The following is a 42,004-nucleotide window of genomic DNA, read 5'->3' on the forward strand; positions in this document are numbered from 1 at the left end:
ACCGAACAGGACACAGCCAACACAACAGCAACCCCAGCCCAACCCAGAGCCGCTTAAGTTCCTGGCATTGACCCTGAAGGTAGGGAAGGAGGCCTTCACGGACTTACGGATCGCCACATGTGCCCCACACGCACCAGCAGCCACACAAGTCACCGAGGTTGCGCGTGAAGGCCCCCTTTCCTCGGCTCAGCCGAGGAAACTCGACCTTCACCACCTTCCCCAGTATGTGAAGGACCCGGAACCAAGGAGGTCCAGGGCTCGTGAGTGGTACCCACGGTCAGAACCGTCCGTACCACTCACGAGGCCCGATCAGAGGCCGAGCCCGCCGGCCAGCACCGGCCACGAGTTACGCAGCGCCCGCTGCCAGTAAGGCCAGCTGTGCGTCCCGTCCCCGTAGTAGTCGACGGTCACCGGAATCCCTTTGGACTTCAACCGATCCGTGAAGCTCACCGAAGCTCCCAGCGCCTGCGGTTCGAGGATGTCGGACTGGCCCGGCGGGTCGAGCGGGCCGGTCTTGCCGTTCCCGCACGAGAGATAGAGCGCCGTGCCGCGCAGGTCGTCGACGTGGTCGTACGGGTTGTTCGCCGACCACAGCGGCCGCATCCCCCAGCTGTCACCCCAGAGTTCGAGGTAGTTGAAGATCCCCGCGCGGGCCAGGATCCCTTGGATGAACAGGGGAATCCCCTGGTACAGCGTGTGCGGAACACCGCTGTAGGACGCCGCCGCGGCGAACATGCCCTTGTGCTTGTACGAATACGCGAGCGCCCCGTACCCGCCGATCGACAGTCCGGCGATCGCCCGGCGCGTGCCGGCCCGGTAGCCGCGTTCGACGATCTGCCGTACTTCCAGGGTGTGGAAGGTGTCCCAGTCCGGAGTGCTCTTGAGGCCGAAGTTCCACCACTTCGTGTACATCCCGGCGGGACCGCCGGTCGGCATGACGACGAGCGCGTCCTTGTCCGCGGTGAACGCCTTGACGTCGGTGAACTGGTCCCACGAGCGGTAGTCGACCGGTTCGCAGCAGCCGTGCAGCAAGTACAGGGCCGGCCAGGTTCGCGCGGGTTGCGCGGCCCAGCCTGTCGGGACCAGCAGGCGGACCATGCCGGTGGTGCCGAGCGCGGGCGAGCTGATCTTGAGGTCGACTGTCCTCGCGTCCAGCCAGGTCTCCTCGACGACCTTCGCGCCGTTGTCGGCGGTGACCTGCGCGGGAGCGGCGACCGCGGGGATCGAGCTGCCGAGCAGGGCGACCATGGACAATGCCAGCAGGCCCCATCGCCGCGTTCGGTTCATCGCTTCTCCTTGCTCACAAAGGGATGTTGCCGTGCTTCTTGGCCGGGAGGGTCTGCCGTTTGGTCCGCAGCGCGCGCAGAGCCCGCGCCACCTGCAGGCGGGTTTGCGACGGCGCGATGACCTGGTCGACGTAGCCGCGTTCCGCGGCGAGGTACGGGTTCGAATGCCGTTTGCGGTACGCCTCGGTGAGCCGTCTTCGTTCGGCGGACCGCTGCTCGGGCGGCATCGCGGCCAGTTCGCGCCGGTGCAGCACCCGGACGGCGCCCTCGGCGCCCATGACCGCGATCTCCGCGGTGGGCCAGGCCATGTTGACGTCCGCGCCGAGATGCTTCGACCCCATCACCGCATAGCCGCCGCCATAGGCCTTGCGGATCACCACGGTCACCTTCGGCACGGTGGCTTCGGCGTAGGCGTAGATCAGTTTGGCGCCGCGGCGGATGATCCCGTGCCGTTCCTGCGCGGCGCCGGGCAGATAGCCGGGGACGTCGGCGAGGGTGAGGATCGGGATGTTGAAGGCGTCGCAGAACCGCACGAACCGGGCGGCCTTCTCCGAGGCGTCGATGTCGATCACGCCCGCCTGATGCCGCGGCTGATTGGCCACGACGCCGACGGTGCGGCCCTGCACCCGGCCGAACGCGCAGATCATGTTGCGCGCGAAGGCGCTGTGCACCTCGGTGAACTCGCCGTCGTCGACGATCCGCGAGATCACCTCGGTCATGTCGTAGGCCTGGTTCAGCGAATCGGGTACCAGGCGGTCGAGTTCGAGATCGGCGGCGGTGAGTTCGGGAGCGGTCTCGTCGGCGTATTCCGGGACGGCGTCGAGGTTGTTGGACGGCAGGTAGCCGAGCAGGGTCTGCACCCAGTCGATCGCGTCCTGTTCGCCGGCGGCCCGGTGGTGGGCGTTCCCGGAGATCTCGCTGTTCACCGCGGCCCCGCCGAGCTGCTGGGCGGTGACCCGCTCGCCGCTGACGGCGTGCACGACGTCCGGCCCGGTGACGAACATGTGCGCGGTCTCGTCGACCATCACCGTGAAGTCCGTGATCGCCGGGGAGTAGACCGCGCCGCCCGCGCAGGGGCCCATGATCAGCGAGATCTGCGGGATTACGCCGGAGGCCAGCGCGTTGCGCCGCCCGAGCTCGGCGTAGTAGGCCAGCGAGACGACGCCTTCCTGGATCCGGGCGCCGCCGGAATCGTTGATCCCGACCACCGGGCAGCCCAGCGTCATCGCCAGATCCATCACCTTGAGGACCTTCTCGCCGAAGACCTCGCCCATGCTGCCGCCGAACACGGTGAAGTCCTGGGAGAACACGCAGATCTGCCTGCCGTCGACGGTGCCGTGCCCGGTCACCACGCCGTCGCCGTAGGGCCGGTTGGCGTCCATCCCGAACTCGGCGCACCGGTGCCGGGCGAACTGGTCGAGTTCGACGAAGGAGCCCGGGTCCAGCAGCAGTTCGACCCGTTCGCGCGCGGTCAGCTTGCCCTTGGCGTGCTGCCGGTCGACGGCCCGTTTCTCGGCGATGCGGACGGCTTCGTCCTGGCGGGCGGCGAGATCGGCGATGCGGAACGCCGTCGTCGGAGCGAACGGGACATCGGTCATGGACGCGCCGCCCTCGGTGCCGCGAGCCGCGCCGCGAGTGCCTCGGCGACCACCTCGACGTGCGGCGGGTCGATCATCGACAGGTGATCGCCCGGGACACGCACGATCTCCAGATCCGCGCAGAACGCGTCCCAGCCGAGGGCGTCGTCGGTGCGCAGGTAACGCGGATCGAGGCTGGTGGTCAGCGGATGCGGCTCCTGCGCGCGCACCAGCAGCACCGGCCCGGCGTACGGTTCCGGGGTGTAGCGTTCGGCCACCCGTGCGTCCACATAGGACTCGTACTGGTGCCGCAGCACTCCTTGGCCCATCCCGGGCACCCGCGCGGCCAGCCTGCTGATCACCAGCCGGATCTGTTCGTCGTCGCCGAGCCGGACGAGGTCCTCGCGCGGGATGTCCAGCGCGACACCGTAGGTCTGCTCGACGTGTTCGGCGAACCGGTCGAACCGGTCCAGCAGGATCTCGTGCGGCGGTATCCCGGGCGCGGGCAGCGGCAGGATGCTGTCGATCATGGCCACGAGGTCGACCCGCTCCCCCGCCGCGGTCAGCCGCCGGGCCGTCTCGTAGGCGAGGCAACCGCCGAACGACCAGCCGCCCAGCCGGTACGGGCCTTGCGGCTGGATTTCGCGGATAAGCTCGAGGTAGCACTCGGCCTTGCCTTCGACGGTGTCCTCGTCGTCGATCCGTTCGAGCCCGTAGACGGACCTGCCCTCCGGCAGCAGGCGGACGAGCCCGTCGTAAACGCTCGTCGGCCCGCCCGCCGGATGGAACAGGAACACCGGATCCGTGCCGCCTTGGCGCAGCGGCCGGACCGGGCAGCCGCCGCGCCCCTCGATCCGGTCACGCAGCAGGTCCGCCATCGCGGCGATCGTCGGTGTGGCGAAGAGCCGATCGCTGTCAGGGACGTCGCTGAGCCGCCCCGCGAACGCCGACCGCAGCCGTTCCGCGCCTTCGGAATCTCCCCCGGCGGCGAAGAAGTCGTCGTGGACGCCGGGCTCGTCGCCGCCCAATTCCGCCTGCCAGAACCGCGCGACCCAGCGTTCGGCCGGATCACGGGGTCCGACCACCACGCTGGGACCGGGCTGCCGCGAGCTTCCCCCGCCGAACCCGGCCTGGTCGGCCAGATGGTCGGCGAGTTCGGCGAGACCGGCACCGCGCAACAGCAGCGGGATCGGCAGGAGCAGGCCGAAATCGCGTTCCACGACGCCTTTGGCGCGCATGGCGGTGAGCGAGTCCAAGCCGAGCTGGGTGAGCGGCAGATGTCGGTCGATCTCGTCCGCCGCGAGGCCGAGCATCCCGGCGACGAGCCCGGCCAGATAGTCGGCCAGCATCTCGCGGGCGGCTTCGGGCAGCACGGCCCTCAAGGCGTCCAATCCGTCCCAAGTGGACTGTCCGGTGTCCGGTTCTTCTTTCGGCACCAGGGTCCCGAAGAACGGCCTTGCGGCCAGACTCGGGAACAGGGCCAGTACGGTCCCGGCATCGACCCGGGCGATCCCGGTCGCCGCCCGGTCACCCGCCAGCACGGCGTCCATCGCCGCCAGTGCCTCCTCCGTGCCGAGCGGTTCGAGTACCGGGTTGCGGCTGCCGACGGCCGCTCCCGCCTCACCCCAGGCTCCCCAGCCGATGGTCGCCGCCGGCAATCCGGCGGCCCGGCGCCACGCGACGAGCGCGTCCACCCACGCGTTCGCGGTGGCATAGGCGGCCTGCCCCGGCGACCCGAACAGCGCGGCCGCCGACGAGTACGTCAGCCACCAGTCGAGTTCGTGCCCGGCCGTGGCCTCGTGCACCCTCCACGCTCCCAGCGCCTTCGCCCGCCAGACGGCCTCGACAGCGCAGGTGTCGACGGTGATCGCGGCGCCGTCGGACAGCACACCGGCCGCGTGCAGAACACCCCGCATCGGCAGGCCGTCCTCCGTGGCCGCCGCGACGAGCGCCTCGGCCGTCCCCGGCGCGGCGATGTCACCCGCCACCACGCGGACGTCAGCGCCCAGTTCACGCAGGTCCGCCAGCATCGGTTCGACCCCGGAGGTCGCGCCCCGGCGACCGGAGAGGACGAGCCTGGTCGCGCCATGCCTGACCAGCCAGTCCGCCGCGACCAGGCCGAGGCCGCCCAGCCCACCGGTGATCACGTACGCGCCTTCGCGCACAACGGTTTCGCGGCGAGGTTCGCCGAGTTCGGGACGGGCCAGCACCCGCGTGTACCGGACGCCCTCGCGCCAGGCGATCTCGTCGTCCGGCGCGTCCGCGCGGATCTCCGCCACCAGCCTGCCGACCCACAGCCGGGCGGGATCGGGCTCGGCCTCGAAGTCGACCTGGCTCGCCCTCAGTTCGGGATGCTCGAAGGCGAGGACCCGGACCAGCCCGCGCAGCCACGCCTGGCCGGGGTCACCACGCTCACCGGATTCGATGGCCGACGCACCCGCGCTGACCAGCCACAACCGTGGAGCGGACGCCGCTTCGGCCAGTTCGGCCAGGACGCTGGAAAGCGTGGCGACCGCCCGCGCGGCCCGCATCGGGTCGGGCGCGCCCGAGGTGGCGGCGCACACGAGCACTCCCGTCACCTCGCGGGATCGCAGGAGGTCCGCCACCGCGGCGCGGTCTCCGAGCGGAGCCGTCGCCAGCTCGTCCCTGGATTCGGTGAGCCGGTCACGCAAAGCCGTCAGCCAGGGCGTGCCTTCGTGGCCGTCGTGCAGGACGACCCAGCTGCGTGGGCCCGGCTCCGGCGAAGGCAGCGCGGCCTGCCGCCAGACCGTTTCGAACAGCAGGTCCGTCATCGGCACCGGCAGCGCCGAACGCTGGAACCGGCGGCAGTAGACCTCGCGGAACTCGACCAGGACGACGTCGTCGGCGTCGACCAGCTGGACACCGCCGACCAGGCCGTCACCGGCCGGGTCGAGCGAATCGAGCACCGCGTCGACCCGCACACCACGGCGCGGATCACCGGTGAGGACGACCTCGCCCAAGGTCAGCGGCAGGAAGACGCCGTCGGCTTCGCGCAGCGCGTCCCCGGCGGCCGCGGCCAGCGCGTGCAGGCAGGCGTCGGCGATCACCGGGTGCAGCACGTACGCCGGATGATCGGCGGGCGGGGTGATCGACGCCGAGGCCTTGCCCGGCACCGCCAGGACTCCGCTCAGCCCACGGAACGCGGGGCCGTAGCTCTGCCCCATCCCCGCCAGCACCTGGTAGAGGTCGACCGATCGGGCGTCCCCGGCGACGGCGCCGAACGGCACCACCGCGGTGTGCCCGTCACGGACACGGGCGGTGGCGTGCCGGATCCAGCCACCATCGGCGGACCTCGCGTAGACGTCCACTTCGGACGGTCCGGAGCCGGTGCTCAGGCTGGTCGTGACCTCGGTGTGCGCGGCGAGCGGGAGCACCCGGTGCAGTTCGAGGCCACCGATGCGCAGTTGCCCGCCTGGCCGCAGGACCGCCTTGGCCGCCGCGAGCGTCACTTCGAGGAAGCCGGCGGCGGGGAACAGCGGGACCCCCATCGCCGCGTGGTCGGCGAGCCAAGGCAGCACCGCCGTCCCGACGTCCGCGCTCCACAGGTGCCCGCCACCGGTCGGCTGTTCGATGTGGACACCCAGCAACGGATGCGCGCCACCGGATCCGGGCCGGGAGACCGGGCGCGGCGGCCAGAACCGTTCGTGCCGCCAGCGCGGTCCGGGCAGCTCGACAGGCACCGGGCGCGGGCCCCGGGCATCGAGCACGCCCGGCAGGCCGAGGGTGTGGAGCCGGGCGAGCGAGCCAAGGAACGCGGCACGCTCGTCGATCTTGCGGCTCGCCGACGGCAGCGCGAGGGCGCCGGTGCTCTGCTCGATCGCGGCCAGCGCCACCGGATGCGGGGAGATCTCGACGAACACGCCGTGCCCGTCGGCGGTCGCCGCCGCCAATGCCTGGCTGAACCGCACCGGGCGGCGCAGGTTCGCCGCCCAGTACTCGACGTCGAACGCCGGTGGCCACTGTGGATCGTCGAGAACACTGCTGTAGCAGGGAATCTCGGACGGTCGCGGAGAAAGCCCGTCGAGCTCGGCACGGAACCGGCCGAGGACGGCGTCGACGGCTTCCGAATGCCCGGCGCCCCCGACAGGCAACCGTCTCGCCAGCCTGCCGAGGCCCTCGACGTGGGAGACCAGGGCCTCGACCTGCTCGGCACCGCCGCTGACGGTGCACTGGACCGGCGAGGCGTAGACCGCGACGGTGATCCCGGGGAATTCCGTTTCCAGCTCGGCGAGTTCGGCGGGCGACAGTTCGACGACGGCCATGGCGCCCTCGCCGGTCGCGTCGACCTCCGCGAGCAGCCGGGCCCGCGTGGCCATAACGCGCAAGCCGTCGGCGACGTCGAGCGCCCCCGCGACGACGGCGGCCGCGACCTCGCCCATCGAATGCCCGAGCACCGCGGCCGGGACGACGCCGTGCGCACGCCAGAGCCCGGCGAGGGCCAGCTGCATGCCGAACAGCGCGAGCTGAGTCTCACCGAGATCCGGCAGGTCACGCTCGCCGGAGAACACCTCGCGCAGGGAGAACCCCGCCTCCGCGCGGAACACCGGATCGAGCGCCTCCACCTCGGCACGGAACGCGGGCTCGGTGCGCAGCAGGAGACGGCCCATCCCGGGCCACTGGGAGCCGTAACCGGAGAAGACGAACACGACGTCGGGTACGGGCCCGGTCTCGACAGCGGCCATTTCCCGCAGCGCCGCGGCGACTCGGCCGCGTTCCCCGGCGACCACCGCGCCCCGGACCGGCAGATGGTCACGGCTCCGCGCGAGCGTGGCGGCGACAGCGTCCAGCGGTACCGTGCGGTGCTCTTCGAGCCAGTCCGCCAGGTCCGCGGCCCGCGCCCGGAGCACCTCGGGCGACCGGGCCGACAGCGCGAACACCTGCGGGCCTTCGGTCTCCGTCCCCCGGGCGGGGAACGACGCGGCGGGCCACTCTTCGAGGACGACGTGGGCGTTGGTGCCGCCGAAGCCGAACGCGGAGATCCCGGCGCGCGCGACACCGGAGTAGCGCGGCCAGTCCACCCCGGTGCCGACCATCCGCAGGCCGAGACCGGCGAAGTCGATGTGCGGGCTGGGGTCGCGATAGTGCGGCGTCGGCGGCAGCCGCCGGTGGACCATCGCGAGGACGACCTTGATGAGCCCGGCGATCCCCGCCGCGCCTTCGAGGTGGCCCAGGTTCCCCTTCACCGAGCCGATCAGGAGCGGGCGAGCGGATTCGCGGCCGGCTCCGAGCACCTCGCCGAGCGCGCCCGCCTCGATCGGATCCCCCAGCGCGGTGCCGGTCCCGTGCGCCTCCACGTAGTCCACAGAGGACGGTTCGATGCCCGCCGCCGCGTACGCGTCGCGCAACAGGGCGGCCTGCGCGCCGGGGTTGGGCGCGACGAGACCGTTGGACCGGCCGTCGGAGTTCACCGCGCTGCCGCGGATCACCGCGAGCACCCGGTCCCCCGCGCGACGGGCGGCCTTCAGCGGTTTGAGTACGACCACACCGCAGCCCTCGCCGCGGGCGATACCGTCGGCGGCCGCGTCGAACGGTTTGCAGTGACCATCCGGGGCCAGCACCCCGGCCCGCTGGAAGCTCGTGGTGACCGCGGGTGAGAGCAGCAGGTTCACCCCGGCGGCGAGCGCCGTCCCGCATTCGCCCCGGCGCAGGCTCTGCACTGCCTGATGCACCGCCACCAGCGAAGACGAACAGGCCGTGTCGAGGGTGAGACTGGGCCCGCGCAGGTCGAACAGGTACGAAAGCCGGTTCGCGGCGATGCTCGTCGCGGCCCCGGTGGCGGACCAGACGTCGACGGTGGCGGGATCGGTCATCGTCAGGTGGCCGTACTCGCCCGCCGAGAGCCCGACGAACACCCCGGTCCGGGTTCCCCGCAGGGTGGACGGCGGGATCCCGGCGTGTTCCAGCGCCGCCCAGCTGACTTCGAGCAGCATCCGCTGCTGGGGATCCATCGCTTCGGCCTCGCCCGGCACGATGCCGAAGAACTCGGCGTCGAAACCGGCGATGTCGTCCAGGAAGCCGCCGCGGCCGAAGTCCTCGTCGAAGCCTTCCCAGCGACCTTCGGGAACGTCGCGGATACCGTCGCGCCCGGCGTCCAGGAAGCGCCAGTACTGCTCAGGCGAATCGGTGCCGCCGGGCAGACGGCAGCCGACGCCGACGATCGCGATCGGTTCTTCTTCCCGGCCTTCGCCGGCAGCGGTCGCGGATCGTTCCACAGTGGACAGATGGTCGGCGAGAGCGGTGATCGTCGGGAACTCCCAGACCAGGGTGGGAGCCAGCGGGCGGCCGAGGTACCGGCCCAGGTCCGCGGCCAGCTCCATCGATTCTCGCGAAGAAAGCCCGCTCTCGTGCAGAGGAAGATCCGGATCCACCTGGGACTCGCGCAACCCTGTCCGCTCCGCCACCCGCGCGACGAGCCAGGCTCGGATCCCCGCGGTCATCCGAGCCGCCGCGCGGTCAGCAGACCATCCACATAGGACTTCCGGCACAGCGCCCGGCTGATCTTGCCGCTGGAGGTGCGCGGAACCTCACCCGGGGCGAGGAAGACGACGTCGTGCGGGCGCAAGCCGTGCGTGGCCGAGACCGCTCGCCGGATCTCCGCGGTCGCCGCGGCGACGTCGGCCTCGGCGCCCTTGGCCTGTTCGAGTACGACGACGGCCGCTTCACCGTCTTCGAGCTCGATCGCGAAGGCCGCGGTGGAATGCGGCCGGACCGCGGGGTGGGTCTCCACGGTCTGTTCGATGTCCTGCGGGTAGTGGTTGCGGCCGTCGACGATGACGAGGTCCTTCAGCCTGCCGGTCATGAACAGCTCGCCGTCGTGACGCACGCCCAGGTCTCCGGTCGCCAGCCAGCCCGCGCCGGACTCCGGATCGACCGGCGGCAGGCCGAAGACGGCGGCGGACGCGCTCGGCAGTCCCCAGTAGCCCACACCGATGTTCGGGCCGTTCACCTGGATCTCCCCCACCCGGCCCGGTTCGACCAGCGCGCCGGTGACCGGATCGGCGATGCGGATCCGCTGCCCGGCGGGAAAACCGCAGGAGACGAGCGTGGTGGACGCCGCGCCGGGAAGGGCGGGTGTCGCCAGCCCGGCGGCGAGCCGATCGCGGTCGAAGGTGACCTGCCGTGGCGCCTTGCCCGCCTCGGTGACCGAGACGAGCACAGTGGCCTCGGCCAGCCCGTAGGAAGACCGGTGGACTTCGGGGCGCAGTCCGCACTCCTCGAAGGCGTCGTGGAACCTCGCGATGGTCGCGGGCAAGACCGGCTCGCTGCCGTTGATCAGCGAGACGACCCGGCTCAGTTCGAGATAGCTCTTCTCGTCCTCGGTCACGCGGGAAGCGCTGTAGGCGTAGGCGAAATTGGGTGCCGCGCTGATCGCGCCGGGGCTGGCCGAGAGGGCGCGAAGCCAGCGCGACGGACGTTCGAGGAACGCGAGCGGGTCCATCAGGACCGAGGCCACGCCGGCGGCCATCGGCGCGCCGATGCCGAGGATCAGGCCCATGTCGTGGAAGAGCGGCAGCCAGCTGACGGTGGACGTAATCCCGGTTTCGATCGCGTAGGCGTCGCAGGCCTGGCGGGCGTTGGTGAGCGCGTTGCGATGGGTCAGCATCACGCCCGCCGGGGTCCGCGTGGAACCGGACGTGTACTGCAGGTACGCCAGCGCGTCCGGTTCCGGTCGCGGCCAGGGACGTTCACCGGCCGCGACCGGAGTCGAGGTGTCGACGGCGAGCACGGCGGGCCGCTCGATCTCCGTCGAGGTGAGGAAACCGGCGACGGCGTCGATTCCCTCGGTGGTCGTGAGCACGACCCGCGGCGCGCAGTCGCCGAGCACCGCGGCCAGCCTGCCCGGGTGCCCGGGGAGATCCGGCGCGAACAACGGGACCGCGACCAGGCCGGCCCGGATCGCGCCGAGGAAGGCGACGACGTAGTCGGTCGACTGCCGCGCCAGGATCGCCGCCCGTTCGCCCGGGGCGGCGAAGGTGACCAGCCGCGTGGCGAGGGCCTCGACCCGATCGTCGAGTTCGCGCCAGGACAGGGTGACCGCCCGGCCGTCCGCGCCGGTGCGATGGTCGAGATAGGTCACGGCGACCTCGTCGCCGAGCCGCCGCGCCCAGTACTCCAGCAGCGTCGCGAACGACTCCCCGGCGGGTGCGCCGTCCCGACCGCGGGCGGCGACGACCGTTTCCGAAATGGTTTCCATGGCCCCTCGTTTGACGACGTGAGCAGGAGCGGGTGAATGCGGAACGGCGCCGTTGCCGAAAGCGGATTCCATTCCGGAGGCCGTTCTTTATCTGTCCGGAACTGTATGGATCATCCGCGAAGAGTGTCAACGAAAGGACCGTGAAACGCTGACGGCGGTGCGGCCGTGCTCACCGGGAAGAGAGAAACGGGGCACCCCGCTTGTCACTTCGGGACGGACTTTGCCCCCGCCGGGGGTTCAGCAACCGGAGCGCGAGCAGCGCGCCGGTGAGTTCCAGCCCCGCCGCGGTCAGCAGGCCCGCCGTGTACCCCTGCGCCAGCGCGGACGCGGCACCGTCGTCGAGCCGCGCCGTGCGCACCACCGCCAGCACGGCCCCGATCAGCGCGACGCCCAGCGCGCTCGACAGTTCACGGGACGCGGTGAGCAATCCGGAGGCGGTGCCCGCGTGCCGATCCGCCACGATTTCCAGTGCGTACGAGGTCAACGGGGTGGTCAAGGCCGATCCGGCCCCGATCAGCACCAGCCCCGGAACCCTCGGAAGGATTTCCGGAACCTGGTTGACCGCGGCGACAGCAAGCAGCCCGGCGGCCACCGTGGCCAGCCCCGCCGCGACAGTCCGATGTGGACCGAATCGCGGCACGGCCCAAGGCACCAGCGGCGTCGCGGCGACGACCGCGACAGCCACCACGACCAGCGGCAATCCGGCGAGCACCGGTCCGAGCCCGAGGGATTCCTGATGCAGCAACGGGGTGAAGAAGAAGACTCCCGAAACCCCCAGTCCCCACAGCAACTGCACGGTGAGCGCGCCGATGAAGACCCGCTGACCGGTCAGTTCCCCGGGTACCAGTCGTTCGCGCGCGCGTCTTTCCCTGAGCACGAACCAGATCGCGAGACCCGCACCCCCGAGCCCGAGCACCGCGGGCAGCAGCGCGCCGCCCTCTCCCAGTTCCACCACGGCGGCGGTGAGCAGGACCATCCCGGCGGTCACCACCAGCATCGAGAGCACGGCGGGCCGCCCCGGCGCCGGATCGCGGCCCGCCGTGCTCCCGTTGCCGGTGACGACCTTGCGCAGCAGGAGCAGCATCGCCGCCACGAACGGGAGATTGACGAAGAAGATCCAGCCCCAGCCCAGATACTCGCTGAGCACGCCGCCGAGGGTCGGGCCGAGCGCCAGCGCGACCGCGAGGCAAGCTGTCCAGATCGTCGCGCCGACGGCCCGTCTTCGCTCGTCGAGATTGGTGCGGAGCAGGCTGAGCAGGGCCGGGACCAGGAACGCCGCGGCGGCGCCCTGCAGCACCCGCGCGGCGATGACGAGCCACGCCGTCGTGACCAGCCCGCCGACGGCCGCTCCGGCGCCGAACGCGAGCAACCCGGCCCGTAGCGTCGCGGCCTGCCCCCAGCGGTCGACCAGTGTGCCGGCCACCGGCAACAGCCCGGCGAACGGGAGCATGTACCCGATACTCACCCATTGCAGGGTGGGCAGATCGAGGGCGAGGTCACGGGCGATCGACGGCGCGCCCGCGGCGACGATGGTGTTGTCGAGGGTGGTGACGAACGCCCCGAGCGCGATCATGATCAGCGTCGGTCCCATTTTCCGTCCTCGTGAGTGGTAACGCCGGTTAGAACCGTCCTTACCACTCACGAAACCGTCCCCCTTACTCACGTGACAATTTCCGCCACACCCCTTGGCACCCGCGACAGGAACTCCCCACGGCGGTTGCCAACTTCCTCACCCGTGTGAGTACATGTCGTGCGCGTACGTCGTCGTGCGGCAAGGAGTAGCCATGACCAGAACGGCCACGAACTCCGGACACCAACTTGTCCCGCAGCCGCGAGGAGCGGGACAGGCACAGCGGCTCTGGTGCTCGCTGCCCACCGAGGTGGCCCGGCGCTTCCGGCCGCACGCCGACCCGCTCGCGCGGCGGATCCTGGAGGAGATCCAGCAGGCCGTCCCCGAGTACGCGAAACCCTTGGACGGCGAGTTCGGCAAGATCCTCGTGCGGGCGATCGAGCAGGCGGTGGTCAGCTGCATCGACAGCATCGGCGACCTCGGCTCGCCCCCGGACGACTGGGTCCGGCTGTTCGTCGAAGTCGGCAAACGGGTGCATCGCGACGGCGGAAGCCTGAACACGCTGCAGGCGGCCTATCGCGCGGGCGGCAGCGCGGCGTTGCGCTACGTGGCGAAGTTCGGCCAGGCGCACCGTCTTCCCCCGGCGGTCCTCTGCATCGGCGCGGAGGCGATTTTCGCTTACGTGGACGAGATCTCCTCCCATTCGGTGGAGGGCTACGCCCTCGCGCAGGCGACCGCGACCGGCACCCTCGAACGACGCCGGAGACGGCTGCTCGAACTGCTGCTCGCCACTCCCCCGTCGTCCCCCGCGACCATCGCGACGATGGCGAAGGCCGCGAAGTGGGAGATGCCGGACTGGGTCTGCGTCGTAGCTCTCGACCCGCGCGCCGAACAACACCAGATCCCCGCGCCGCGCGTCCCCGACGACGTCCTGCTCGACCTGGAGGGCAACGAACCCTGTTTGCTCACCCCGGATCCCGGCCGCGATCTGCGCGGCCTCGACGGCAGGCTCCCCGGCTGGCGCGCCGCGACCGGCCCCCGGGTCCACCCTGCCGACGCGGCGACGTCGCTGCGCTGGGCCCGGCGCACCCTCGATCTGGTGAGCCGGGGCGTGATCGAGGACCGCGCGGTGACCCGCACGTCGGACCACCTCTCCACCCATTGGCTCCTGCTCGACCGGTTCCTGCTCGACGAGGTGTCGAACAAGGTGCTCGCGCCGTTCTCCGGGTTGACGGTGAAACAGCAGATCCGGCTGGCGGAGACGTTGCTGGCCTGGCTGGAGCACAACGGGAGCACGCCGGACATCGCGCAAGCGCTCGGCATCCACCCGCAGACGGTGCGGTACCGGGTCAGCCAGCTGAGCGACCTGTTCGGTGACCGCCTCGCGGATCCCGCGCAGCGCCTGGAGATCCAGATGGCCTTGCGGGCACACCAGTTGCTGGGCACGCGGCCGCCGGAGGAGTCCACTTCGGACGATCAGTGAACGGCTGGTACCGCGTGACCCTGGTCGCCTGCAGTGCGTGAAGGTCAAGTTTCCTCGGCTGAGCCGAGGGAAGGGGTCCTTCGCGCGAGGCTGGTGTGACTGCTGGTGCGCATAGGTCGTATGTGGCGATCGCGAGGGTAGTGAAGGCCTCCTTCCCTACCCTCAAGGTAGGCAAGGAGGCCTTCACGGACCGGACCGGCGATCAACCCCAGCCAGAATCCGGTAGGCGCCCTAAAACAACCGACCATCCCTCAGGCCGGCCGTTCAGAGCCAGCCTTGGCGCGACGCCTGCGCTCCCAGCTGGAACCGGGTCTGCGCGCCCAGCAGTTGCTGCAAGCGGCTGATCCGCCGGAGCACCGTGCGTTCGCTGATGCCGAGTTCGCGCGCGATCGCCTCGTCGGTCAGGCCTCCGCTCAGCAGGGCGAGCAGACGGCGGGTGGCGGCGGTCGGTTCCTGTGTGACTTCGGCGTCGTCCGGGCCTCCCGCCCGCACGGGCACGGCCATCCGCCAGAACGAGCCGAACAGTTCGATCAACGCGCTCAGCAGCATCGACGGATGGATCAGCAGGGCCAGGACGTCGCCGGCGTCGGAGTTCGGGACGGCGATGAGCGCCCGGTTGCTGTCGGCGATCACGAGCTTCAAGGGCAGCCCGGGGAACACCCTGGCCTGCTCGCCGAGGGCGATACTCGACTGCACCTGGGCGAATCCGTCGTCGTCCTGAAGCACGGACGAGTCGTAGACGACGCGGTAGCCGATGCCGCGCGCCATCGATCCCGGCTGCACGGTGCTCACCTCGGGTTTCGGGCTCATGTAGGACCCTGGGTCCAGTGCGACGATGTCGATGGCCGCCTGAGTCTGCATGGCCTCGAACGTGGCGATGACCTCGTCCCGGCTGCGCAGTACTTCCACGAAGTCCGCGTCCCTGCCGGTCCGCAGGGAGTAGGCGGCGCCGAGCACCTCGGCCGCTTCCCGCGCGCGGACGGCCGCGGCTTCGTGCTGCGCGGCGAACGCCGACAACGCGGCACGCGGAGGGCACACCTCGACCCCGGACGTACCGGCGCGGACCAGACCGAACCGCTCCAACTCGGCCAACTCGGCGCCGGGCGTGATCGGGCGCCCGTCCAGCATGGCCCGGTACAGCTGCTCGGCCTCCATCGACAGGCCTCGCGACTCGGCGAGCATGACGCTTCTCCTCCCCCACCCCAGGATCGGACCTGACATCGATGTCAGGTCTCGCGGTAGCACTGTTTCCGCTCCCTGGTCTTGAGGGGGAAAGCGGCGGGATCGTGCGCCTGAACCGATAACGAAAGGATCACAGATCACGCCGAAGAGCTCCCGCGGGCCGCATCGGCCCGCGGGAGCCTCGGTTTCAGCACTGCCGGGGACTACGCGTTGGCAGGCATACCCTTCTCGTCTGCCTCCGGGGTCGCCGTGCCTTCGAGCAGCTCGCGGACGATCTCGTTCGCCTTCCGCACCTGGGGCGTGATCATCTTGATCTTGATCTTCCCGTCGTGCCCGAGGTTGCCGCCGACCTCGACCGTCTTGTCCTCACCCGGCAGGGGCAGGCCCTGGCAGCCGGTGAACTTCTTCTTCGGCATGAGGCCGGTCTGGAAGTAGGCGACGATCGGGTCGTCGACGCAGTCGGTGTTGTACGGGAAGATCCCGTGGCTGCCTTCGTTGTCGACGCTGATCATCTTGGCGCCCGGCAGACCGTTCGCGGTGGCGAGCCCGCCTTCGTACGGCGTGGCCGCGTCGAGTTCGGTCTGCGCGATCATCAGCTTCGGGAACGTCTTCTGATCCGGCGCCGGCTTGGCGTTGGCGGTCGGCCAGAACGCGCACAGCGGCGCGCCCGACTGGGCCATGATCGGCGCGATGAACGGCGCGTTCACGGTCAGGTCGGCCTGCCAGTAGTTCCAGTAGTGCAGGTTCTGGTTCCACTGGCCGTCCTGGCAGCGGATCGCCTCGAACGTCGCGTCCCAGGTCTCGACCTCGGCGCCACCCTGGTACGAGGCCTTGCGCTCGACCGAGTCCTTCTTCGCGATGGCCTCCAGCGCGTTGCCCTTGGCCTTGGTCAGGAACGCCTTGTTCGCGTCGGTCAGGCCAGGTGTGGTCAGGGCCTTCGCGACGACCTGTTCGAGCTTCTCCGCGTCGGTCCCGGTGGGCGCCGGTCCCTTCGCCAGCGCGGCCACCATCGAGGCCGCCGACGGGTACTGAGTGGTGTCGTACATCGCCGGGATGATGAACCAGGCGGCGTAGAGCATGCCCGCGAACTCGCGGGTGCCGCCCGCCTTCTCCCAGTTGCGGCGGATTTCGAGCGGGTCGGTGCCCGCCTTGTACTTGGCGTCGTTGCGCGCGACGTAGGGCAGCAGCGCCTCCTGGAACTGGCGGTCACGGCTGCGCGGCTGCAGATCCCAGGTCTTCTCCAGCGTCGAGCGGCTCGCGTCGGTCGACGAGTCGAGCAGGAACCGGTGCGCCTTGCTCGGGAAGGTGGTCGCGTACCAGGTGCCGAGCCACGTGCCGTACGAGTAGCCGATGTAGCTGGTCTTCTTCTCGCCGAGCAGCACCCGGATGAAGTCCATGTCGTACGCGGTCTGCTCGGTGGTGATGAACTTCGTCAGCGGGTTCTTCAGGCAGCCTTCGACCTTCGCCCGGCTGATCACGTTCTGATCCGTACTGTCCGGGACGGTGTAGCTGCAGGTCAGCGGGGTGCTCTGGCCGACGCCGCGGGGGTCGAAGCCGACGAAGTCGTACTGCGAGGCCAACACGGGGCTGCGCATCGCCATCGCGGCGCCCCACGGCAGGCCTTCGCCGCCGGGTCCGCCCGGGTTGACCAGCGCGATGCCCTGCCTGCCGGTGCCGGGGTAGGCGGTCGCGGTCTTGGAGACGCGGACGCCGATGGTGTTGCCGTCCTGCGGGTTGTGCCAGTCACGCGGCACCTGGACGGTGGCGCAGGCGAGGCCCTTGACCTTCTTCAGCTCGGCTTCCGTCGCCGGAGCGACCGAGGGGAACGAGCACTCGCCCCAGGCGACGGCCTGCTTGGTCAGCGCGCCGGCGAGCGCCGCGGTGTCCGGGTCGGCCTTGACCGCGGGAGCCGCACCCGCGGCGGGAGCCAGCACCAGGCCCGAGGCCAGGAACGCACCGGCGACCACGGCCACCGTGCCTCTCCGCGTCTTTCTCGTACTACTGATCACCATGATCCCTTTCGACAGGAGCCCCCGACGTCCGTACGAGAAGTAAAGACCGGTGATCAGCTTTCCCACACGGCCAGGAGATGGCGGATACCCGACATGGCAGGATCTCGACACCGCGAAGGGTCAGCCGGGGCTGGACCAGCCGTGTCGCCAATATCCGGCGAAGGAGATGTCCGCCTTCGCCGCACCCCGTTCGGAAACCAGGTGCCGGCGCAACGACGTCGCCAGCCGGGACTCCCCCGCGACCCAGGTGTAGAACCGCCCCTGCGGCAGCGCGGTCCGGCGGACCGTCTCGAGGGCGAGAGTTCCCGGACGCCGTTCCGGATCGTCCCGGCTCAGCCAATGGATACGGACGCCTTCGGTGGTGTCGTGCCGCCGGATATCGGCGACGGTCGGCACTTCCAGGAAGACTTCCGCGACAAGCGACTCCGGCGCGTCGTCGAGAATCGCCAACGCCGCGGGAAGCGCGCTTTCGTCGGCGACGATGAGCTGCGCGCCGACGTCGTCCGGCGGGCGGTAGGTCGTGCCCATGTCGAAGATGCCGACGGGATCCCCTGGCCCTGCTCCGCGCACCCAATCGCTCATCGGGGAGTGCCCGTGAAGGGCGAACTCGATGTCGATCTCCTCATCGGCGGGCCTCGCCCGGCGGACCGTGAGCGTGCGCACCCACGGACGGACCGATTTGGGCAGCAGCATCAGCTCGGGCATCCACGCCTCGTTCGACAAGGTGGGCATCCGCAGCCGGGACTGTCCCTCGCGGGGGAAGAACAGCCGCACCGTCTGGTCCGTTCCCGCGACGATGAGATCTTTCAGCGCCGGCCCGCCGAGAGTGACCAAGGCGAAGCTCGGGCTCAGGAGGACACGCTCTCGCACTTCGAGCGTGATCATCTTGCGTGACGCCGGGAGCCGGAGGCGCGGGATCACTGCACTACCTTCGTGTTTTCGCAGCTCATAGCACTATTATGAGCATTTCCTCAGTTCTTGGGTACTCGCATTCACCGGCGTGCGGACGCCGTCCGGACCTGCGCGAAGTTCGATCAAGGGGCACGACTGCTCACGTTTGCGGGCATGCCGTCAGGACGTGGCCACCCGGGCGCCACCGAGGCCTTCGGCGAACCGTTGTGCCGCCTCGAAATCCGCCGTACCAGGACGATCCTTGCGAATCCCGCCGACGAGCTTGAACGGCGCCCAGGTGTCGAACCCCCGGCACGAGAACGTACCCACGACGTCGAACCCCTTCCGCCCGAGGAGCCGCGCCAGACGGCGGGTGTAGCGCCGGAACGGTGGCTCGGGCAGCCCGCTCGTGGTGAACACGAACGCCTTCCGCCGTTGCTTCTCCGGGAGATCCCGGACGAACCGGCGCAGACGCGGATGGAAGTCCATGCCGAAGATCCCCGAACCGAACCCCACGAGGTCACAGGAATCGAGGTCGGCCGGGTCGATCTCCTCAGGACTGACGACCCGCGCTTCGAGCACTCCCGCCATGGTCTCGGCGATCCGCGCCGTGTTGCCGTGGGACACCGAAACGCACACGATGACGACCTTCATGCCGATCCTCCAGTTCGCCGGTTCTTTCCCTTCAGAACCGAGCGGACACGGAGATCGTGACAACGGGCGCGGTGACCCCGGTCACGCCCGCAGGTGATCGCGCAGCGCCCGCGCCACGCCGGCCATCAGCACCTCGGCCTCCGGCTGGATCGCCGCGGGCACCCGGGAACCGGTCAGCGCGGCGATCGCGAAGATCCCGCCGTCGGCGTGTTCGACCACCCCGACCTCGTGCCGCATGTTCAGCACGGTGCCCGTCTTCGATGACCATTTCGTGGCGTCGGAGACGAAATCGGGACTCAGCCGTTGACGCAGCAGATTGAGCCCCATGAGTTCGCGCACCCTCGCCGCCACCCCATTGTCCACTTTGGACGGCTTCCACAGCGCTTCGAGCAGGTTCACGAACGCGCGGGCCGAACCGGAGCTCGCGCGCGTGACGTCGAGCTGGGGAACGGGGTGGCCTTGCCCGGCGGTGCCCGCGTTGATCGCGAGCGCGTGCGCGAGGTGGACGTCGGCGGGGTCGAAGCGTTCCGCGGGGGTGTCGCTGAGTTCCGCGACCGGATGCCGCGCGGTGATCCCGGAAATGCCCCATTCGCGCGTCATCCTGGTGACCTCGGCGGGCGGCGTCAGCGCGAAGAGGGTGTCCGCCGCGGTCTCGTCGCTGATGGCCATGGTGAGGTACAGCAGATCGTCGATCGCCACCCTGGCCGGATGCCGGAACCGGGTCAGCCCGGTCGGCCCCGGCGCGGTGGCCCGGCCCGGCTGGACGTCGATCGCCGCCGAGCCGTCCAGTTCACCCCGGCGGATCCGCTCCAGGGTCGCCGTGGCGAGCGGGATCTTCACCAGCGAGGCACTCGGGAACTCCAGCTCGGGATCGATGCCGAGCTCGTATCCGGTCCGCAGGTCCCGCACCAGGAACGAACCCCGCAGGCCACCGTCGTCCAGCTCGGCACGCAGCCGCGAGAGCAGCGTTTCGGTGTTCATGTCGTCTCCTCCGCGCCGAGACACCGGGCGATGTCCGGCCACAATCGTGCCCGGATCCGCTGCGCGTCCTCGCCGAGCCCCGCCGTGATCTCGTAACCTCGCGCCGGCTGGAGCTCACCGATGGGCCGCCACGCCAGGCCGAGTTCGGTGGCCTGAGCCGTCGAGCACAGCAGCAGATCGTCCGAGCCGAACACGGCCGCCGCGGCCGCGGTGAGCGAATCGGCGACGGCGACCTGCGCGGGCCGCAATCCCACCGAATCGCGGACCCGGAACAGGCGGTCACGCAGATGCGGCACGTCGTCCTCGGGCTGGATCCAAACCCGGCGAGGCGCGCCGCCGGACCGGCCGACCCGCAACGTCTCCAGGTGGAAGGCGCCCGCTCGCGGCTTGCCCGCACCGGCGAGGCCGAGGGCGACCCTCCACGTTCCCTCTTCGGCGGGGACGACCGTGAGAGCGGCGCGAACCTCCTGGGTGCGCACGAGTTCCGCCCGTTCCCGTGGCGGGGCCTGCCGGATCTCCAGGAAGACATCCAGCTCCCGCGCCGCCGCGTCGAGTTCGGCGAGCTCGCGGGTGGTGCAGGTTTCCGGCATCGCGAGCCTCGTCGGCCGCAGTTTGGCGCGCTGCGCGTCGTGCTCCATGGCGTCGGCCAAGGTCACCAGCCGTTTCGCCGACGGCAGCATGTCCCGGCCGAACGAGGTGAGCCGCGCGCGGCGGGTGGAGCGGTCGAACAGCCGCTCGCCGAAGTGCCGTTCCAGCGCGGCGATCCGGCGGCTCGCCACCGGTTGGGGGATACGGGCGATCGCGGCTCCCGCGGTGAACGTCCCGGCCTCACTCACGCTCACGAACGCCCGGCAGCTGCCGATCAGGTCCACGACCACATACTATGCATGATTCGCATGGAAGAGGTCATTCGTGTCTTGGACAGCATGACCGGTGCTGGCCAGACTGCGGACATCGAACGATCTTGAAAGGAATCACCGTGTCTGTCACTTCTCGCCGGTGGACAGGCCGAGCCGCTCTGCTGGCGCTCTCGGTCGTGTCACTCGCCGCGTGTTCCACCCCGGCTCCCGCGCAGCCGCCCGCCGCCGCACCGTCCGCGAGCCCGGTCGCGACGACCGACTTCGAGCAGCTCGAGCGCATTTTCGGCGCCCGGCTCGGGGTGTACGCGGTCGACACCGCGACAGGCCGCGAGGTCGCCTTCCGCGCCGACGAACGCTTCGCCTACGCCTCGACACACAAGACGTTCACCGCCGGCGGTGTCCTGCAGCGGACGCCGATCGCCGATCTGGACCGGACGGTGACCTACGGCCAGAAGGACCTGGTCTCCAACTCGCCGGTCACGGAGAAGCACGTCGCGACGGGCATGCCGCTGCGCGCCGTCATCGACGCGACCCTCCGGTACAGCGACAACACCGGCGGCAACCTGCTCTTCCGCGAACTCGGCGGGCCCGAGGGCCTCAACGCCGTGCTGCGGGGTATCGGCGACACCACCAGCCACGCCGACCGGATCGAACCCGAACTCAACGACACCTTCCCCGGCGACCCCCGGGACACCAGCACGCCGCGTGCCCTCGCCGTGAGCCTGCGCGTCTTCGCCCTCGGCAACGCGCTGCCCGAGGACAAACGCAAGATCCTGGTCGACATCATGCGCGCCAACACCACCGGCGACGAGAACATCCGCGCCGGGGTCCCCGGCTGGCCTGTCGCCGACAAGACCGGCACGGCGGGTTACGGAACGCGCAACGACATCGGGGTCGTGTGGCCGCCGAACCGGGCGCCGATCGTCATCTCGGTCCTGACCGACCGGGCCGACAAGGACGCGAAGATCGACAACAAGCTGCTCGCGCAAGCCACCGCGGCCGCCGTCAAGGTCCTCCCCTGACCCACCGGGCGGACGGGGATCCCCCGTCCGCCCGGTGAGTTTCACCGGATCAGCGCCGGCAGGGGTTGCCTGCCGGGTGCGCGGCGGTGCCGTGCACGTCGGCCTGGGATTCCGCGAGCACGATCTTCGCGAGCGCGGTGTCCAGCGCGACGGCCTGCTGCTTCACGACGCCGTTCGCCACGGTCTGGGCGTTGAGCTTCAGCGAGCCGATGACCAGCGGAATGGTCAACGGCGCCGAGCCCACCGTGATCGACTCACCGTTGATCTTCAGCGAGGCGACGTTCGAACCGCCTGCGAGTACCGGGGCGAGTCCGCCCGGCGCCGTCTGACAGGTCGCCGTGGCCTGCGACTGGATCACGCCGAGCTCGATGTTCAGCCCGAGCGTGCTGATCACCGTCTTGTCGATCTTCGCCGACGCCAGCGCGCGATCACCCGCGGCCGGGGCCGCCGACTGGTTGTCCGGCGTGAGATCGGTCGACGCGGTAAGCACCTTCGTGTCCACCTTGATCAGGCCCGCGTTGAGCGTCGCGGCGACGACGGTGCGGGTGTCGTCGGCACACGGCAGGTTCGCCGGGTTCGCCTGCGCCGCGGTCACGCCGAGGACGTTCGCCGCGGTGCCCGTGCAGGAGAAGACGCCGTCACGGTCGTCGTCGACGATCGTGCCGACCCCGGTCGGATCGACCAGCCCGGCGCCCGACGGGGCCGAGAGGTTCACCGTGAACGTCTCGTTCGGCTCGTCGACGGTGTCCGGGTTGACCAGCACGGTCACCGGTTTGGCCGTCTGGCCCGGGGCGAACGTGACCATCCCGCTCGTCGTCGCGTAGTCGGCGGGCGCGGTCGCGGTGCCGTTGGCGGTCGAGTACTGCACCGTCACCGGATTCGCGCTGGCGCCGCCGAGCAACGACACCGTGAAGGTCGCCGGTACCTGCGCACCGCCCGAGCCCTCGTCGACCGACACGTCGTTGATGCTCAACCCGAGCACGCGCACGGTCGTGGTCTCGATGTACCCCCGCGAAACACCGTCGATCTGATAGTCGACGACACAGTGGTAGGTGCCGGGAGCGGCACTGGCCGACGCCTTGATCGTCTCGGTGAACGAGGCGACGTCGCCGCTGGTCACCTTGACGCTGCCGGGGTCGTTGGTGACGGTGAGCTGCGGGTCGCAGCTGGTCACCTTCGGGGTCACCGTGACCTCGATGGACTTGATGCCGTCCAGGATCGCCTGGGAGACCTGCCCGGCGGGGACGTTGTTCAGCAGCACCCCACCCGTGGCCGACGTGATCGCGGAGGCCTGCCCGCCGGAATCGAGCGCCCCGACGTTGACGGCGACCACGCGGATCTTCGCCGTCTGCAGTGCCGCGATGGTCTGGGCCAGGTCGTGCCCGCCGCTCGGATCGTGCGACGGCGCGTCGCCGAACCACGCGATGATGCGGGTGCCGTCCGGCCGGAAGTCGACCGCGCCGGTGGCCAGCTGGTACAGGGCGTTCAGGTTCGCTTCCGGCGTGTCCCCGCCGCCCGAGGCGACCCACTGGTTGATTCCCGCCTGGACGGCGGCGGTGTCGCCGGTGATGCCCTGGTTGACCTTGAAGGGCACCGAGTCGGTGAAGTCCTTGTACTCGGCGACGCCGAACTGCGCGGTCGGCTGCGCGGCGAGCACGTCACCGGTGATGGCGTTGGCGTTCGACCGCACGTTGCCGATCGGCCCGCCCATGCTGCCCGTGGTGTCCGCGAGCAGGACGAGGTCGGGGTTCGGCGGCACCGCCGAGGTGGTCACGTTCTTGGTCACGACCGTGCTCTGCCCCGCGTTGAGCGTGAGGTCGACCGTGGCCGGGTCCACCCCCGGTGGGGCCGCGGCGGCGACCGCGGTGGACGCGAGCATCGCCGTGACGGCGGTCATGACGACGAGAAGTGGTCTTCGCGACATGGATTTCCCTTTCGAGACCCGGCCGAAAGCCGGAATTCCTGTGGGCTTCCTGAGAAAGACGGAACATTCCGCATTTCGTTAGCGAATGGCGGAAACGTCACCCGGAGCGCCGCATGTCAAGGTGCTCAACGGGCTGTTACCGCGAATCCGGGCTACTCGGACCATGTCCGCGTTAGGCCGGCGAGTGGAAAGCTCTCCGGCGGCTCTCACTCACGAGCATGAGAAGGACCGGGGATCTCCGCGTTTTCCGTGATCGGATCACGGCGGGAAAGGCGATTTCGTGCGGATCTTTCTTGCCGAACACGCACCGAATGTCGCAACACCGCAGGCGGCCGAGACCGTGGCGAGATCATTCAACGTCCGGCACCTTCCCGCTCGTTTGTCGGCCGCAGGGCCGAGTGAAACGACTTCGCGACGGTGGTGTCGTGTGACCGAGTGGACGGCACGCGTGATGGGCGGGACGACACGTGTGCGGGCACGTTCTCGCCGTGAGTCGTCCGTCTGGGCACACGTGTCGTCCCTGGCCGCACGAAACCGACCGGCGGTAGGTACCTAAGACACTCTTGGCCTTGACCGTCGCTACCACTCACGAGGGACCGCGCGCCGGCTAGGCCAGGTCGACGGGCCGTGTCCGCAGTTTGGCGGCGATGCGCGCCAGGTCCTGCTGATCCTCCGCGCTCAACGGGTCGAGGACGAGCTCCCGCACCGAACGGACGTGCGTAGGCGCCGCCTTGACGACCACCTCGTAACCGCTGTCGGTGAGCACGGCGAGGGTGTACCGCCCGTCGTCGGGATCAGGCGTTCGCTCCACCCATCCTCGCTGCTCGAACCGCTTGACCACATTGGACAGCCGGGAAAGCGAGCCGTTGGCGAGGTAGGCCAGCTCGCTCATCCGCAGCCGTCGCTCCGGAGCGTCCGAGATATGACTGAGGGTCAGGTACTCGAACAGCGTCAGCCCGGCGTCGTGCTGCAGCGGCGACTCCAGCCTCCCCGGAAGCAGGAGGACCAGGGAGACCAGTCCGGTCCAGGCCTCCTTCTCGGCAGGGGTCAGCCACAACGCTTCGTCCGGGTCCGGGGTCGCATGGGTGGCCATGGCGGAACCTTACCGAGAAGCGCGCGACTTCACACATGAAGTCAAACAGTGCTACGTTGACTTCATGCATGAAGTCAACGAGAAGGCCACCACGACCCAGCCGCAGTTCTTCACCACCCCCGGCCACGGCGAGCGGCTCCAGGCCGAGACGCGCTACAGCCAGGCGGTGCGCATCGGCGATCGCGTCGAGATCTCCGGGCAGGGCGGCTGGCACAGCGACCTGCCTTTCCCCACCTTCCCCGAGGATCTGGAAGCCGAAATCGTCCAGACCTTCGAGAACATCGAGCGGACCCTCGCCGCCGCGGGTGCCACCTGGCGGGACGTCATCTCCGTGAACTCCTACCATGTCCCGGAATCCCCCGGTTTCATCGGCGAGACCCACAACCGCGTCATGGTCGAGCAGTTCCGCGAGCGGATGGGCGACCGTACGCCGATCTGGACAGAGATCGGCGTCCCGGCCCTCGCCGCGCCGAAGATGCGCGTGGAGATCAGGGTCACCGCGATCACCGGAGACTCCCGCGTGTGAACGCCGTGCCCCTTGGGTACTACCCGAGTACGCCCATGCTCTTGGCCCAGCTGGGAAACCCGCTAAGGAGACACGCGTGGGTACTACGGGAACACGGCAAGCATACGAATTCCCCACTGGCAGCGCCCCGCCGCTGGGACAGGTCCGGTCCTGGCTCCGGGATCAGCTGAGCGAGGTCGGCCGCATCACCATCGCGGACACCGAACTGCTCACCACCGAACTGGTCACCAACGCGCACGAACACGCGGACGGCGTCGCCGAACTCAGGGTGTCCGTCGCTTGGGACCGCGACGTGGTCCGCGTCGAGGTCGACGACCGCCGTCCGCATCTGCGACCGCGCCGGGTGACCAACCAGGATCCGACGAGCCCGCACGGGCGAGGGCTGGCACTGGTCGAGGCGATCAGCAGCGCATGGGGCGTGGACACCGGCACGGGATACAAAACGGTGTGGGCGGAGATCCCGGTGCTCTGACACGATCATCCGGTGACAGCATCGCGAAGCACTCTGGTGTCACCGATGCTGCGGCCGGGTGATCGCGTCCGGCTCGTGTCCCCCGCCAGCTTTCCGAGCCGCGAGCTCGTCGCCGAGACCACGGCGGTGCTCGAAAGCTGGGGACTGAAGGTCGAAATCGGCGCACACGCGTTCGACCGGTGGGGGTACATGGCGGGCCGGGACGAAGACCGGCTGGCCGATCTCGACGACGCGTTCCGTGATCCCGCCGTCCGCGCGGTGATCGCCACCCGCGGCGGCGCGGGCGCGTACCGCATCGCCGAAGACCTCGATTTCGCGGCGGTCCGGGCTGACCCCAAACCGGTGATCGGTTTCAGCGACATCACCGCTTTGCACCTCTCGCTCCGGCACCACTGCGGGCTGGCGGGAATCCACGGTTTCCTGGCAGGGGCTCGTTCCGCGGCCTCGACCCGGTGCCTGCTGATGAGCACCGAACCCGCCGTCCTGCACCGCGACCCGCGAACCATGACCGTCGCGGCCGAGGTCCCCGGCACCGCCACCGGGGACCTCGTCGGCGGCAACCTCGGCACCGTCGCCCACGCCGTCGGCGCCGGACTTCCTTCACTGGCGGGCACCATTCTCTTCCTCGAAGCAGAGCGGACCATCGGCCTCGGGCAGATCGACCGGCAGCTGACCCAGCTGATCCGATCCGGCGCGCTGCGAGGCGTACGCGGTGTCGCGCTCGGCCGGTTTCCCGGTTTCGAGGACTACACCGACCGCGACTGGACCCTCGTCGACGTCTTCGAGGATCGGCTGGGCGCGCTGGGCGTCCCGGTGCTCGGCGGGATCGACGTCGGGCACGGCCCCGATCCGCTGTCCGTGCCGCTGGGGACGGCCGCCGTCCTGGACACGGACGCCGGAACCCTCACCGTCGCACCGGCCGTGTGCTGAGACCTACTCCGGCAGACGGAGTTCGACCCGGCCGAGCGGGTCCGGCGCGGAGGCCAGTTCGTCACACGCCGCCTGCCAGGCGCCGTCCCCGGGATAGAGCGCGGAACGCAAGTAGGCCACCGTGAGGCGCTGCACCGCGGCCACCCGCTCCAGGTTCTCGTCCGTCGTCTCGGCGACGTCGTAGCCGGAGATCCCGCCGAGACCGTGCTCGGCGTCGAACAGGGTGAGCAGCGTCTTGCGGCCCGGCGAAAGAAAGTACGGGTCGGTGTGCCACTCCGGACCGCGAACCGTCAGATGCGTGGAGGAGTCCTTGTCCCCCGCGACGACGAGCGCGGGAGTCGTCATCGTGGAGAAGTCCGTGCTGAGGAAGAAAGAGTAGTTCTCGGCCACGAATCCGGTGACGGCGTCGCCACCGCGACCGGGCGCGGCGAGCAGCACACCGGCGGAGATCCGGGGCTCGGCGAGGTCCACCTCCTCACCATCGTCGTCGGTGTAGCGCGCGCCCAGCAGGAGGCTCGCGGTGTGCCCGCCCATCGAATGCCCGGCGACGGCGACCTTGCCCCGGTCCAGCCGGCCGCGCAGGTGGGGAACGGCGTCCTCGATCTCGTCGAGCCGGTCGAGGATCCGGATCATGTCCTCGGCCCGGGATCGTTGGTACAGCGGCGCTTCCGGGTCGCCGGCCGCCAGGTTCAGCGTCCGCGAGCTCAGGTGGGTCGGCTGGATGACGACGAAGCCGTGCGCCGCCCAGAAGTCCACGAGCGGCGCGTAGCCGTTCAGCGACGAGAGATGGTTCGAGGGGCCCTGGCCGTGCGACAGCAGGATGACCGGCAGCTCGTTTCCGGTGATCGGCGCGGAAATCCGCAGCCGCAGGTCCACGGCCCGATCCGGCGTCGCCAGGACCACCGGAGCGATCGAGAGGACCGGTGTCGGAGTGGTAGTGCTCATGGTGGGCCTTCTCTTGTGTCAAGGCGCCGCGCTAAGCGGAGCACTGTTCCACAAACATACGGAGCAGTGTTCCGCTTTGTCAAACCGGCAGCGGCTCGATGCGCATGCCTCGACGATCACGCACTACCCGAGGTATTTCCGCGCCCAAGCCGCGAAACCGGTGAGCGGAATACCGAACTCCCGCGCGAACCGCGGTCGTCCCGGCTGGCCGATCACGTTCAGCCACTCGTGCGAAGCGCCCATCGGCGGCATCCCGGCGGCGACAGCCTGCTCCACGGTCATGTCCGGAGCCACCAGCCGCGTACCCAGCACCTCCGAAAGAACCTCGGCGATCTCCGCCATGGTCAGGAAGTCGCTCGCGAGTTCGAGTTCGACGCCGGCGAATCGCTCCGGTTCGGCGATGGCCGCGGCGGCCGCGGTACCGATGTCGTCCACGGCGGCCAGGGACAGGCTCGTCGACGGCTTGATGACGCTCACCAGGCCACCCTCGACCCCGCGCGGGAAGAGGAACTTCATGTCGGGCAGGAAGTTCTCCATGAAGAAGCCGGGCTTGAGGAGTGTCCACCGGGGAAAGCCCGCTTCGCGCAGGCGGTCCTGGATCGAGGCTTTGGCCCCCAAGGTGGGCTCCATCGAAGCCCAGCGGCCCTCGGCCCATCCGGGCGCTTCGACATGCTGACCGGCCCCGGAGACGGAGGTGTGCACGAACTGCGGCACTCCGGCCGCCTTCGCGCCCTCGATGAGGTTGACGCCTTGAGCCACCTCCCCGGCGAAGTCGAACCCTTCCGCGCTCATGCCGGGCATCTGCACCGAGAAGACGGCGCGGGCCCCCTTGGCCGCCCGGGTCACGGAATCGAGGTCATGGAGATCGCCGACGACGAGTTCGGCGCCGAGCGCTTCGACGGCCTTCGCCTTGGCCGGGTCACGGACGAGCGCACGGACGGGGACGCCCGCCGCCAGCAGCGCGCGGGCGGTCGCGCCGCCCTGCCTGCCGGTGGCACCGGTGACCAAAACGGGTGCTGAGGACATGATCGCTCCTTTGGTCGACAAAGTGGCGGGGCCCGCCACTTATCGTCCGCTACAATATGGCGGGGCCCGCCACTTACGCAAACGTCGAGGTGAAGACATGTCGGACGGCCAGCGCGCCGACGCGCGGCGCAACTACGCGCGCATCCTCGCGGTGGCCGAGGAAGAGGTCGCGACCCATGGCTCCGGCGCTTCGCTGGAGCAGATCGCCCGCACCGCCAACGTCGGCTCAGCGACCGTGCGCCGCCACTTCCCCACCCGCCGGGTCCTGCTGGAGGCGGTCTCCGCGAAGCGGATCGCGGCGCTGTGCGCCCGCGCCGTCGAACTGACCGGCGAGGACGACAGCCGGAAAGGGCTCCTGACCTGGCTCGACGAGGTCGTGGCCTACTGCGTCACCGCCCGCGGTCTGGCGGCCGCGCTCTCCTACGACGAAACCGATCCCGCGCACGAGAACTCCTGCTCCTCCGCCCTCGAAGACGCTGGAGAACCGCTTCTGCGGCAGGCCGCGCGGGACGGAGTGGTGGCGCCGGAAGTCACCGTCGCGGACCTGATCACGCTGATCGTCGGCATCGTCCTGGCCACCGAGCACTACCCGGATCCCGCCTCGCAGGCGGACAGGCTGTTCCGGCTGGCCGTGGCGGGCCTGAGCCCTCGGACGTGAAAGGGGCCGGAGCGGTCACCCACTCCGGCCCCGGATCACGCTCGGGGTTACCTCGTGCCGCGGCGGCCCGACGAGACCACTGCCGGAACCGGTCCGCCGTTGATCACGAACTGCGACCCCGGCTCACGGACGACGTCACCGCCCGCCGAGTTCGTGATCGTCACGTTCGTCAAGGTCGCGCTGCCGCGGGCGCCGCTCATCGCGAGAATACCGGCTCCGTTGTTCGACTTGTCGATCTTGACGTCTGCGACGGCCGCCGTCACCACGCCGCCACCCGTCTTGAACTGGATGCCGTCGTAGGTCGAGTCGTGGATCTCCGTGTCCCGCAGGACGACCCCGGGAATGTCCTTGCCCTGCGCGAAGAACGTGATCGCGCCGAACTCCTGCTGCTCGCCCCAGAACACCCCGCCGCAGCGGTACAGGGCGTTGTTCGCGATGAGCGTCTGCCCGGAGAACGGCAGCGGATCGTGATCCGTCGCCAGCATGATGCCCGGATAGTTCATCGTGTCGTGGACGATGTTGCTCTCGATCTTGTTTCCGTAGCCGCCGTAGATCGCGATCCCGTTGGCACGCCAAGGAAGCTGGATCGTGTTGTTGGCGAACACGTTGTCGTGCGCGATGTCCTGTGAAGTGTCCTTCACGTACTGGTTCGCCCACACCGCGAGCGAGTCGTCACCGGTGGTGCGGAACGACGAGTTGAACACCTTCGAGTTCCTGGTGCCGTTGGTGAAGTTGATGCCGTCGGCGTAGGTGTTCCGGATGCGCATGCCGCTGAACTCCAGGCCGTCGGCCGGACCCCAGAGCGCCGGGAGGTTGCTGTAGTCCCGCCCGACCCACACGCCGACGTTGGCGTGCTCGATCCACACGTTCGAGATCTTCGTCCCGGTGCCGAACCGGCCGTTGAGGCCGACGCCTCCTTCCGCGCCACCGTCACCGCCCCGGATCCGGCCGGAACCGAAGATGGCGATGTCGGAGATCTGGGTGTTCTTGTCGATGTCGAAGCCGAAGTTCCCTTCGTGCGGGTGGTTGATGCCGCCTGCGTTCTGCGGCTCGATCTGCGAGTACAGCTGCGAATGCCACATCCCGGCACCGCGGATCGTCACGTCGGAGATGCCGATCTGGTTGTACTGGCCGCCGCCGTTGGGCACGTTCGGGTCGTCGGTCAAGATCTTCTTCTCCTGCCGCCACTGCCCGGCCGGGATCCAGACGCAGCCGATCACGCCGTTCTGGTCGTCGGTCACCGCGCGCTGGATCGCGGTCGAGTCGTCGTTCCCGTCGTTCGGCACCGCGCCGTACTCCGTGATCGACACGCAGTTCGACGGCTTCTCCGCGGCGGGCGCGACCTGCTCCAGATCGATCATGTCGACGATGTAGAACGCCGCGTTGTCACCGCTGTCCCGCTGCAGCTTGAACTTCGTGCCCGGCGGGTACGACCGGGACAGCAGCGCGTGCGACTCGTCGAACAGCCGTCGCGCGTTGGCCTGCGGGGTGTTGGTCAGACCTTCGGGGTCGTCGGTGCTGCCGTAGAGCCAGCTGTGCTTCGACGACAGCGTCAGCTTCTGCGCGAAAGTCCCGTTGACGTACAGGCTGATCGTCGCGTCCTGCCCGCCACCACCGGGGGCGTCGGGGATGGAGTTGCGCACGACGATCGAGTTCGCCTGGTTCGACGACGTGAACTCGACGTACTGGCCCTGGTCCGCCAGCCGCACGGACTCGCGGCCCGAGGACTCGGTCGCGAAGTTCGTGTGGCCGAAGGTGCGCAGCGGGTCGGCCTCCAGCAGTTGTCCTTGGTACTGCGCGGCTTCCGCCTCGTACTCGACGTACGGGACAGCCGCGCCGCGGCCGGCCACGATCGCCCGAGAGAGGCTGTTATTGGCTTCGTTGGTCTCCGTGACCGTGCCGGTCGCGTCGGCCGTCGCGGTGAGGGTCGCGCCCCCGTTGGCGGCGGTCCACGTACCCGAGATCGCGACGTTCGCGGTGACGCCCGCCTCGATCGCGCCGGTGGCGCCGGTCAGCGTGGCGCCTCCGACGACCAGCCGGGTCACCGAAGCGCCCGCGCCGCTCGTGCCCCGGTTGTGCACCGCGACAGTGAACGACACGGCCGAACCGACCGCCGGATTGGGCGGGTTGGAGGTGATGCCGGTGACCTCGAGGTCGGGTCCCGGCGACTGTGCGATGACCAGCGACGTCGGCGAGGTGAACGTGTTGTTGGTTTCGTTCTGCTCGGCCACCGTGTTCGCGGGGTCGGCCGAGGCGGCCACGCTGTACGTGCCCTGGGGACGCGTACCCGCGTTCACCGTCACCGTGGCGGACGCACCCGCGGCGAGAGCCGGGACAGCCGCCTCACCGACGACGGTGCCGCCGAGACTGACGTTCACGGTCGTCGCGCCCGCGTTCGCGGTGCCGGCGTTCTTCACCGTGGCAGACACGGCGAGCTGACTGGTCTCCGTCGGGTTCGCCGGTGTCCAGGTCGTGCCGGTGACGACGAGGTCCGGATTCGGCGCCGGAGTGCCGGTCACCTGGAACTCCGCGACTTGACCGCCGGGGGCGCCGGAGTTGGCGAAGAACTGCAGACGCACGTCCGACGCACGTCCGCTGACCGGGATGACCACCGAGTTCTGGTTCGTGGCCGGGTCGAAGCGATGGTCCGCCCGCGCCGTCAGGGCGGTGAACGCGGTGGCGCCCTGCGCGCGGCCGAGGATCTCGAAGTTCTGTGTCCGCGCGCCCCAGACGGCCTCCGGGGCGAGCTTCACCACGACCGAGTCGACCTCCGCGTCGACCCCGAGCTTCACCGTCAGCGAGTTCGGATAGCCCGCGGCGGATTCCCAGTACGTGGCGGTGTTGTTGTCGTTGGCGTTGGCTGCGACGAACGAGTGGACCGTCGAGGTGGCCTCGATCGGCTTGCCCGCCGCCAGGTTCGCGCCCGCGCTCGTCCCGGAGCGCACGACGTGGTCGCTGTCGCCGGATTCGTTGCCCGCCGCGTCCTTGGCCCGCACGAAGTACTCGACCCGCGTCCCCGCGGGCCGGGCCTCGGCGAACGAGGTGCCGGTGATCGTGGTGACCGGTGTGCCGTCGCGATAGACGGTGTAGCCGGTGACGCCGACGTTGTCGGCCGAAGCCGACCAGGTCAGCCGGAGCTGCCCGGCGGAGGGCTCGGTCAGCGCGAGATTCGCGGGCGCGCTCGGCACCTGAGCGTCGCCGGTGTCCGGCCCGTACAACTCGAACTCCGAGAGCTGCGCGGCAGGCCATCGCGTGTTCGCGGTGACCTGCAGCCGCACATAGCGGGCCGACGCGGTCATCGGGATCGTGACCGTGTCGGCGCCGGGGGCGAACGCGTAGCCGGCCGGGGCGGCGAGGTCGGTGAACGCCGTGCCGTCGGCGCTACCGCGCACTGCCAGCGTCTGGGTGCGGGACTCCCAGCCCGACGGCAGTTTCAGCACGATCCGCGAGAGGGATTTGGCCGCCCCGAGGTCGGCCTGGATCCACTGCGGGAACGCGTTGTTGGCCGATTCCCAATAGCTGTCCTGGTTTCCGTCGACGGCGTTCGCGACGGGATAGCCGGGCAGCGCGCTGCTGGCCGACATCGTCCGGGTCAGCGGCACCTCCGCGAGCGCGGCCTGTCCGGGTGGGGCGGCGGTACCCGGGGGTGGCCCGCTCGCGGCGGAAGCGAGGGAGAGCCCGGCGACGGAAAGCCCCGTGGCCAGGAAACCGGCGATGATCCGGGACAGGCGCATACGTGTCATGGCGTCTTCTCTTCTTTGAGACAGCGGGGAGGGAGCCAGAGCCGTTTGAGCATGCAACAACCCGGGGACCGAATGCAAGAAGTTGACACGTTTCAGAAATTTTGCGACTACTTTCAGAGTACGCCTGGCCGACGGCTTCAGTGCACGCTTGTGCACTTAAAGGCAGCCTGGCCGCGCTGAGTCGCGGCACCGGTCCCTCCGTGACACATCAGTGCCATCGGCACTCCCGTGCCGATGACGCTGGTCCCGTGCCGCCCGGCGCGGGCTTCTCCCGTCTTTAGTCGCTATCAACGGTCGTATCCGCTTGCCTAGCATGGGAAAACCGGCGTCGGATCCGGCCGGGCGACCCCTGGCGATCCCGCCGCGGTCGAAAGCGGCGCGCCGTCGATTCCCCTTCTTTTCTGTATTTCCCTGCATTGGAAGGCACCATGCGCATCCGAGGTCTCCTCACCGCACTGCTGTGCGCGGCCGGGCTCATGACGGTCGCGCCCGCCGCCGGCGCGGCCCCCATCATCGACGGCGGATACGCCCAGTCCGGCCCGTGGGCCGCCATGATCGAGCAGAACGGCTCGCAGTGGTGCTCCGGTTCGATCATCAGCGCCCGCTGGGTGCTCACCGCCCGGCACTGCATCGACGAACCCGGCGCCGAATACTCGGTCCGCGTGGGCGATGTCGACCACCGGGCCGGAACCTACGCCGCGGTCGCCGCCATCCACACCCCCTCCGGCGGTGCCGACATCGCGCTGCTGCGACTCGACCGTTCGGTCAGCACGACGTACGCGTCCCTCGGTACTTCCGTCGCCACCGGTGACACCGAATACGTTTACGGCTGGGGCTACAACGAAGACGGTGACCTGCAGCGCTACCTGAAGGTCGCCCAGATGAAGGTGACCAGTGTCGGGAATGGACTGATCAAGGCGCGCCGGGGCAACGGGCTGACCAACGGCGGCGACTCGGGCGGACCGGTCTTCGTCGGCGGCAAACAGGTCGGCGTGCACATCGCCGGCAACAAGGTGGACAGCTCGACGCACACCGGCATCGCGGCGAACCGCACTTGGATCCGCGACACCTCGGGCGTCTAGCGGTGACTCCCCCGGACGGGCTCGGCGCGCAGCTGGCCAGACTGGGCCTCGGTGAGACCGCCGCCCGGATCTACCGCCGGATGCTCGAAAGCGCGCCCGTGACCGCCGGGGAACTCGCCTGGCGGGACGACGACGCGGAGACCGTCCACCTGGCGCTGAAGGAACTGGCGGACGCGGGGCTGGCGGTGTCGTCCGGAGTGGACGGTACCGAATTCCTCCCCGCGAACCCCGGTGAGGCGCTCGCCGCGCTGACCACACGACGGCAGGCCGAACTGCACGACGCGCGGCTCGCGGTCCAGACCGCGTACCGCGCCTTCCGGCGAGCGCATTCGGGGATGCCCCACGCGCAGGATCTGCTCGAAGTGGTCACCGGCGACGCCATCCTCCCCCGGCTTCAGCATCTCGCGACCACGGTGCGGCACCAGGTCCGCCGTCTCGATTCCCCGCCCTACTTCACCGGAGGCCGCCGGAACCTGCTGGAAGAAGAGCAGCTGCGGCGCGGAATCGGCTACCGCTGTGTCTACAGTGGAGCGTCGATCGGCGACCCCGGCTACCTCGCCGCGAACATCCTGCCGTGCCTGCGAGCCGGTGAACAGGCACGGCTGCTGCCCGAACTCCCGGTGAAACTGACGCTTTTCGACGACCGGGCGGCCACCATCGCGCTGACGATCCGGGAGGCCGATCGCAACCAGTCCATCGTGATCGTGCGCCCTTGCAGCCTTTTCTCCGCACTGGAGGGATTGTTCGAAACTTCCTGGGCCGCGGCGCTTCCGCTCGACCGGCAGGGGCGGACGGCCGAGCAGCCGATCCGGCCGATCGAACGCGAACTGCTGATCCTGCTCGCCGCCGGGCGCAAGGACGACGAGATCGCCGCCGAACTCGGCGTCAGCAGGCGCACCCTGTTCCGCTATCTGGAAACCCTGATGGACCGCGCCGGTGTCTCCAGCCGGTTCCAGCTGGGAGTCTTCGCCGCCCACAACAGCTGGCTCTGACACTGTCGGCGCAGGTTGCGTTTGTGTTGCACATCACATTGTCACTGCACGCTCTCGGTCGCCGAAGACGGCGTCGTGGCCCACCCAGCTGACCCGGAACAGGCCCGGCCGGAACTCCGGCCGGGCCTGTTTTCCTGCCACCCTCACTCGGATGGGGTCACCCTGACAGCTCATCCCCGCTGCGCGGAACGCGCGAAGAGCGGAAGGTGATCTTGAAAGGAGGGCGGCATCATGGGGAATCACCGACAGCACAACGGCACCGCGTCGCTCCGGATCGCCACCGCCGGCCTGCGGGTTTGCGCGGTCGCCGTCGCGGTCGCGGCCTGCGCCTGGCTCGCGCTGTGGCTCGCTTTCACCCTCTGAGCCCGGCCGTCCCGGGCTGAGCTTCCGGCGGGCTTCCGGGTTCCGGCAGCGGGCGGTCCGGGCCCGGATCGGGGACGCGCTCAGGCGCCCCGGGGTCCGGTAGCGGCTCGGGCCTGCCAGGGTCCGGCACCGGCTCGGGGATACCGGGATCGGGCACTCCGGGGTCCGGCGGCATCGGGTTCGGCGGCGCCGGAGGAGCGGTCATTCCAGCCTTGGTCATCGCTGTACCTCCTGCTCACGCCACTACCCGCTCCGTCATCGGCCGAAACGGACCGCTACCCCGTTTGGGTGGCGATCCAGTCCGCGATGGCGTCCGCGCGGGACGTCGTCTCGACCCCGGCGTGCGGGCAATCCGGCCCCGTGGCCTCCAGCGAGACCAGGGCGCCGCTCTTGCCGCCCGGGACGAAGTACGGTGCGCCCGAGTCGTACGTGCAGGCGCTGGTCGTGATCGACGGCGCCGCGCCGCGGACGCCCACCGTCGTCGGGGCCACCGTCGCCACCTGCACGGTGCCTTGCTGCATCCGCGTCGCCGGAGCGGGATTCGTCGAGGTCAGGCTGCCCCAGCCCGCCAGGGTCAGGTGGAGGCCGACCTGGGGAACCGCCCGGTTCACCGTCAGCGGCGAAACCGTGGTCACCGGGGTGTCCAGCCTGATGAGGGCGACGTCGTTCTCCTTCGCCTGCAGCACTTCGGTCGCCTTGCGGGCCACGCCTGATTCGGTCGCTTCGTCGACGAGACCCAACGTCACCGTCGTCGGATACGGCGCCTTGCCCGAGACCCGCTTGCGGTGCGCGTCGTGGAAGCAGTGGCCGGTCGTGATGACCCAGCCGGGCGCGATCAGCGCCCCCGTGCAGAAACTGCTGTAGGTCGAACCGTCCGGGCGAGGGATTTTCGTCATCGCGATCTTCGCGACGAACCCGAATTGTCCCGGTGGGACATCGGTGCCGTGGGCGACGTCCGGCGCGGCGAGCGCGGCCGGAGCGGTGGTGATGGTCAGGACAGCAGCGGCCAGCAGGGCGCGCAGACGCAATTTTCTACCCTTCGTCGATGAGGTGATCCGAGGCTAGGACCCCCGCCCGACAAGGGGAATTCCCCGACCAGGTGTCACCCGATGGCACGCCGGACGTCGACGGGTTCACCGCGGCGGGCGAGCCAGTGCCGATAGGTGTGACTGCTGTCGGTGTCGGACCGGTAAGCCGCCTCGGCCGCGGCGATCAAGACCTCGCTGTTCCCGCCGAAGGCTCCTTCGGTGCTCCAGGCGATCAGATACCGCATCCACAACGGATCCCCCGCGAGGCAACGGATCGTGACTCCGGGCGAGGCGGGAAAGGTTACCTGGCAAGGGGAAATCGCCCGGCCCGCGGCGATCAGGCGTTGCAGTGGCCGGAGTTCCGTGCTCCGGTGCGCGACCTGCGGCCGGAATCCCACCCGCCCGCAGGCCTCCTCGAAGCACTCCGGCCAGCCGGCGCCGTCGGACGGCCCGAGCACCCACCGTTCCCCGGCGAGGTCGGCGAGGTCGATCTCGGCGCGGTGGGCGGCCGGATGGTCCGCGGCGATCGCCACGAACACCGGTTGCGTCGCCAGTGGCCGCGTCGCCACCCCTGGCGCCGGCGGCAGGACGTGACCGGGATAGTCGGCGACGACGGCGGCGTCGAGTTGCCCGCCTGCCACGAGATCCAGCAGCCGCAAGGGCGAGAACTCCGTGGTCACCGAAACCGCTTGCCCCCGGCCGGAGTCACCGAGGCGGTCGGCCAGCTCGACGACCATCGAACCGCCGATCCCACCCAGCGCGACAGGACGTTCCTCCCCGTCCGCCAGCCAGCGCGCCGCGTCCCGGTGCAGCGTGTCCGCCGCGGCCAGGACGGCCCGCGCCCGGACGAGCACGCATTCGCCGAACGCCGTGGGGAAGACTCCGTCCCTGCCGCGGACGAACAAAGTTCCGCCGAACGCGCGCTCGATCCGTTGCACGGCGGCGGTCAGCGCGGGCTGACTGCTCCCGATGCCGATCGCCGCACGCGTGATGCTGCCCGCGTCGGCCACCGCGCACACCACTCGCAGATGACGTAACTCGACGTCCATCACGCGGACCTTATGGCCACTTGGGATGTGCCGGAAGCCGTCGAAAGTCGGGATCGTTTTTCGTACTCCTCTTTTCTCCCCTTCCCCGCAAGGAGTACGCATGCGACGCGCATGTCTCATGGTCGCGCTGACCGCCGTTCTCGTCGCCGGATTCACGCCCGCGACGGCGTCGGCGGCTCCCCGGTTCACGACGTCGATGGAGGCCTTCGAACCCGGAGGGAGCATCACCCGGGTGGAGGTCACCCGGCCGTCCTCGGACAGAACCGCCGCACCACAACTGATCGCGAACGCCGCCGCGGTGACCCCGATCGAGACCAACGGCCCCAGCGAGACCACTTTCGACCTGGTCTTCGTCGGCGACGGCTACACCTCCTCGCAGCTGGGCACGTACTCGCAGCACGTCCGCTCCAGCATCGCGGCGCTGTTCGCGATCGAGCCGTACAAGAGCTATCGCAAGCAGTTCAATCTCTGGCAGGTCGACGTCGTCTCCGCCCAGTCCGGCGTCACCAACGACCCGACCCAGGGGGTGCGGCGCAACACCGCGCTGGGCTCGTACTTCTGGTGCGGCGGTATCGAACGGCTGTTGTGCGTCAACGAAACCAAGGCGAATCAGTACGCCGCGGCCGCACCGGACGTCGATCAGGTCATCATGCTGGCGAACACCACCAAGTACGGCGGAGCGGGCGGCGGCGTCGCGACCTCTTCGGGCGGCAACATCCAGGCCAGCCAGATCGTCGCCCACGAACTCGGGCACTCCATCGGCGGGCTGGCCGACGAATACGACTACGGCACCTGCGAAACCCGTGAACCCCAGGAGCCCAACGCGTCCGCGCTCACGGCCGCGCAGATGCGGGACCGCCGGGCCAAGTGGCACACCTGGCTCGGCAAGCCCTCCCCCGACGGCGGCACTGTCGGCGCCTTCGAGGGGTCCCGCTACTGCAAGACCGGGATGTACCGCCCCAGCGTGAACTCGCTCATGCGGACACTCGGGCAGCCCTTCAATCCGCCGAGCACCGAAGCGATGATCGCCGGCTTCCACCGTGAAGCCGCTGCCCGGCACTGATTTCCTGTCATGGTCACCGGGCCGGGCCGCCGGCGGTGTCGGCGAGCCCGGTCGCCATGTCCCGCATGAAGCGGCGGAGATACCAGCGGAAGATCCACGCGTTGCCCCGGCCGACGCGATACGTTCCGTGCCAACGGATCCGTGTCCCGCCGCCGGGTGTTTCGCACAGCTCGACAGCGGCCTGGTAGTCGACCATCACCGGGACGTCCACCCCCTCGTAGGCGAACCGACGTTCGGGGTCGAGAGCGGTGATCCGCTCCTTGGTGACCGTCTTGCCGGTACGGAAGGCGCGGATCGCGCCGACGCCGTCGCGTCCGTCGGCGGAAAGTCCTTGTGACGCACCGGCTTCCAGGGAGCCGACCCGAGACCAGACCGGCCAGCTTCGGGCGTCCAGCAACAGGGCCCACACCGCGGCGGGCGGCGCTGTCGATTCGGCGGTGACGTCGTACGACCGCACTCCAGAACTACTCACCCGGTCACCCTAGGAACGCGCGGCCGGGGTCACCATGCGTGAGATTGCGGGACCTCGGTCAGGAATTGCGGTACTCCGAGGGGCGTGATCCGGTGTGCCGAAGGAAAGCGGCCGACAGGGCTCCTGGAGTGGCGAACCCACAGCTGCGCGCGATCTGAGCGATCGGGAAGCCGGTGCCGCGCAGCAGCCTTCGCGCCTTCTCGATCCGGAGCCTGCCGAGATACCGGTGTGGTGCCTCACCGGTCTTTTCCTTGAAGACCCGGATGAAGTGATAGACGCTCAGATGTACTTCCCCGGCGATCTCGGCGACGCTGAGCGGCTCGGCCAGCCGTTCGCGCATCATCGCGACGGCCGAGCGGACCCGGTTGTCCTCCCGCCCCGTGCCGGGCTGCTCCGGCTTCCGCGCGTGCCGGGTGAGCAGATGCACGGTGAGGAAGGCGGCCGCGGATTCGGCGTACAGGTCGTCGTTCTCCCCCGCGTTCCCGACGGCCCGGACCAGCTCACCGAGCAGCGGGTCTCCGGCGGCCACGGACGCCGCCATCGCCTCGTGGTCCACCACGCGGCCGCCCAGCCGCTCCGCGACCGACTCGACCGTGGTGCCCGGGAGATGCACCTGCAGGCTGCGCATCGACCCGTCCCCGCGGTACCGGCGTAAGACCGGCCTGCCGGGAACGGCGAGTTCGAGCCGCCCCGGCTCCCAGTGATGGCGTTTCCACCGGCCTTCGCCGCGTGTCTCCATCACCGCCCGTCCCCGCCAGCGGCAGGACCAGGTGCAGATCCGCCGTGGCGGGCAGGCTCAGGTCCTCGACGACGGGAACGTGGTCGAATCGCTGGACGAGCAGGGACTCCCAGCCGGAATCCTCCCAGCTGCACGAGGTCCGCCGGACACAGCGGGACATGTCGAAACCGGTGTACGGCTGAAGGTCGAATCGCTCGGAGTCGAACACCACGGTTTCGAGGCTAGCCGAGCAGCTCCTTCACCCGAGGGATGACCTGTTCGCCGTACAGCCGGATCGAGTTCAGGCGCTGCTCGTGCGGAAGCGCGCCCGCCCCGTACTTGAGCTGGAATCGCGACAGGCCAAGGGTCCGTACCGCCCAGGCGATCTTCTGCGCGACTGTCTCCGGTGAGCCGACGAACAGCGCGCCGCGCGGCCCGGCCATGCCGTCGTAGTCGGCCCGGGACATCGGGCCCCAGCCCCGTTCGGCGCCGATCTTGGCGAAGGCGGCCTGGTGATGCGGGAAGTGCTGGGCCACCGCGAGTTCGTCGGTCTCGGCGATGTGACCGGGGCTGTGCATGGAGATCGGCAGCTCCTGGTGTCCCGCCTCCTTCAGCGCGCGGCGGTACAGGTCGGCCAGCGGCGTGAAGCGCTCCGGAGATCCGCCGATCACCGCCATCACCAGCGGCAGGCCGTACGCGGCCGCGCGGACCACCGACTGCGGGGTGCCGCCGACGCCGACCCAGGCGGGCAGGCTGCCCGCCTCGGTGACCGGGTAGGCCTGCGCGCCCTCGAGCGCGGGACGCACGGTCCCGGACCAGTCGACCGGCTTCTCCCCCTGCAGATGCGTGAACAGATCGAGCTTCTCGGCGAAGAGCGCTTCGTAGTCATCGAGCGAATAGCCGAACAGGGGGAACGACTCGGTGAACGAACCCCGCCCGAGGGTGACCTCGGCGCGTCCCCGGGAAACTGCGTCCAGCGTAGCGAACCGCTCGTAGACGCGCACCGGGTCGTCCGAGCTGAGCACCGTGACCGCCGTGCCCAGCCGGATCCGCTCGGTCTGACCGGCGACCGACGCCAGGACGACGTCCGGCGACGACACCGCCATCTCGGCGCGGTGGTGCTCGCCGACGCCGAAGTAGTCCACGCCCACCTGGTCGGCGAGAACGCCTTCGGCCACGACCTGGCGGATGGCCTCGGCCTGGCTCACCGGCTGGCCGTCCGGGCCGTTCTCCACGTCACCGAAGGTGTCCAGGCCGAAGGTCGGCGCCTGCCGGGTACCCAGGATCTCGTAACCCATGTCCAACTCCTCAAGTAGTTGAACGCTCAAACGTCGGGCGCGGTGATCGTATTCCGCACCGCCGTCCGGGTCAGACGCCGGCGATGTCGCGCGCCAGCTGGCGCGCCTCGGGCAGGGTGAACTTGCCGGTGATCTGGGTTTCCCCGCCGGTGATCGCGGCCTGGATCGACGGCGCGGTCAGCACCCGGCTCTTCAGCACCATCGCGACCTGCTTGCCGATGTTCCCCGCGGTCCAGTCGGCCCACGTCCGCGAACCCGCGTCAGTGAAGCTGAGTCCGACGATCGAACTGCCCGTCTGGGCATCGAGCCGGGCGTTCGCCTTGCTGAGGTCGGCTCCGGTGAGGAAGGCCGGTCCGAGCACGTACTTCGTGCCCTGGACGCGGTCGCAGCCGACCAGCGGGAGCGCCGGATCGTCACGGCCGTCCAACGGGTCCGGCCCCGGCGAGCAGTCCAGCGCCGCCGCTGCGGCCTGCTGCTCGGCGGGCTCCGTGCTCTGGCGGTTCGTCGCCGCGCCCGTCGCCGGACCGGGCGGGAGTTCGGCCAGGACCGGCCGGAACCGCAACCGGGAGCCGTCCTTGACCGCGAAACTGTCGCCTTCGGGTTCAGGTTGGCCGGAAACCCCGGACTGACACCCGGTGACGCCGAGCAGGACCAGGGCGACCGCACCACAGAGGATTCGCACGGGGTCATTCTGTCGTGTTCGGCGTCCTCATGGGAGCGAAACGCCCCGCCTGCCGGAGGAAACGGCGCCGGTCCGGTCCGTGAAGGCCTCCTTGCCTACCCTGAAGAGGCTGTTGCGTTTTCGGATTGGGGTTCGTTGGTGTTGGTGGGGCGGGGCCGGAGGCCCTGCCCCATCACACTGTCTGGGGCTGGGTGGTGGTGAAGAGGC

Annotated in this window: 33 protein-coding genes; 10 read left to right on the forward strand and 23 right to left on the reverse strand. The window is 69.8% G+C overall.

What is annotated here, in order from left to right; genetic code table 11:
• Positions 1-309 precede the first annotated feature (309 nt).
• The 5 genes from ACFOSH_RS39780 to ACFOSH_RS39800 form a co-directional block, all read right to left on the reverse strand.
• The gene (locus tag ACFOSH_RS39780; protein ID WP_378246211.1) at positions 310-1,287 is read right to left on the reverse strand and encodes an alpha/beta hydrolase; all 978 of its coding nucleotides are present in this window, start codon (positions 1,285-1,287) and stop codon (positions 310-312) included.
• A gap of 13 nt (positions 1,288-1,300) precedes the next feature.
• Complete coding sequence (locus ACFOSH_RS39785) at positions 1,301-2,884, reverse strand: acyl-CoA carboxylase subunit beta (protein ID WP_378246213.1); 1,584 nt, start codon at positions 2,882-2,884, stop codon at positions 1,301-1,303.
• Entirely contained in the window at positions 2,881-9,321 is a 6,441-nt protein-coding gene (locus tag ACFOSH_RS39790) for an SDR family NAD(P)-dependent oxidoreductase (RefSeq protein WP_378246215.1), read from the reverse strand. Before ACFOSH_RS39790 ends, ACFOSH_RS39785 begins: the two co-directional genes overlap by 4 nt.
• Positions 9,318-11,078, reverse strand: coding sequence for a fatty acyl-AMP ligase (locus ACFOSH_RS39795; protein WP_378246217.1), 1,761 nt, complete (start codon positions 11,076-11,078; stop codon positions 9,318-9,320). The genes ACFOSH_RS39790 and ACFOSH_RS39795 overlap by 4 nt, the downstream gene beginning before the upstream one ends.
• 169 nt (positions 11,079-11,247) lie before the next feature.
• Positions 11,248-12,669 carry an MFS transporter gene (locus ACFOSH_RS39800; RefSeq protein ID WP_378246219.1) on the reverse strand — a complete coding sequence of 474 codons (1,422 nt, stop codon included), beginning with the start codon at positions 12,667-12,669 and terminating at the stop codon, positions 11,248-11,250.
• A 193-nt stretch (positions 12,670-12,862) separates the two neighbouring features.
• On the opposite strand from ACFOSH_RS39800, the gene ACFOSH_RS39805 reads away from it, so the two are divergent.
• Positions 12,863-14,131 (forward strand): helix-turn-helix domain-containing protein, encoded by a 1,269-nt coding sequence (locus tag ACFOSH_RS39805; RefSeq protein ID WP_378246221.1) that lies wholly within the window; start codon positions 12,863-12,865, stop codon positions 14,129-14,131.
• A 264-nt stretch (positions 14,132-14,395) separates the two neighbouring features.
• On the opposite strand, the gene ACFOSH_RS39810 is transcribed toward ACFOSH_RS39805, so the two are convergent.
• The 6 genes from ACFOSH_RS39810 to ACFOSH_RS39835 form a co-directional block, all read right to left on the reverse strand.
• Complete coding sequence (locus tag ACFOSH_RS39810; RefSeq protein WP_378246223.1) at positions 14,396-15,313, reverse strand: helix-turn-helix transcriptional regulator; 918 nt, start codon at positions 15,311-15,313, stop codon at positions 14,396-14,398.
• A 203-nt stretch (positions 15,314-15,516) separates the two neighbouring features.
• Complete coding sequence (locus ACFOSH_RS39815) at positions 15,517-17,286, reverse strand: alpha/beta hydrolase (protein ID WP_378246225.1); 1,770 nt, start codon at positions 17,284-17,286, stop codon at positions 15,517-15,519.
• 159 nt (positions 17,287-17,445) lie between these two features.
• Positions 17,446-18,246, reverse strand: coding sequence for a siderophore-interacting protein (locus tag ACFOSH_RS39820; protein ID WP_378246227.1), 801 nt, complete (start codon positions 18,244-18,246; stop codon positions 17,446-17,448).
• A gap of 150 nt (positions 18,247-18,396) precedes the next feature.
• Positions 18,397-18,870, reverse strand: a complete 474-nt coding sequence (locus ACFOSH_RS39825) for a flavodoxin family protein (protein WP_378246229.1) — start codon at positions 18,868-18,870, stop codon at positions 18,397-18,399.
• Between the two features lie 81 nt (positions 18,871-18,951).
• Positions 18,952-19,851, reverse strand: coding sequence for a serine hydrolase (locus ACFOSH_RS39830; protein WP_378246231.1), 900 nt, complete (start codon positions 19,849-19,851; stop codon positions 18,952-18,954).
• Entirely contained in the window at positions 19,848-20,729 is an 882-nt protein-coding gene (locus tag ACFOSH_RS39835; protein ID WP_378246233.1) for a LysR family transcriptional regulator, read from the reverse strand. The genes ACFOSH_RS39830 and ACFOSH_RS39835 overlap by 4 nt, the downstream gene beginning before the upstream one ends.
• 95 nt (positions 20,730-20,824) lie before the next feature.
• Between ACFOSH_RS39835 and bla the strand changes: the two genes are divergently transcribed.
• Entirely contained in the window at positions 20,825-21,733 is a 909-nt protein-coding gene (bla, locus tag ACFOSH_RS39840; RefSeq protein WP_378246271.1) for a class A beta-lactamase, read from the forward strand.
• 49 nt (positions 21,734-21,782) lie between these two features.
• Here bla and ACFOSH_RS39845 read toward each other — a convergent pair whose 3' ends face one another.
• Positions 21,783-23,657 (reverse strand): Calx-beta domain-containing protein, encoded by a 1,875-nt coding sequence (locus tag ACFOSH_RS39845; protein WP_378246235.1) that lies wholly within the window; start codon positions 23,655-23,657, stop codon positions 21,783-21,785.
• Positions 23,658-24,264: 607 nt separating this feature from the next.
• Entirely contained in the window at positions 24,265-24,750 is a 486-nt protein-coding gene (locus ACFOSH_RS39850) for a MarR family winged helix-turn-helix transcriptional regulator (protein WP_378246237.1), read from the reverse strand.
• Positions 24,751-24,814: 64 nt separating this feature from the next.
• Between ACFOSH_RS39850 and ACFOSH_RS39855 the strand changes: the two genes are divergently transcribed.
• From ACFOSH_RS39855 to ACFOSH_RS39865, 3 genes are all read left to right on the forward strand, one after another.
• Complete coding sequence (locus tag ACFOSH_RS39855) at positions 24,815-25,276, forward strand: Rid family hydrolase (protein ID WP_378246239.1); 462 nt, start codon at positions 24,815-24,817, stop codon at positions 25,274-25,276.
• Between the two features lie 76 nt (positions 25,277-25,352).
• A complete protein-coding gene (locus tag ACFOSH_RS39860; protein WP_378246241.1) occupies positions 25,353-25,748 on the forward strand; it encodes an ATP-binding protein in 396 nt (131 codons plus the stop codon).
• 12 nt (positions 25,749-25,760) lie between these two features.
• Positions 25,761-26,678, forward strand: coding sequence for a S66 peptidase family protein (locus ACFOSH_RS39865; protein ID WP_378246243.1), 918 nt, complete (start codon positions 25,761-25,763; stop codon positions 26,676-26,678).
• A gap of 3 nt (positions 26,679-26,681) precedes the next feature.
• On the opposite strand, the gene ACFOSH_RS39870 is transcribed toward ACFOSH_RS39865, so the two are convergent.
• Positions 26,682-27,623, reverse strand: coding sequence for an alpha/beta hydrolase family protein (locus ACFOSH_RS39870; RefSeq protein WP_378246245.1), 942 nt, complete (start codon positions 27,621-27,623; stop codon positions 26,682-26,684).
• Positions 27,624-27,746: 123 nt separating this feature from the next.
• The gene (locus ACFOSH_RS39875; protein WP_378246247.1) at positions 27,747-28,649 is read right to left on the reverse strand and encodes an NmrA family NAD(P)-binding protein; all 903 of its coding nucleotides are present in this window, start codon (positions 28,647-28,649) and stop codon (positions 27,747-27,749) included.
• A gap of 97 nt (positions 28,650-28,746) precedes the next feature.
• Between ACFOSH_RS39875 and ACFOSH_RS39880 the strand changes: the two genes are divergently transcribed.
• A complete protein-coding gene (locus tag ACFOSH_RS39880; RefSeq protein WP_378246249.1) occupies positions 28,747-29,307 on the forward strand; it encodes a TetR/AcrR family transcriptional regulator in 561 nt (186 codons plus the stop codon).
• A 47-nt stretch (positions 29,308-29,354) separates the two neighbouring features.
• Here the strand turns inward: ACFOSH_RS39880 and ACFOSH_RS39885 are convergent, their stop codons facing one another.
• Positions 29,355-33,050, reverse strand: coding sequence for a CARDB domain-containing protein (locus ACFOSH_RS39885; RefSeq protein WP_378246251.1), 3,696 nt, complete (start codon positions 33,048-33,050; stop codon positions 29,355-29,357).
• Between the two features lie 428 nt (positions 33,051-33,478).
• On the opposite strand from ACFOSH_RS39885, the gene ACFOSH_RS39890 reads away from it, so the two are divergent.
• From ACFOSH_RS39890 to ACFOSH_RS39900, 3 genes are all read left to right on the forward strand, one after another.
• A complete protein-coding gene (locus ACFOSH_RS39890; RefSeq protein WP_378246253.1) occupies positions 33,479-34,132 on the forward strand; it encodes a S1 family peptidase in 654 nt (217 codons plus the stop codon).
• Between the two features lie 2 nt (positions 34,133-34,134).
• Positions 34,135-35,124, forward strand: coding sequence for a helix-turn-helix transcriptional regulator (locus tag ACFOSH_RS39895; RefSeq protein WP_378246255.1), 990 nt, complete (start codon positions 34,135-34,137; stop codon positions 35,122-35,124).
• Between the two features lie 231 nt (positions 35,125-35,355).
• Complete coding sequence (locus ACFOSH_RS39900) at positions 35,356-35,487, forward strand: hypothetical protein (protein WP_378246257.1); 132 nt, start codon at positions 35,356-35,358, stop codon at positions 35,485-35,487.
• Here the strand turns inward: ACFOSH_RS39900 and ACFOSH_RS39905 are convergent.
• The 3 genes from ACFOSH_RS39905 to ACFOSH_RS39915 form a co-directional block, all read right to left on the reverse strand.
• Entirely contained in the window at positions 35,477-35,707 is a 231-nt protein-coding gene (locus tag ACFOSH_RS39905; protein WP_378246259.1) for a hypothetical protein, read from the reverse strand. The genes ACFOSH_RS39900 and ACFOSH_RS39905 overlap by 11 nt on opposite strands.
• 55 nt (positions 35,708-35,762) lie before the next feature.
• Positions 35,763-36,515, reverse strand: coding sequence for a S1 family peptidase (locus tag ACFOSH_RS39910; RefSeq protein WP_378246261.1), 753 nt, complete (start codon positions 36,513-36,515; stop codon positions 35,763-35,765).
• Positions 36,516-36,589: 74 nt separating this feature from the next.
• Positions 36,590-37,564 (reverse strand): LysR family transcriptional regulator, encoded by a 975-nt coding sequence (locus tag ACFOSH_RS39915; protein ID WP_378246263.1) that lies wholly within the window; start codon positions 37,562-37,564, stop codon positions 36,590-36,592.
• 100 nt (positions 37,565-37,664) lie between these two features.
• Between ACFOSH_RS39915 and ACFOSH_RS39920 the strand changes: the two genes are divergently transcribed.
• Positions 37,665-38,627 (forward strand): M64 family metallopeptidase, encoded by a 963-nt coding sequence (locus ACFOSH_RS39920; RefSeq protein ID WP_378246265.1) that lies wholly within the window; start codon positions 37,665-37,667, stop codon positions 38,625-38,627.
• A gap of 13 nt (positions 38,628-38,640) precedes the next feature.
• Here the strand turns inward: ACFOSH_RS39920 and ACFOSH_RS39925 are convergent, their stop codons facing one another.
• The 4 genes from ACFOSH_RS39925 to ACFOSH_RS39940 all read right to left on the reverse strand — a co-directional run bounded on the left by ACFOSH_RS39925 (position 38,641) and on the right by ACFOSH_RS39940 (position 41,797).
• The gene (locus ACFOSH_RS39925) at positions 38,641-39,084 is read right to left on the reverse strand and encodes an SRPBCC family protein (RefSeq protein ID WP_378246273.1); all 444 of its coding nucleotides are present in this window, start codon (positions 39,082-39,084) and stop codon (positions 38,641-38,643) included.
• Positions 39,085-39,157: 73 nt separating this feature from the next.
• On the reverse strand, positions 39,158-39,838 hold the full coding sequence (locus ACFOSH_RS39930) for an AraC family transcriptional regulator (protein WP_378246275.1): 681 nt from the start codon (positions 39,836-39,838) through the stop codon (positions 39,158-39,160).
• 221 nt (positions 39,839-40,059) lie between these two features.
• Positions 40,060-41,115, reverse strand: coding sequence for an LLM class flavin-dependent oxidoreductase (locus ACFOSH_RS39935; RefSeq protein WP_378246267.1), 1,056 nt, complete (start codon positions 41,113-41,115; stop codon positions 40,060-40,062).
• Between the two features lie 70 nt (positions 41,116-41,185).
• Complete coding sequence (locus tag ACFOSH_RS39940) at positions 41,186-41,797, reverse strand: SecDF P1 head subdomain-containing protein (protein WP_378246269.1); 612 nt, start codon at positions 41,795-41,797, stop codon at positions 41,186-41,188.
• Positions 41,798-42,004 lie beyond the last annotated feature (207 nt).

Origin of the sequence: Amycolatopsis speibonae, assembly GCF_042647925.1 — a bacterium.
Classification (GTDB): Bacteria; Actinomycetota; Actinomycetes; order Mycobacteriales; family Pseudonocardiaceae; genus Amycolatopsis; species Amycolatopsis speibonae.

Coding starts and splice junctions, on each gene's coding strand:
- ACFOSH_RS39890 (WP_378246253.1), top strand. CDS start 33,479: ATGCGCATCCGAGGTCTCCTCACCGCACTGCTGTGCGCGGCCGGGCTC.
- ACFOSH_RS39870 (WP_378246245.1), bottom strand. CDS start 27,623: ATGAGCACTACCACTCCGACACCGGTCCTCTCGATCGCTCCGGTGGTC.
- ACFOSH_RS39845 (WP_378246235.1), bottom strand. CDS start 23,657: ATGTCGCGAAGACCACTTCTCGTCGTCATGACCGCCGTCACGGCGATG.
- ACFOSH_RS39920 (WP_378246265.1), top strand. CDS start 37,665: ATGCGACGCGCATGTCTCATGGTCGCGCTGACCGCCGTTCTCGTCGCC.
- ACFOSH_RS39875 (WP_378246247.1), bottom strand. CDS start 28,649: ATGTCCTCAGCACCCGTTTTGGTCACCGGTGCCACCGGCAGGCAGGGC.
- ACFOSH_RS39780 (WP_378246211.1), bottom strand. CDS start 1,287: ATGAACCGAACGCGGCGATGGGGCCTGCTGGCATTGTCCATGGTCGCC.
- ACFOSH_RS39935 (WP_378246267.1), bottom strand. CDS start 41,115: ATGGGTTACGAGATCCTGGGTACCCGGCAGGCGCCGACCTTCGGCCTG.
- ACFOSH_RS39790 (WP_378246215.1), bottom strand. CDS start 9,321: ATGACCGCGGGGATCCGAGCCTGGCTCGTCGCGCGGGTGGCGGAGCGG.
- ACFOSH_RS39905 (WP_378246259.1), bottom strand. CDS start 35,707: ATGACCAAGGCTGGAATGACCGCTCCTCCGGCGCCGCCGAACCCGATG.
- ACFOSH_RS39825 (WP_378246229.1), bottom strand. CDS start 18,870: ATGAAGGTCGTCATCGTGTGCGTTTCGGTGTCCCACGGCAACACGGCG.
- ACFOSH_RS39785 (WP_378246213.1), bottom strand. CDS start 2,884: ATGACCGATGTCCCGTTCGCTCCGACGACGGCGTTCCGCATCGCCGAT.
- ACFOSH_RS39800 (WP_378246219.1), bottom strand. CDS start 12,669: ATGGGACCGACGCTGATCATGATCGCGCTCGGGGCGTTCGTCACCACC.
- ACFOSH_RS39795 (WP_378246217.1), bottom strand. CDS start 11,078: ATGGAAACCATTTCGGAAACGGTCGTCGCCGCCCGCGGTCGGGACGGC.
- ACFOSH_RS39880 (WP_378246249.1), top strand. CDS start 28,747: ATGTCGGACGGCCAGCGCGCCGACGCGCGGCGCAACTACGCGCGCATC.
- ACFOSH_RS39855 (WP_378246239.1), top strand. CDS start 24,815: ATGCATGAAGTCAACGAGAAGGCCACCACGACCCAGCCGCAGTTCTTC.
- ACFOSH_RS39885 (WP_378246251.1), bottom strand. CDS start 33,050: ATGACACGTATGCGCCTGTCCCGGATCATCGCCGGTTTCCTGGCCACG.
- ACFOSH_RS39930 (WP_378246275.1), bottom strand. CDS start 39,838: ATGGAGACACGCGGCGAAGGCCGGTGGAAACGCCATCACTGGGAGCCG.
- ACFOSH_RS39810 (WP_378246223.1), bottom strand. CDS start 15,313: ATGCTCGCCGAGTCGCGAGGCCTGTCGATGGAGGCCGAGCAGCTGTAC.
- ACFOSH_RS39830 (WP_378246231.1), bottom strand. CDS start 19,851: ATGAACACCGAAACGCTGCTCTCGCGGCTGCGTGCCGAGCTGGACGAC.
- ACFOSH_RS39805 (WP_378246221.1), top strand. CDS start 12,863: ATGACCAGAACGGCCACGAACTCCGGACACCAACTTGTCCCGCAGCCG.
- ACFOSH_RS39900 (WP_378246257.1), top strand. CDS start 35,356: ATGGGGAATCACCGACAGCACAACGGCACCGCGTCGCTCCGGATCGCC.
- ACFOSH_RS39915 (WP_378246263.1), bottom strand. CDS start 37,564: ATGGACGTCGAGTTACGTCATCTGCGAGTGGTGTGCGCGGTGGCCGAC.
- ACFOSH_RS39850 (WP_378246237.1), bottom strand. CDS start 24,750: ATGGCCACCCATGCGACCCCGGACCCGGACGAAGCGTTGTGGCTGACC.